The organism is Sphingosinicella rhizophila (genome assembly GCF_032378825.1).
Lineage (GTDB): Bacteria > Pseudomonadota > Alphaproteobacteria > Sphingomonadales > Sphingomonadaceae > Allosphingosinicella > Allosphingosinicella rhizophila.
In genome coordinates this window covers 1-56,830 of sequence record NZ_JAVUPU010000015.1, presented here as the reverse complement: position 1 = coordinate 56,830, position 56,830 = coordinate 1, and the positions used below count along the sequence as shown (strand labels likewise).

At 64.0% G+C, this 56,830-nt stretch carries 55 protein-coding genes and 1 other RNA gene (1 of these 56 cut by a window edge); 20 read left to right on the top strand and 36 right to left on the bottom strand.

The genetic code is table 11. From position 1 onward, the window contains the following. Positions 1–26, top strand: the 3' portion of a protein-coding gene (locus tag RQX22_RS18775) for a glycine zipper 2TM domain-containing protein (protein WP_315728659.1). Its footprint begins 280 nt before the window's first position; the window shows 26 of its 306 coding nt (coding positions 281–306); the start codon falls outside the window, past its left edge; the stop codon is at positions 24–26. 88 nt (positions 27–114) lie between these two features. On the opposite strand, the gene RQX22_RS18770 is transcribed toward RQX22_RS18775, so the two are convergent. The 3 genes from RQX22_RS18770 to RQX22_RS18760 all read right to left on the bottom strand — a co-directional run bounded on the left by RQX22_RS18770 (position 115) and on the right by RQX22_RS18760 (position 2,061). Continuing rightward, positions 115–921 (bottom strand): hypothetical protein, encoded by an 807-nt coding sequence (locus RQX22_RS18770; protein ID WP_315728658.1) that lies wholly within the window; start codon positions 919–921, stop codon positions 115–117. Between the two features lie 169 nt (positions 922–1,090). After that, positions 1,091–1,525 (bottom strand): hypothetical protein, encoded by a 435-nt coding sequence (locus tag RQX22_RS18765; RefSeq protein WP_315728656.1) that lies wholly within the window; start codon positions 1,523–1,525, stop codon positions 1,091–1,093. Between the two features lie 146 nt (positions 1,526–1,671). Continuing rightward, the gene (locus RQX22_RS18760) at positions 1,672–2,061 is read right to left on the bottom strand and encodes a hypothetical protein (protein ID WP_315728654.1); all 390 of its coding nucleotides are present in this window, start codon (positions 2,059–2,061) and stop codon (positions 1,672–1,674) included. A 157-nt stretch (positions 2,062–2,218) separates the two neighbouring features. Here RQX22_RS18760 and RQX22_RS18755 point away from each other — a divergent pair, with 157 nt between their 5' ends. Next, the gene (locus tag RQX22_RS18755; RefSeq protein WP_315728652.1) at positions 2,219–2,677 is read left to right on the top strand and encodes a PA2169 family four-helix-bundle protein; all 459 of its coding nucleotides are present in this window, start codon (positions 2,219–2,221) and stop codon (positions 2,675–2,677) included. Positions 2,678–2,686: 9 nt separating this feature from the next. On the opposite strand, the gene RQX22_RS18750 is transcribed toward RQX22_RS18755, so the two are convergent. From RQX22_RS18750 to RQX22_RS18740, 3 genes are all read right to left on the bottom strand, one after another. After that, positions 2,687–2,860 carry a hypothetical protein gene (locus tag RQX22_RS18750; RefSeq protein ID WP_315728650.1) on the bottom strand — a complete coding sequence of 58 codons (174 nt, stop codon included), beginning with the start codon at positions 2,858–2,860 and terminating at the stop codon, positions 2,687–2,689. A 70-nt stretch (positions 2,861–2,930) separates the two neighbouring features. Continuing rightward, positions 2,931–3,101: a hypothetical protein gene (locus RQX22_RS18745; protein WP_315728649.1), complete on the bottom strand. Its 171-nt coding sequence runs from the start codon at positions 3,099–3,101 to the stop codon at positions 2,931–2,933. Between the two features lie 546 nt (positions 3,102–3,647). After that, entirely contained in the window at positions 3,648–4,205 is a 558-nt protein-coding gene (locus RQX22_RS18740; protein WP_315728647.1) for a hypothetical protein, read from the bottom strand. A gap of 219 nt (positions 4,206–4,424) precedes the next feature. Here RQX22_RS18740 and RQX22_RS18735 point away from each other — a divergent pair, with 219 nt between their 5' ends. The 3 genes from RQX22_RS18735 to RQX22_RS18725 all read left to right on the top strand — a co-directional run bounded on the left by RQX22_RS18735 (position 4,425) and on the right by RQX22_RS18725 (position 6,982). Further along, positions 4,425–4,730: a hypothetical protein gene (locus RQX22_RS18735; RefSeq protein WP_315728645.1), complete on the top strand. Its 306-nt coding sequence runs from the start codon at positions 4,425–4,427 to the stop codon at positions 4,728–4,730. Between the two features lie 135 nt (positions 4,731–4,865). Then, positions 4,866–5,531 carry a response regulator transcription factor gene (locus RQX22_RS18730; RefSeq protein ID WP_315728643.1) on the top strand — a complete coding sequence of 222 codons (666 nt, stop codon included), beginning with the start codon at positions 4,866–4,868 and terminating at the stop codon, positions 5,529–5,531. 143 nt (positions 5,532–5,674) lie between these two features. Continuing rightward, complete coding sequence (locus RQX22_RS18725; RefSeq protein WP_410001668.1) at positions 5,675–6,982, top strand: sensor histidine kinase; 1,308 nt, start codon at positions 5,675–5,677, stop codon at positions 6,980–6,982. 162 nt (positions 6,983–7,144) lie between these two features. Here RQX22_RS18725 and RQX22_RS18720 read toward each other — a convergent pair whose 3' ends face one another. The 7 genes from RQX22_RS18720 to RQX22_RS18690 all read right to left on the bottom strand — a co-directional run bounded on the left by RQX22_RS18720 (position 7,145) and on the right by RQX22_RS18690 (position 16,844). Further along, a complete protein-coding gene (locus tag RQX22_RS18720; protein WP_315728639.1) occupies positions 7,145–8,191 on the bottom strand; it encodes a M42 family metallopeptidase in 1,047 nt (348 codons plus the stop codon). 124 nt (positions 8,192–8,315) lie between these two features. Then, the gene (locus RQX22_RS18715) at positions 8,316–9,770 is read right to left on the bottom strand and encodes a serine hydrolase (RefSeq protein ID WP_315728637.1); all 1,455 of its coding nucleotides are present in this window, start codon (positions 9,768–9,770) and stop codon (positions 8,316–8,318) included. Further along, positions 9,767–11,068 carry a spinster family MFS transporter gene (locus tag RQX22_RS18710; protein WP_315728635.1) on the bottom strand — a complete coding sequence of 434 codons (1,302 nt, stop codon included), beginning with the start codon at positions 11,066–11,068 and terminating at the stop codon, positions 9,767–9,769. The genes RQX22_RS18715 and RQX22_RS18710 overlap by 4 nt, the downstream gene beginning before the upstream one ends. Further along, a complete protein-coding gene (locus tag RQX22_RS18705; protein ID WP_315728633.1) occupies positions 11,065–12,390 on the bottom strand; it encodes a dienelactone hydrolase family protein in 1,326 nt (441 codons plus the stop codon). Before RQX22_RS18705 ends, RQX22_RS18710 begins: the two co-directional genes overlap by 4 nt. Before the next feature lie 274 nt (positions 12,391–12,664). Further along, entirely contained in the window at positions 12,665–15,130 is a 2,466-nt protein-coding gene (locus tag RQX22_RS18700) for a TonB-dependent receptor domain-containing protein (RefSeq protein ID WP_315728631.1), read from the bottom strand. A gap of 170 nt (positions 15,131–15,300) precedes the next feature. Then, a complete protein-coding gene (locus RQX22_RS18695) occupies positions 15,301–16,344 on the bottom strand; it encodes a FecR family protein (protein ID WP_315728630.1) in 1,044 nt (347 codons plus the stop codon). Beyond that, positions 16,341–16,844 (bottom strand): sigma-70 family RNA polymerase sigma factor, encoded by a 504-nt coding sequence (locus RQX22_RS18690; protein WP_315728628.1) that lies wholly within the window; start codon positions 16,842–16,844, stop codon positions 16,341–16,343. Before RQX22_RS18690 ends, RQX22_RS18695 begins: the two co-directional genes overlap by 4 nt. 126 nt (positions 16,845–16,970) lie before the next feature. Between RQX22_RS18690 and RQX22_RS18685 the strand changes: the two genes are divergently transcribed. From RQX22_RS18685 to RQX22_RS18675, 3 genes are all read left to right on the top strand, one after another. Then, positions 16,971–17,984, top strand: a complete 1,014-nt coding sequence (locus tag RQX22_RS18685; RefSeq protein WP_315728626.1) for a polyprenyl synthetase family protein — start codon at positions 16,971–16,973, stop codon at positions 17,982–17,984. A gap of 66 nt (positions 17,985–18,050) precedes the next feature. Further along, on the top strand, positions 18,051–20,513 hold the full coding sequence (hrpB, locus tag RQX22_RS18680; protein ID WP_315728625.1) for an ATP-dependent helicase HrpB: 2,463 nt from the start codon (positions 18,051–18,053) through the stop codon (positions 20,511–20,513). Between the two features lie 61 nt (positions 20,514–20,574). After that, complete coding sequence (locus RQX22_RS18675) at positions 20,575–20,853, top strand: ETC complex I subunit (RefSeq protein ID WP_315728623.1); 279 nt, start codon at positions 20,575–20,577, stop codon at positions 20,851–20,853. Here the strand turns inward: RQX22_RS18675 and RQX22_RS18670 are convergent. Genes RQX22_RS18670 through RQX22_RS18655 form a run of 4 tightly spaced genes read right to left on the bottom strand, consistent with a single transcriptional unit; the run spans position 20,850 to position 23,495 of the window. Then, positions 20,850–21,377, bottom strand: a complete 528-nt coding sequence (locus RQX22_RS18670) for an NUDIX hydrolase (RefSeq protein WP_315728672.1) — start codon at positions 21,375–21,377, stop codon at positions 20,850–20,852. The two genes, RQX22_RS18675 and RQX22_RS18670, sit on opposite strands and share 4 nt — an antisense overlap. Before the next feature lie 14 nt (positions 21,378–21,391). After that, positions 21,392–22,057 carry a TPM domain-containing protein gene (locus RQX22_RS18665; RefSeq protein WP_410001667.1) on the bottom strand — a complete coding sequence of 222 codons (666 nt, stop codon included), beginning with the start codon at positions 22,055–22,057 and terminating at the stop codon, positions 21,392–21,394. A gap of 8 nt (positions 22,058–22,065) precedes the next feature. Continuing rightward, positions 22,066–22,854: a TPM domain-containing protein gene (locus RQX22_RS18660; protein ID WP_315728620.1), complete on the bottom strand. Its 789-nt coding sequence runs from the start codon at positions 22,852–22,854 to the stop codon at positions 22,066–22,068. 56 nt (positions 22,855–22,910) lie between these two features. Then, positions 22,911–23,495, bottom strand: coding sequence for a LemA family protein (locus RQX22_RS18655; RefSeq protein WP_315728618.1), 585 nt, complete (start codon positions 23,493–23,495; stop codon positions 22,911–22,913). Between the two features lie 99 nt (positions 23,496–23,594). On the opposite strand from RQX22_RS18655, the gene ssrA reads away from it, so the two are divergent. Both ssrA and RQX22_RS18645 read left to right on the top strand, forming a co-directional pair. Then, positions 23,595–23,962: a transfer-messenger RNA gene (gene ssrA / locus RQX22_RS18650) on the top strand. A 128-nt stretch (positions 23,963–24,090) separates the two neighbouring features. Next, positions 24,091–24,354, top strand: coding sequence for a hypothetical protein (locus RQX22_RS18645; protein ID WP_315728616.1), 264 nt, complete (start codon positions 24,091–24,093; stop codon positions 24,352–24,354). Positions 24,355–24,411: 57 nt separating this feature from the next. Here the strand turns inward: RQX22_RS18645 and pnp are convergent, their stop codons facing one another. From pnp to rimP, 9 genes are all read right to left on the bottom strand, one after another. After that, positions 24,412–26,751, bottom strand: a complete 2,340-nt coding sequence (pnp, locus tag RQX22_RS18640; protein ID WP_315728614.1) for a polyribonucleotide nucleotidyltransferase — start codon at positions 26,749–26,751, stop codon at positions 24,412–24,414. 159 nt (positions 26,752–26,910) lie between these two features. Continuing rightward, complete coding sequence (gene rpsO, locus RQX22_RS18635) at positions 26,911–27,180, bottom strand: 30S ribosomal protein S15 (RefSeq protein ID WP_315728670.1); 270 nt, start codon at positions 27,178–27,180, stop codon at positions 26,911–26,913. A gap of 17 nt (positions 27,181–27,197) precedes the next feature. Continuing rightward, positions 27,198–28,094: a tRNA pseudouridine(55) synthase TruB gene (truB, locus tag RQX22_RS18630; RefSeq protein ID WP_315728612.1), complete on the bottom strand. Its 897-nt coding sequence runs from the start codon at positions 28,092–28,094 to the stop codon at positions 27,198–27,200. A 54-nt stretch (positions 28,095–28,148) separates the two neighbouring features. Further along, the gene (locus RQX22_RS18625) at positions 28,149–28,526 is read right to left on the bottom strand and encodes a DUF6491 family protein (RefSeq protein WP_315728610.1); all 378 of its coding nucleotides are present in this window, start codon (positions 28,524–28,526) and stop codon (positions 28,149–28,151) included. 68 nt (positions 28,527–28,594) lie between these two features. Beyond that, the gene (rbfA, locus tag RQX22_RS18620; protein ID WP_315728608.1) at positions 28,595–28,993 is read right to left on the bottom strand and encodes a 30S ribosome-binding factor RbfA; all 399 of its coding nucleotides are present in this window, start codon (positions 28,991–28,993) and stop codon (positions 28,595–28,597) included. Between the two features lie 24 nt (positions 28,994–29,017). After that, entirely contained in the window at positions 29,018–31,528 is a 2,511-nt protein-coding gene (gene infB, locus RQX22_RS18615) for a translation initiation factor IF-2 (protein ID WP_315728606.1), read from the bottom strand. A gap of 12 nt (positions 31,529–31,540) precedes the next feature. Next, the gene (locus RQX22_RS18610; protein ID WP_315728605.1) at positions 31,541–32,224 is read right to left on the bottom strand and encodes a DUF448 domain-containing protein; all 684 of its coding nucleotides are present in this window, start codon (positions 32,222–32,224) and stop codon (positions 31,541–31,543) included. Further along, positions 32,205–33,830: a transcription termination factor NusA gene (nusA, locus tag RQX22_RS18605; RefSeq protein ID WP_315728603.1), complete on the bottom strand. Its 1,626-nt coding sequence runs from the start codon at positions 33,828–33,830 to the stop codon at positions 32,205–32,207. Before nusA ends, RQX22_RS18610 begins: the two co-directional genes overlap by 20 nt. A gap of 11 nt (positions 33,831–33,841) precedes the next feature. Beyond that, positions 33,842–34,399, bottom strand: coding sequence for a ribosome maturation protein RimP (rimP, locus tag RQX22_RS18600; protein ID WP_315728601.1), 558 nt, complete (start codon positions 34,397–34,399; stop codon positions 33,842–33,844). A 203-nt stretch (positions 34,400–34,602) separates the two neighbouring features. Here rimP and RQX22_RS18595 point away from each other — a divergent pair, with 203 nt between their 5' ends. Then, positions 34,603–35,745, top strand: a complete 1,143-nt coding sequence (locus RQX22_RS18595) for a PQQ-dependent sugar dehydrogenase (protein WP_315728599.1) — start codon at positions 34,603–34,605, stop codon at positions 35,743–35,745. Here the strand turns inward: RQX22_RS18595 and RQX22_RS18590 are convergent. After that, positions 35,742–36,425, bottom strand: coding sequence for an RraA family protein (locus tag RQX22_RS18590; protein WP_315728597.1), 684 nt, complete (start codon positions 36,423–36,425; stop codon positions 35,742–35,744). The two genes, RQX22_RS18595 and RQX22_RS18590, sit on opposite strands and share 4 nt — an antisense overlap. Before the next feature lie 340 nt (positions 36,426–36,765). Between RQX22_RS18590 and RQX22_RS18585 the strand changes: the two genes are divergently transcribed. The 3 genes from RQX22_RS18585 to RQX22_RS18575 all read left to right on the top strand — a co-directional run bounded on the left by RQX22_RS18585 (position 36,766) and on the right by RQX22_RS18575 (position 40,693). After that, positions 36,766–37,179, top strand: coding sequence for a DUF2946 family protein (locus RQX22_RS18585; RefSeq protein ID WP_315728595.1), 414 nt, complete (start codon positions 36,766–36,768; stop codon positions 37,177–37,179). Between the two features lie 236 nt (positions 37,180–37,415). Continuing rightward, entirely contained in the window at positions 37,416–38,558 is a 1,143-nt protein-coding gene (locus RQX22_RS18580; protein ID WP_315728593.1) for a PepSY-associated TM helix domain-containing protein, read from the top strand. Then, positions 38,555–40,693 carry a TonB-dependent receptor gene (locus RQX22_RS18575; RefSeq protein ID WP_315728591.1) on the top strand — a complete coding sequence of 713 codons (2,139 nt, stop codon included), beginning with the start codon at positions 38,555–38,557 and terminating at the stop codon, positions 40,691–40,693. The genes RQX22_RS18580 and RQX22_RS18575 overlap by 4 nt, the downstream gene beginning before the upstream one ends. A gap of 169 nt (positions 40,694–40,862) precedes the next feature. On the opposite strand, the gene trmB is transcribed toward RQX22_RS18575, so the two are convergent. The 3 genes from trmB to lnt all read right to left on the bottom strand — a co-directional run bounded on the left by trmB (position 40,863) and on the right by lnt (position 44,467). Continuing rightward, a complete protein-coding gene (gene trmB / locus RQX22_RS18570) occupies positions 40,863–41,543 on the bottom strand; it encodes a tRNA (guanine(46)-N(7))-methyltransferase TrmB (protein WP_315728590.1) in 681 nt (226 codons plus the stop codon). Positions 41,544–41,711: 168 nt separating this feature from the next. After that, the gene (gene metK / locus RQX22_RS18565; protein ID WP_315728588.1) at positions 41,712–42,884 is read right to left on the bottom strand and encodes a methionine adenosyltransferase; all 1,173 of its coding nucleotides are present in this window, start codon (positions 42,882–42,884) and stop codon (positions 41,712–41,714) included. 65 nt (positions 42,885–42,949) lie between these two features. Next, positions 42,950–44,467: an apolipoprotein N-acyltransferase gene (gene lnt, locus RQX22_RS18560; RefSeq protein WP_315728587.1), complete on the bottom strand. Its 1,518-nt coding sequence runs from the start codon at positions 44,465–44,467 to the stop codon at positions 42,950–42,952. Positions 44,468–44,529: 62 nt separating this feature from the next. On the opposite strand from lnt, the gene RQX22_RS18555 reads away from it, so the two are divergent. Beyond that, on the top strand, positions 44,530–44,952 hold the full coding sequence (locus RQX22_RS18555) for a VOC family protein (RefSeq protein ID WP_315728585.1): 423 nt from the start codon (positions 44,530–44,532) through the stop codon (positions 44,950–44,952). Positions 44,953–44,966: 14 nt separating this feature from the next. Here RQX22_RS18555 and RQX22_RS18550 read toward each other — a convergent pair whose 3' ends face one another. Continuing rightward, entirely contained in the window at positions 44,967–45,467 is a 501-nt protein-coding gene (locus tag RQX22_RS18550; protein ID WP_315728583.1) for a flavin reductase family protein, read from the bottom strand. A 73-nt stretch (positions 45,468–45,540) separates the two neighbouring features. Between RQX22_RS18550 and RQX22_RS18545 the strand changes: the two genes are divergently transcribed. Further along, entirely contained in the window at positions 45,541–46,767 is a 1,227-nt protein-coding gene (locus RQX22_RS18545; RefSeq protein ID WP_315728581.1) for an NAD(P)/FAD-dependent oxidoreductase, read from the top strand. A 1-nt stretch (position 46,768) separates the two neighbouring features. Here the strand turns inward: RQX22_RS18545 and RQX22_RS18540 are convergent, their stop codons facing one another. Beyond that, complete coding sequence (locus RQX22_RS18540; protein WP_315728579.1) at positions 46,769–47,650, bottom strand: arginase family protein; 882 nt, start codon at positions 47,648–47,650, stop codon at positions 46,769–46,771. 40 nt (positions 47,651–47,690) lie between these two features. On the opposite strand from RQX22_RS18540, the gene hutI reads away from it, so the two are divergent. Beyond that, complete coding sequence (gene hutI, locus RQX22_RS18535; protein ID WP_410001666.1) at positions 47,691–48,896, top strand: imidazolonepropionase; 1,206 nt, start codon at positions 47,691–47,693, stop codon at positions 48,894–48,896. 26 nt (positions 48,897–48,922) lie between these two features. On the opposite strand, the gene RQX22_RS18530 is transcribed toward hutI, so the two are convergent. Next, positions 48,923–49,615 carry a UTRA domain-containing protein gene (locus RQX22_RS18530; RefSeq protein ID WP_315728577.1) on the bottom strand — a complete coding sequence of 231 codons (693 nt, stop codon included), beginning with the start codon at positions 49,613–49,615 and terminating at the stop codon, positions 48,923–48,925. A 147-nt stretch (positions 49,616–49,762) separates the two neighbouring features. Between RQX22_RS18530 and hutU the strand changes: the two genes are divergently transcribed. From hutU to RQX22_RS18515, 3 genes are read left to right on the top strand one after another with little or no spacing between them, the layout of a single operon-like run. After that, entirely contained in the window at positions 49,763–51,421 is a 1,659-nt protein-coding gene (gene hutU, locus RQX22_RS18525) for a urocanate hydratase (protein WP_315728575.1), read from the top strand. After that, positions 51,421–52,932, top strand: coding sequence for a histidine ammonia-lyase (hutH, locus tag RQX22_RS18520; protein WP_315728573.1), 1,512 nt, complete (start codon positions 51,421–51,423; stop codon positions 52,930–52,932). Before hutU ends, hutH begins: the two co-directional genes overlap by 1 nt. Then, positions 52,926–53,795 (top strand): nucleotidyltransferase family protein, encoded by an 870-nt coding sequence (locus RQX22_RS18515; RefSeq protein WP_315728666.1) that lies wholly within the window; start codon positions 52,926–52,928, stop codon positions 53,793–53,795. The genes hutH and RQX22_RS18515 overlap by 7 nt, the downstream gene beginning before the upstream one ends. 55 nt (positions 53,796–53,850) lie before the next feature. Here the strand turns inward: RQX22_RS18515 and RQX22_RS18510 are convergent, their stop codons facing one another. From RQX22_RS18510 to tnpC, 3 genes are all read right to left on the bottom strand, one after another. After that, positions 53,851–54,495 (bottom strand): Yip1 family protein, encoded by a 645-nt coding sequence (locus tag RQX22_RS18510; protein WP_315728571.1) that lies wholly within the window; start codon positions 54,493–54,495, stop codon positions 53,851–53,853. Between the two features lie 98 nt (positions 54,496–54,593). Next, positions 54,594–55,079, bottom strand: a complete 486-nt coding sequence (locus RQX22_RS18505; RefSeq protein WP_315728570.1) for a pyridoxamine 5'-phosphate oxidase family protein — start codon at positions 55,077–55,079, stop codon at positions 54,594–54,596. 187 nt (positions 55,080–55,266) lie between these two features. Beyond that, on the bottom strand, positions 55,267–56,796 hold the full coding sequence (gene tnpC, locus RQX22_RS18500; RefSeq protein WP_315728665.1) for an IS66 family transposase: 1,530 nt from the start codon (positions 56,794–56,796) through the stop codon (positions 55,267–55,269). Between the last annotated feature and the right edge of the window lie 34 nt (positions 56,797–56,830).

Below are 56,830 nucleotides of genomic sequence, written 5' to 3'. Positions count from 1 at the left end.
ACAGCAGCAAGCGCCGCTGCCGCTGACCGATCCTCGGATCGGAACGAGAATGAGAAAGGGACGCTCCTTCCGGAGCGTCCCTTTTTTTCGAGCGCCCGCGGTGGACGCTGTTGCTCAGCTGCCGGGGGTATCGCCCTTGGCAGAAGCCTTCGCGCCGCGCCCACCGCCGCCCCGCTTGGCCGTGCTCTTCTTGCCGCCCGTTGCAGAACGGGTCTTTGCTGCCGAGGTAGCCGCCTTCGTTCGTGTGGAAGTGCCGGCGCTGGATTTCGCCGCAGCCGCGGGTTTGCGCGCCGTGACCGACGATGCCGTTTTCCTCTTTCGGGTTCCTGTACCGCTCGTTCCGCTCTTCGGAGCCTTCGCGCTCGGGCTCGCAGCCGTGGCCGCGGATTTCGTGCGGCTGGCGCTTTCTGCCGACGCCGCTTTGGCACGGCCGGCAGTACCGGTCTTGCGCGTGCCGGCGGCCCCGGTCTTCTTCCGGGTCGAGCTCGACCGTTTGGCAGCCGCTCCCGTCGAAGCGCCTTTGGCTCTCGGCGTGGCGGCGTCGGACTTTGCCGAGCCGCGGGTGGAACCTGATCCACCTTCGCTGGACGAGGACAGCATCCGTCGCACGGCATCGGTCGCCGCGGTGACGATCGCGGCGCCGATCTTCGACGCGCTGTCGGCGGCTGCCTCGGCACCTTCATAGGCGTCGCGGCCGGCGTCACGAACGGTCTTGCGGACGCGGGCATTGGCCGTGAGCGCCGCGGCAGCGGTAACCAGACCGGCGGCCAGCATGGAGCGCGCAACCGGGTTCTGGGCAAGCTCGGCTGCTTTCTGACCGGCCTCCTTGAGAGCGTCCGGAAAAGCGCCGGCCGCGACGCGCTTCTTGGCGGCGCCTGCCTGATTTGCCTTATTGTCGTTCGATGAGTTCTTGTTGGCCATTTTCAGTCTTCCCGATCCTTGAGGTGCGTGACAAGCCGATCTTATAACTGCAACGTAACAAATTATTGCCTAACAAGACGTGCGGACATGCGAAAGGGTTCCCTTCGCATGTCCGCGCGATCGAACGGTTTACCCAAGGGGGCAAAGCGCCAGTCGGTCGGAACATCAATCAGGACCGGTCGCCTTCGGACACGATCGATTGCCCGCGATCCTGATGCTCCCGCTGATCCTGCTCGAACTCACTGGCTCCGCTCTGTTGCTGCTCGCTTCCCGAGCGGTCCTGGTTGCGCCGACCGTCCTGGATCGAGCCTTGTCCTTCGGCCAGGGCAGATCCACCGCGGCCGCCACCTTGCATTTCGTCATAGCGCTCGCCGCGCGACTGGCCATCGGAACCGCCGCTTCGGCTGGTATCGCCGGCGAGACCGACCTTGTCATCTTGCTGCTGGCCTTGATGGTTTTCGCGGTTTTGATCGTAACGGCCGCCGCTGTTGCCGTCTTGCTGCCGTTCGCGGTTGCCGCCCAAGCTCGCGCTTCCGCCGACCGATTCCGATTGGTGAGAATCGCTGCCCGAAATTCCGCTGCTCCGGTTGTTCTGCTCGTTCACTGCATCCTCCATCTTTGCGTGTGGCTGGTTCGACGCGAACGCTCGAAGGACGCCCTGGCTCCTATGCGAGCGCCAGAGGGAGCGCGATAGAGGACCAACGTCATCCTATTCGATCTGTACGATTGAAGGCGCCTTGGCGCCTGTGATCAGGGTGTCGACGAACGCCGGGATGTGGCGCCGGGATAAGGTGTTCCGTCAGGTAGGACTGCCTCGGGCGTGGCCTGAATCTTCGCTTTCCCGTCCTCGCCCCGACCCTTCTTCCGCTCCAGATCCCCGGGGATCTCCTCATGCCGCGCCTCATCGCTTTCGGGCAGGGGATGTCCTGCTTCTTCCACCACGCTCAAGCTCCCTGAAATCCTGTCATCCGGCCGGCCCGCGCGTCCCGCCAGATCGCCGGTCATAATCCTGCCATGAACCTCGTCGCCATGCGGATCCATGGCGGCGGGTTCATCGCGCTCGCTGCCGCCGTCGCCCGTCAGACGCTCGCCGTTCCCACGCTGGCTGTCGCGTGCCCAACCCCTTGCTGATCCTGTCACGTCACTCTCTCATGCAGCGCCGGTTTGAGGCGAGTCAGACATCAACGTGCGCACCAGACCTCCGTTCCGCAGCGGGGCCGGGCGGTTCGTAGAAAGCGCGCAGCCTTCCGCTGCCAGGTGCGTTCGTGGTCATGAACTCCAAACGGAAGAGAGCGACATGTTCGAAAAGAAGCACGATATCGAAATCCTCAACGGCCTGATCGAAACCACGGTGGACAGTATCGACGGCTATCGCCGCTCGGCCGAGGAAGCGCCGGACAGCCGCTTTGCCGCCGAGTTCCTGGACCGCGCTGCCGAGCGGGCGCGCGTCGTGGTGGGGTTGCGCGAGGAAATTCGAAGGCTCGGCGGCGAGCCCAAGGACGATGGCAGCTTGCTGGCGGCCGCCCATCGGACTTTCCTGACATTGCGCGATACCGTCGCGGGCGGAGACGACAAGGCGGTGATCGCCGAGGTCGATCGGGGCGAATCCTATCTGAACAAGACATGGGAAGACGCGCTCGCGAACGAGGAGCTTTCTCCGGAAGCCCGGAAGCTGATCGCGCAGAATTACGAAACCGTGCGGGCCGGGCACCAACGGTGGCAAGCGGTCCATCATAGCATGGAAGAACGGGATTGAAGGGGGCGTTCAGGCCTCGAGCGGCGGGACCGGCAGTGGGCCGGAACAGCATTTGGCCGAAGCGCTGCGATCCTTGAACTGTTTGAAAAGCGACTTTTCCTGTTGCTGACGCTGAAGCTGCTCATCGTAGAGGCTTCTCGCGCGGCCCTGTCCGGGCACCACAATGTCGGGCTTGTCTTTCATCGGTGCCGAAACGCAGCCGAGCCGGCCATCGTTCCCAGGTGACGCCAAGCCTGCAGGCGTTGCGGGATGATCACGCAACAGGCTGCAAGCTGTTGGCAGCCTGTAATTTGGGCATGGGCTGCAAGGGTGCGGTCGACCGCTGCTGCTGCTGCTGCTCGATCAGCTGTTGCTGCATCTGCTGCTGCTGCCGGCGCTGCAGGCGCGCGGCATCGCCTATGCTGCGGTCGCGTTTGCGGTCCATGGTCCTGAAAAAGCTCATCACCAGATTTAACGCCCGGAAGAGCGAAGCGTTGCGCGGCCGGTGTGGACCGGGCGCTAAAATGTCACGATTGGCGGCACCGGGGTCGTCCGAATGATCGCATAGGCGCTTCGGCTGGCTGGCGGCCGATCATGAGATTGTGAGCCGGACGGGGCGAAGGCCAGGGATTGGGGGCCATAAAAGCTGAAGGCATATAAGCTGAAGGGTCGCCGAGCCTTAACTCGGCGACCCCCAAACATGGTCAGCGGCCGGAACGCTCCAGCCCGGAAGAACTTGGAAAGGCTTAGCCTTTCGTCCTCCGAACGAGCAGAACCGACCTCTGTGCTGAACCATGAGACATCGGATCACCTCCTTTCGCTTGTTGAAGACGATGCGAGAATGAATCATCGTGAATCCGCGCACAAGTCTTGTTTTGATTTTTTTTGGCGTTAGATTCTTCGACTTCGCGCTGCTTCCAGCGCCCCCGCAAAATCGTCGTAGCCGGCCGAGTGGAGGCGACAGCCATCCCAGGGATCGCCCGGACCAGTCTCAGCCTCGGCAATCCTCGACGACCCGCGCCGTCTCTGGCCAGGTCGGCACTACCAGGATCGGCAATTCCGGCGCATCGACGGTGAAGCGACCGCGGCTGAAGACGATCGAATCCAGGAAGGAGTCCGAGGCAGCGAAGGTCGCGCGGCTGTGCGGCAGCGGATCGGCCCGAACCGTTGCCGGGACATTTCTCGCCCCGAAGGAGGTTCGGATTTCGAGCCAGCCGCCGGTTGCGCTGCCTTCCCTGGAAAGGATCACCCGACGCTGCGCCCGGTCGCAACGCAGGCTGAGGCGAACTTCCGAACCGGCCATGCCGAAGCGCGCCTCCGATCCGGCTGCGTCGCTGCGATAGGACCATGTACCCGGCGTCAGCGGAATGTCGCTCCAGTCCGGCACGGCGGCAGGAGGCGGCGGTGGTGTGGGCGCAGGCGACGGCGCGGGCTGCGGCTGGACCGGAGCGGGCCGCGCAGGCGGCGTTTCCACGCGCGGGACGCAGGCCGCCGCCAGCAGCATCGACGCCGATGCGGCCGGCCTTCCCCATTTTCCCATCATGCCCATCGCGCAACAATTCCTTTCGTTTCCAACAGCACGGCCGCCAGCCCGCTCCAACCCCCCGGGGGCGAAACCGGGCCCACCGGTGCCGCGCCCGCGGCGCACCGGGCCCAGACCGCGCCATCTGCGGCTCCGGCTACCCGGTCGGCCCATCGGGGACATTCATGGCCTATTCAATGGCCATCTTCTATGCCACCCGGAGTGCAGACAATATGTGTTGAGTAGATGAGTCGTACCCTCTTGTTCCTTTTCGCGGCCTTCGGAGCGGCCGCGCTGACGCCGCAGGCCGACGCCCGTCCCCGCGACCGGGAGCAGGATGCAGCCTTTCGCGGCACCAAGGAAGGGCGGTTCATTCCGCTCCGGGTCATCGAATCGCGGATCATTCCCCGCATGCGCGGCTTCGACTATCTCGGCCCCGAACTGGATCCCGGCATGGGTCTTTACCGGCTGAAATTCATGCGCGGCGCCCAGGTGATCTGGATCGACGTCGACGCCCGCACCGGCCAGGTGGTCGGCAAATCCGGTTTCTAGGATACGGACGCATCTTCTAAAAGTCGTCGCGCTGCCGTAACAGATCGCCCATTCGTCCGCCGTGCCATGAAACCATTGGCATTCGCACAGGTTGGGCGGATAGATGCTGTGCAAGGCCAAGCGGAGACGAATGTAATGCGGGTTCTAATCGTCGAGGACGAGCCCAATCTGGGCCGGCAGCTGCGTGCGACATTGGAGGGCGCCGGTTATGCGGTCGATCTCGCCACCGATGGCGAGGACGGCCATTATCTGGGCTCCACCGAAAGCTATGATGCGATCATCCTCGATCTCGGCCTGCCGGAGATTGACGGTCTGACCGTGCTCGACCGGTGGCGCAAGGAAGGAATAGCCGTTCCCGTGCTGGTGCTGACGGCGCGCGACAGCTGGTCGGACAAGGTTGCAGGCCTGGACGCCGGCGCCGACGATTATCTCGCCAAACCGTTCCAGACCGAGGAGCTGATCGCCCGGCTACGCGCGCTGATCCGGCGCGCCTCGGGCAATTCCAGCTCCGAGCTCACCGCCGGCGACGTCCGGCTCGACACGCGCTCCGGCAAGGTCACGCTGAACGGCGAGCCCGTGAAGCTGACGGCCCAGGAATATAAATTGCTGTCCTATCTGATGCACCACAAGGGCAAGGTGGTGTCGCGGACCGAGCTGATCGAACATATTTACGACCAGGATTTCGACCGCGATTCCAACACGATCGAGGTGTTCGTGACACGGATCCGCAAGAAATTGGGGCCGGACGTGATCACCACGATCCGCGGGCTCGGCTATTCGCTGGAAGATCCCGGCGCCTGAGTGCCTGGCAAGCGGACCATCGTTCAGCCTGTGTTTCCCGGGCCTGCTCCACGTGAGGCGCCGGATCCGAGCGAGGGCGGATGAAAAGGCTTTTCCAAAAGCGGACGCGAAAGACCGCCGGCACCGGCTCGCTCACGCGGCGGATGATCGGCATATCCGCCTTGTGGATCCTGCTCCTGCTTGGGGTGGGCGGCATCGCGCTCGACCGCGTGATGAAATCGGCCATCACCCGCAATTTCGACGCCCAGCTCGAATATGTGCTGACCGGCCTGATCGCCTCGTCCGAAATCGGACCCGAGGGAGAAGTCCTGTTCAATAGGCCGCCCGCCGACCAGCGCTTCCTGGAACCTTATTCGGGCGTCTATTGGCAGGTTACTGGCGAGGGTTTCGAACCTTTTCCCTCCCGGTCGCTATGGGACCGCCGGCTGCAGGTCCAGGACCGGCACCACGATTCCGGCATTCACACCTATGACAGCCGCCAGTTCCCGATGGAGGAATTGCGCATATTGGAACGTGACGTCAGGCTGCCGGGATCGCCGATCGTCTGGCGTTTCCAGGTCGCCCAGAGCCGGGAGGGACTGGACGAGCAGATCAGCGTGCTGCGTACCACCATGATCCGGTCCTTCGGCATCCTGGGCCTGGGCCTCATCGTCCTCGCGGCGCTTCAGGCCTTTTACGGCTTGTGGCCGCTCCGCCGCGTGCGCCAGTCGATCGCTTCCATCAGATCCGGCGAAAAATCCCGCATCGAGGAACGCTTTCCGCGCGAGATCGAGCCGCTGACCGAGGAATTGAACGCTCTGCTGGAGCATAATGAGGTCCAGGCCGAAGAAGCGCGCCGCCACGCCGGCAATCTCGCCCATGCGCTGAAGACGCCGCTCACCGTCATCACCAACGCCGCCACCGCGAAGAGCCCCGATCTGGCCGATACCGTCTGCCGCGAAGCGACGACGATGCGGCGGCAGGTCGACCATCACCTCGCCCGCGCGCGCGCCATCGGCCGCCGCGCCAGCGCCCAGGCCCGGTCCGACGTCTGGCCGTCGCTCGAAGCGGTGGAGCGGGCGGTGAGCCGGCTCTACGAGGACGTGACCGTCGACCTCGCCGGGGAGAAGAAGGCAGCGGTGCGGGTCGAGCGCCAGGATCTGGACGAGATGCTCGGCAACCTCATCGAGAATGCCGCGAAATATGGCGGCGGCCGGGTGTTCGTCACCGTCCGCACCACCCCTGACTGCGTCGAAATCGAGGTCGAGGATGATGGCGGCGGCATACCGGAGGAAGAAAGAAGCAATATCTTCGACCGCGGCGCCCGGCTGGACGTGGAAAAACCTGGCACCGGCCTCGGCCTCGCCATCGTCCGCGACGTCGCGGAAATCTATGGAGGATCGATCCACCTCGAGGAAAGCGAGGATCTGGGCGGATTGCTGGCACGGCTGAAGCTGCCTTTGGCCAAATGAAGCCGATGGGCCGGATGTTCAACGATGAGAAAGACCCCGCCGGCTCCCGAAGGTTCGAAAGTTCGGCTTCCTAAAGCCTGAGAAGTCCACTCGCACTCTCAAAGATATTGAATGAGTGATCGGCGTGGTTGGCAGCAATCGTATGTGCTCCCGCACCCCAGTCTAGAAATTGGCGCAAAGGTCGGACTGGCTCAGCGCCTCCAGCACATCGACGCATTGCGCGATGACGTCGAGCCGGGCGATCTCATAGCCATGCGTGTTTTGCGTCGGGAACGCCAAGCAGGCTGCGCGACCGACATTGCCATATTTCGTTGCAATCGAGCCATCGCTCCCGAATCCGCTCAATGCAGCCATTTGCAAGGAAATTGACCGGCTTTCGGCCAGGCGACTTATGCCTTCGTTCAAATAGCTATCGTACAGAGCGTTGGAATCCTCGGCAAGGAGCACCGGCCGATCGTCCGCGATGGCATATTCAGGAGCGATCGGGGCTATTTCAAGAGCGACAAGCGCATCCAAGTGATGGCGCTGCGCGAAGTAATTCGCGCCGATCGCTCCCACCTCCTCCTTGGAGGAAAAGACCAGATAGATGTCGGAGACCGGATTTTCGATCCTCCTAGCCAATTCGACAAGGGCAGCCACCGAAGCTTTGTTGTCGAGCGTATAGCTGGCAATATGATCGCGTAACCGAAACGGTTTCTTGCGATGTCGACCCACGACCATACGCGTTCCGATCGTGACGCCCGCCTCCTCGATTTCCTGAACCGACAGCTTGGTTTCGATCCAGGCATCCTCCCATAGCAGGGGCTTGGTCTCCTTGTGCACGAATTGTGGGGACGCATGGGATACGTGGCGCGATCCGAAAGACAATATGCCGCTAATGCATTGCCGACTGCCGAGCAGATCGACCACGCCTTCGCCATACACCCAGGGAAAGGACCCGCCGAGCTTACGGACCCGAAGTCGGCCATCCGGTTCGATCGCCCTTACTATGGCTGCGATCTCGTCCTTATGGGCCGTGATGGCGATACTGCCCCGCCCGCTTCCAGGAAATTTGACGATCAGATTCTCGCTCGCATCCTTTTCCAAGCGCAAGCCCATTTGCTGGAATCGCGCCGTCAGGAAGACGTCTATTTCCATCTCCCTGCCGGATGGCGAATGGCACATCACCAACTCGCTAATGGCTTCGAACAAAGCGTCATCGTCTCTCATGATTCTTCCTGACTCGTGGTAATCGGTGGAGAGGTGGGGACTTGGTCCCTTCGCACCCCCGGAGAGCTTGCACGGCAGATCGGAAGGGACACCATCGACGTGCGCTGGCCGGCGACTGCGTCCGTCATGACTTCGTCGCCTTGGTAAACCGGACCGGTGCCGTCGCCGGTTCAAGTGAAACGCGCAGGGCGCACACGGCCCCATCTTCATCGATTTCGAACAAGAAGCGGCTTGCTGCATCGAAAGGATTGGGAAGATGCCGGGGAAAGAGGTCGTTATCGCAGACGACCCAGGCATTGAAATGCCAATGGCGCATCGGCAGCCGCAGCGCACCTCGGCGAAGCAGAAGCCCTTCGTCCTGGACCAAGAGCTCGATTTCTCCATATCCGGGATGAAGGTAACGCCCCGCATATTCTGCTATAGAATGCGAAGGACACGTGCCTTCGATTTTCTTCAAGCCCCTGTCGCGGCGGTCGAGTGCTTCCACAGCCAGGTCATATTTCGCCATCCTTTCCGCAAGTGTCTCGACGGGATCCAAATGGTTCAGAAGGTCGAACGCGCGCTGGTTGATAAGCCTGGCAAGTCCGAGACCCCCGAAGTTGGTAAATGAGACGATACCGATCCGCTCATCCGGGAAGAGCGTCACCTCACTGTTCACATCGTGCGTATTGCCGCCATGGGATAGCCGTCGCCGGCTCTGATAGCGGTCCACGAACCAGCCCATCGCGTAGCCGGCATTGGGCGTCGGCGCGGACGGATCCGTGCCGGTGAATATGCGGGGGGTGTGAATTTCGGCCAACGTAGTCGCGCTGATGATCGGCCCATCCGAACGCCGACTGCCCTCGAGATTGAAGCAAAGCCAGCGCGCCATGTCATTGACGGTCGAGTGGACCGCTCCGCCCGACGGGGCGGTGACATCCGTATCCAGCCGCTGGGATTGAATCAGTTCACGACACCTGTTCTCGTGGTAGCCAAGGCTTGCCTCCCTATCGCTTGGACTTGAGAAACTTGTCGCGGCCATGGCGAGCGGCTCGAGAATGCGATCACGCAACAATATTTCCCAAGGCAGGCCAGTCACGACCTCCGCCACATGACCGGCCACAGTCACGGTGAGGTTGTTGTATTGGAATCGGTCGCGAAATTGGGCGCTGGGATCGAGAAATCGGATTGCCTCCGCCAGATCCTTGCGACTCGAGGGGTTTGCGAGCCAGGCCCAGTCATGCCGCGGCAAGCCGGTTCTCATGATTATGAGGTCGCGAAGCGTCACTTGCGCACTTGCCGCCACGTCCTGCAGCCGAAATCCAGGAAAATAGGATTGGACCGGTTCATCCCAGGCAAGAAGACCTTCGTCTACCAGCGTTCCAATCAGGGTGGCATTCAACGCCTTGGTGGTCGATGCGATAGGATAAGAGGTATTCGCGGACATCGGCAGCTTCGCCTCGCGGTCGCGATAGCCAAAGCCGCTTGAGAAAATGATCGCTCCATCGCGCACGATCGCAATCGCCGCGCCCGGTATGCGCGAAATGCGCGAGATGTCGTCGATTTCCGTAGCAATCGATTCAGCGAAGGATATCGTCATATTTGCTGCACATGCGCTGACGAGGAATTCTCACTGCAGCCTTCGTTCGCGCGGGCGAGATCCGTCATGACCGTCCGACTTGCTTTCCACATATGGAAGGCGGCCCAGAGATAGCCGGGGCACAAGGCGAGCAAGGCGTAACGAAGCGACTCTTCGCCAAACGCGGGCCGAAGCATGTCGCTCAACACACCGGCGATGAGTGGACCGAGACCCAGGCCGATCAGATTTGCGCACAGATAGATGACCGCAATCGACATCGCTCGCATGCGAGCCGGGACCAGGGTCTGCACGGCACCGAACAGGGGCCCCATGACAAGCCCCGTGCCGACCATCGCAAGCGCGAGCAGCAGAAAGGCGAGATAGAGGCTCGTTGCAATGTAGATGCCGGCCTGAAGGATCGCGAAGCCGCAATAAGCTGTGGCAGCTGCCAGAAGCTGAAGCCGTTCGTTGTGTGCCGCAAATCTGGAGGCGAGTGTTCCACCCGCATAGAGGCCTATCAGACCGCCCCCGCCGTACAGCAGGGCGAACCAAGTGCCCAACTCGCCACTGCCAAGGCCGTACGTCCGCATGAAATATGCGGGCTGCCACTGCAGGATTCCGTTGCCGAAGAAAGCGACGATCGAAAAGCAGATTACCAGATTCCGGAACGTTTTGTTGGCGAACAATGTGATCGCGACATGCCACAGCGAGTCTGCCTGCTCGCGCGGCGGCTCCACTGCGGGCACATTTCGCCGCGGCTCCTCGAGCGTGAACCAGACGAGCGCGGCCAGCAGCAGACTTGGAATGCCGACGATAACGAAAGTGGCACGCCAGCCCACAAACTGGTTGATCCACCCGGCCGCGAAATATCCCACCAGTGCGCCAAGCGGTCCGCCAAGATGATATATGGCTACGGCCTTTGGTCGTTCGGCGCGGCTGAAATATTCGGGAATGAGCGAATTGGAAGGGGGAACGGCGCCCGCCTCGCCGACAGCGACGCCGACACGGATCGCGAGCAGTTGGAGGAAATTTCCCGCCGCCCCGCAAAGGGCCATGGCGGCCCCCCATAGCAATGTCGTGATTGAAATGACTGAGATGCGGTCTCCGCGGTCTGCCCACCGCGCAATCGGGATACCCATGATCGAGTAGAAGAATGCGAAAGCAATACCCGTTAGAAGGCCAAGCTGCGTATCGCTCAGATCCAGATCAGCCTTGATATCCTGAAGCATCAGGCCGAGCACCAGGCGATCGGCCGTGTTGAAAGCATAGATCAGGAGAAGGACAAACAGCAGATAGTGCTTGTAGGATGCTGGCTTCATCGACTGCGCACCAGCGGAACAAATCCGCCAGCAAGTGCGGAGAGCCGTCGCCGCGCATCGGCGTTGGTGGGATCTTGCTGGATCGCGCGCCAAAAGTGCTCCATGGCAGCAGCATGGTCGCCGGCTAGATTTCGCGCCCTTCCCAAGCTCGCATGCGCGGTGCTTGAGGAGTCATGAATTCGGACACTGAAATCCAGCAGTGCAACCGCTTCATCGAGACGGCCGAGATCGATCAGGGATTCCGACCAGTTTGTTAGGGCAGGCTCGGCAATGCCAAAGCGCGCATCTCGCTTCGACAGGTCAAAAAGGATTTCATCCAGCTTGTCGAAGCCCCTGCGCCCGACCTCCGCGCAAAAGAAATCGAAGGTCGCGGGAGTTGCGTTGCTCGGTCGAAAATCGACCTCCATATAATGAGGAGGGACGCCATTGCTGACCGGCGCCGCGCCAAGAAACGCCAGAGCCGATTCCTCATGATCCAGATAGGCCTTTAGAAACTGCAGCGTATAACGCGCCATCCAGCCATAGCCCCGCGCGGCATGTTCACGCCCGAAGCCCATCCGTTGCCGGTCGGCAAACCGAGGATCGGCAAACTCCTGCCAAACATTCTCGTTGCGTTGGGCCATGGAGCTGAACTGGCGATGGGTCATCGCAGGCATGTGCACGGAAAGTAGGTCACCGCAGGCCCACGCATTGAGAACATTCGGTCCATCCATCTGGGCACTGGAGAGGTAGCGCGCCTGCTCTTCCATCGACCACTCGCCCTTGGCGAAGGAAATGAGCGGAATGGTCATCTGCTCGGGCCTCACATATCCGGCGCTCTTCACCAGACCGGGCCAGTAGCGGATGCTCCCGTCAAGGGAGACGAGCGCCCGAATGCGATCGTCTCGGGCGGCTGCGAACAAGTTGGCGAGCCCGCCCCAACTAAATCCGGCAACGGCCAGCCGGGATATGTCCGCGCCGGCGAATGTGCTGGCGAACCCGACGAGAAAGGCGATGTCAGCGGCCTGCGCCTCGATGCCGTCAAGATCGGCGGTCATACCGCGGCTGCGTGCACCGATGCTGGCGCTGGCAATCACCACATAACCGTGACTGGCTAAATATTCGCAGAGATCGGCATTCTCCCACGCAACTGAGGAGAAACTCGGCGCGTAGACCAGTACAGGGTGGCACCCTGGAACGATGTCAGCATCGCGAACGCTCCATAATGCATCGTCCAGAGTCGGCTTCAGACCATCCAGCCACTCGCATGCGCGCATCGGCAATGTCGGCGCGTCGAAGTCGGTCTCGCCTGCCCACAGGTGGACATAGTCCCTGACGGTCATCGACTTCGCATGCTCCGGCACGGCCGGATACCAGATCAGAGTTTGTATCGGCCTGGCCCGATCCCTCGCTTCAGGTCTGCCAAGGGGGTCGCACGAAGGCCGAAAAACACGGGAGCGATCGTAGAGCTCGGTAACCTGGAGGCCCACTGCATGCGGACCGGGGGCCTCCGGAAATTCGAATGGCGACACCTCAGCGCCCATGCGCCCACACCCTGGGAACAAACGTCATTCTTCTGAACTGGTCGCGATCCGTGTCGAGAACAAACATGAACACCTAGAATGTCCGAGTGATATTGATCCCTGCTGTTCTTGGCCTAATGTAGTTAAAGGAAAATGCCGGAAATGTACCGAGGCCACCACCAAGAACGCCCTTGCTATTTGTAAGGTTGTTCACGAACATGTTCAAAGACCATGACTTAATTTCGAAGCCCGCCTTGAAATCGATCTTCGTGTAGGACGGATATAATTGCCGCGCACCACCCGTGAACTCGCCTTCTCGCTTTCCTACATAGGCAACGGAACCCGAAATGAGTCCGGTCCCATCAAACATCGGAAAACGCTGCTCAAGGGAAGCTGCCGCTGAATAGCGGCTGCTATAGGGTAGGCGATCGCCCGCATCGGCGAACGCGGAGCTGTTGGCCGGCAACGGGCGTGTCAGCTCGGAATCGTTGTACACCCCCCACAGGGACGCGGTCATTCCACGAATCGGCCGGGCTTCGATCGAAAATTCGATACCTTGGCTGCGGCCCCGGCTTGCATTGGCCGTATAGGTCAGGAACGTCGCCTGATCGAGCAGACTGATCTGTATGTCTCGCCAATCCACGTAGTAAACGGACGCATCTACGGATAAGCTGCGATCCAGAAACTCGCCCTTCAGCCCGATCTCATAATTCCGCGTCTTATCCGGACCGAAAGTGGCAGGAATGGCTGCGGATTGGTTTGGATTTGGGCCACCCGGGCGATAGCCCGATGCGAGCCGCGCATAAACCATCAAATCCGAGGTGACCCTGAACCGAGGCGTAAAGAGATACGTGAAGGATTCATCCTGAGACTCGACCTCGGGCGCAATCACGGGCGAAGGCGCGCCAAGGAAAATCGGGACCAAAGGACCGAATGACGAAATCTGGTAGCTTTGTTCGTTACTGCTCCAACGACCGCCAATCTGAACGTCGAAACGGTCGGATATCTCAATGGTCAAGTCGGCAAATAGCGCCGCCTCGGAATATTCCTGATCGATCCGCTGGTCCAACGCCTGCGACACGCGATCGTAACTGACGGGATCCACCAGTACGAAACCGCCATTCGCGTCGGTGCGCTGGTGGGTATAGAAGACACCGGCCAGCAATTCGAGGCGGCTGCCGATTGGTGCGGTCGCGCGAATCTCCTGGGAGAAGTTGCGAGTCTTGTTATCCTCCGCAAAGGCTACCCCGCTCACTCCGAACAATGCCCCGGTCAAACCTCCGAGCGCGGCGCTGACGTCGTAGGAATCCTCGCTTTCGCCGACCGTATAGCCAGTGATGGAGGCAAGATCGAGCCTTCCCAGCTCAGCATTTGCGTGGGCTGTGAACGAATAGACTTTGCGGTCATGGCCTCCGAGACCGCCCAGATAAGCATGCTGGAATCGGTCGAGGCTCGGCAGAAGATTCACCTGCGACGAGCCGTCCGAATTCCTCCGCTGAAAGAGAGCGCCTAACTTCAGGCTGAAGCGGCTGAACGGCTCCCATAAGGCTGCCACCCGGCCACCGACCACATTGGTGCGATTGACATCCTCTTCGCCGGTCGTGACGTTGTCGACATAGCCGGCGTCGCTGTTCACAAATCCGCTGGCTCTGACTGCAAGGGCGCTTCCTATCGGCAAGTTGATGGCACCGCTGACGCTATAGCCAGGTTCATCGCCATAACTCGTGCTGCTAAGGCCAGCCTGAATGCGTCCGTTGGTTTCTAGCAGTTCGGGCGCTTTCGTGACGTATTTAATGAGACCACCGAGACTGCTGGCGCCATATAGGGTACCTTGGGGACCCCGTAATATCTCGATCCTGGAAAGCTCGTTCGGGTCCGCGTCGGGTGCCGGGCTGAACGACGAAACGACCACCGACGATCCGTAGGGCACGTCATCGATCGTGAAGCCAACAGTAGGCGTCACATAGGCCCCTGTCGTGATTCCGCGTATGGCCATGGACGGCGATCCGCGGTTGTCCATGGAAAAATTGAGACCGGGAACGGCGGTATAATAGTCCTCCAGCCGCCGGCGATTGCTCTCGACGAGACGATCAGCGCTGAGCGCGGTTACTGGGACCGGCACGTCTTGAAGCCGCTCCTCACGCTTCTGCGCTGTCACGACGATCTCGTCAGTCTCGCCCTTGACCGAAATATCCCCGGTCTCTGCTTCTCGAGCCTGGAGTGCTTGCTCCCCCAATGCCGAAGTCGTCCGCGCATCCGGCGACGCCGTCGAACCTTCCTGCGCAGCGGGTGCGGTCCGCTGGAGCACCAGCACGCCGCGCACGGCCCTGCGGACCGACAGGCCCGTGCCGGCGAGGAGGCGATCGAGCGCCTGAGGGGCGGTATAGGTGCCCGACACCGCGTTGCCGCGCTTGCCGCGGACGAGCGCGCCACTGAACGTCACCTGCTGGCGGGAGACCTGCGCGAAGTTACGGAGGGCCGATCCGAGATCCTGGGCGGGAATGTCGAACGCATAGGTCTGCTGCTGAGCGAGGAGCGGCGCCGGTGCCGCGACCGCCACGGCCACCGCCGCGATTGCCAGGGATGTCAGATAATGTGCCCGGATCCTCATGTCTTTCCCCCTCGAAGCGGACCGTTCATCGGTCTTCCGGGGAGATAAAACGCATCAGGTTCGAATCTCCGCCCACGGCCTGCGAAGCGGGCAAGGAAGGCTGACGCAGCGGCCTCTCGTCATTGCGCGCTGGCGATGAGGATATTGCCGGACCGGTCGCGGATCCGGACCGGGAGTATCTCGCGCACGCCGACGACGAAGGCTTCGACGTCGCCCGCGTTGAACACGCCGTTGACCTGCATCGCGGCGGCGGCCGGGTCGGCAAGCTCGACCTTGCGCGCCGAATAGCGGTTCACCCGCTCCACCGCGGAGGCGAGCGGTTCGTCGATGAAGGTAAGCTGGCCCGATTCCCACGCCAACGACCGGGAAAGATCGGCGGCAACCACCGAGGCGGTCGGTCGGGAAAGATCGCTGATCAGCTCGCGGCCCGGCTTCAGTAGCCGCTCGGCCGGAATCGATTTCGCTGCAGCCAGGCGCAAGGGCTCAGGCTCGACGCCGTCGGGGCCGCGATCCAGCACCGCGACCTGGCCTTCGTAGAGGATGACGTGCATCCGCCGCCGCACCAGCTCGACGCTGAACGACGTGCCGGTCGCCACGACCATTTTGTCGCCGGCCATGACGCTGAACGGCTTGAGCGGGTTCTTGGCGACGTCGAACTTGGCCCTGCCGGCCACCAGCTTCAGATCCCGCCGATCGCCGCGGAGCCTGACCTCGACGGCGGTCGCGGCATCGAGCGAGAGGCGCGATCCGTCGTCCAGCATGACGATGCGGCGTTCGCCGACGGCGGTCCGGTAGACGATAGGCTGGTTCGCCCACCAATAGGCACCGCCGATCAGCAGGGCCAGGAAACAGGCGGCGATCGCCATCAGCCTGCGCAAGGCGCCGGCATCATGCGCCCAGCGGGCGCGATTGCGCCGCCGATAGGCGGCGAGGGCACGCTCCCGTATCGGGATGAATTCGGGGGCGGTGGATGCCTCCCCGAAGCGGTGCCAGACCTTGACCGCGTTTTCGAGCGCGGAGAGATTGCGCGGATCGGCGGCGATCCAGACGTCGAACGCCTGCTGTTCACCGCCGCTCAAGGCGCCTTCGGCCAGCCGCATGCACCATTGGCCGGCCTGTTCGAGCCGGTCCTGGCCTTCGTCGGGTGCCGCCGAACCGATCACAATTCATCCCCGAAGCGGCCAGTGAGAAAGGCCATGGCGACGGTGAGGTGCTTTTCCACCGTCCGGACGGCGATGCCGAACGTATCGCCGATCACCTGCTTGTTCATATGTTCCAGCCGATACAATGTGAAAATCGTCGCGGTAAGTTCCGGAAGCTCGTCGAGCGCCGCGCGCATCGCGGCGATCGAATCCCGCCCCGCCGCCACGCGGTATGGATCGAGCATCTCGACATTCTGCGCCTCGATCTCCCCGAGCGAGGCGCGATAGTCCGCACGGATACGGTTTCGGCGCTGCCGGTCGCGCAGCAAATTGGCCGCGATCTGGAACAGATAGCCGCTGTTCCACTGCTGCCCGGAACGGCCGGAAATCCGGGCGAACACCTCCTGCGTCAGATCCTCGGCGTCGCTGCGATCATGCACGCGGCGCAGGAAATAGGCCATCAAAGCCGGGCGATATTCCCTGCTGAGGTGCACCACGTCACTGACAGTTTCCGCCGGCATCACCCTCTTCGATACATTTTCCCTGCCACCTTAAACGCATGAAGGCATCTTCTCCGCCCCGTGGCGGGGGGCCATCGTCACCCCTTACTTGCCTTTGCGCCGACAAACGAGCAAATCGCAGCCGCAATGAGCGCCACCATCCATCAGCTCGGCCCGAGCCGCAGCCCGTCCCTCGATCCGATCATCCAGCTGGTCGCGGCCGATCTCAATCACGTCAACACCGTGATCCTGGAGCGGATGCAGAGCAAGGTGGCGCTGATCCCCGAACTGGCCGGCCATCTGATCGCGGGTGGCGGCAAGCGGATGCGGCCGATGCTGACGCTGGCCTGCGCGCGCCTGCTCGATTATCCCGGGTCGCGTCATCACAAATTGGCGGCGGCGGTCGAGTTCATCCACACGGCGACCCTGCTGCACGACGATGTGGTGGATGGATCGGGCCTGCGCCGCGGCCGCCGCACCGCCAACATCATCTGGGGCAATCCGGCCAGCATCCTGGTCGGCGACTTCCTGTTCAGCCGCAGCTTCGAGCTGATGGTCGAGGACGGCAGCGTGAAGGTGCTGCGCATCCTGTCGCGCGCTTCCGCGGTGATCGCCGAGGGCGAGGTCGACCAGCTGACGGCTCAGCGGCAGGTCGAAACCGACGAAGATCATTATCTGGGCATCATCAGCGCCAAGACCGCCGCCCTGTTCGCGGCCGCCTGCCGGATCGCCGCCGTCGTCGCCGAGCGCGACGAGGATGTCGAACAGGCGCTCGATGCCTATGGCCGCAATTTGGGCATCGCCTTCCAGCTGATCGACGATGCGATCGACTATGCCTCCAGCGCCGAAGCGATGGGCAAGGGCGTCGGCGACGATTTCCGCGACGGCAAGGTCACCCTGCCGGTCATCCTCGCCTTCGCCCGTGGATCGGACGAAGACCGCAATTTCTGGCGCGAGGCGATGTCGGGCGGGCGGATCGACGACGAGGACCTGGCACATGCCACCCGGCTGCTGCGGCAAAGCGGCGCGATCGACGACACGATCGCCCGTGCCCGCACCTATGGCCAGCGGGCCATCGACGCGCTCGGACCATTCCCCGCCGGCAAGGCCAAGTCCGCGCTGGCCGAAGCCGTCGAATTCGCGATTTCGAGAGCTTATTAGGATCCGCGAACACCCGTCCCCCTTGTGCCCGCTCTGAACACGAATGCAGGGGAGGATTCTGACGAAATGACCCGTCTTCCGATCCATGAAGTCCTGCCGGCGCTGATCGCTTCCCTGAAGACCGGTTCCAATGCCGTGCTCGTCGCTCCTCCCGGCGCCGGCAAGACCACCGCCGTGGCGCCCGCCTTGCTCGGTGAAGATTGGTGTACGGGCGACATCCTCCTGCTCTCCCCGCGGCGGCTTGCCGCGCGGGCCGCGGCCGAGCGGATGGCCGAATTGGCAGGAGAGCCGGTCGGGGGGACGATCGGCTATGCGACCCGGCTCGATTCGAAGCGGTCGGCCAAGACCCGCATCCTGGTCCTGACCGAAGGCATATTCCGCAACCGCATCCAGGCCGATCCCGACCTCGCAGATGTATCCGCCGTGCTTTTCGACGAAGTGCACGAACGCAGCCTCGACAGTGATTTCGGCCTGGCGCTGGCGCTCGACGCGCAGGCGGCGTTGCGGCCCGATCTCAGGCTGGTGGCGATGTCGGCGACGCTCGACGGCGGGCGCTTCTCGGCGTTGATGGGGGCACCGGCGCCGATCGAAAGCGAGGGACGCAGCTATCCGATCGCCCTTCGCCATATCGGACGGACCGCCGAAAGGCGGATCGAGGACGACATTGCTGCCGCCATCCGCCGCGCCCTGGCGGAAGCCGAGGGCGGCCTGCTCGCCTTCCTGCCTGGCGTGGCGGAGATCGAACGAACGGCGGAGCGGCTGGCCGATCTTTCCGCCGATGTGCAGCTCCATCGTCTGCACGGCAGCCTGGACCCGGCCGCCCAGCGCGCGGCGATTTCTCCCGCGCCACCAGACAAGCGCAAAGTGGTGCTTGCGACCGCCATCGCCGAGACCAGCCTCACGCTGGATGGGGTGCGGATCGTCGTCGACAGCGGCCTCGCCCGTCGCCCGCGTTACGATCGCGCCGCGGGCATTACCCGCCTGGTCACCGAGCGCGCCAGCCAGGCGGCGGTGACACAGCGGGCCGGGCGCGCGGGACGACAGGGGCCCGGCACCGTCTATCGGCTGTGGGAGGAAGCGGCGACTGCCAGCCTGCCGCGGTTCGACCCGCCGGAGATCGCCGAGGCCGATTTGAGCGCCCTTCTGCTCGACTGCGCTATTTGGGGCGTGAACGATCCCCGCCAGCTCGAATGGCTCGATCCGCCGTCCTCCGCCGCGGTCGAGGAAGGCCGCCGGCGCCTCCTGTCCCTGAACGCGATCGACCAAGACGGCCGCCCGACCCCGCACGGCAAAGCCATCGCCGCGCTGCCGCTGCCGCCCCGGCTCGCGCACATGATCGTGGCGTCCGCGGAACAAGGGTGGGGAGAAACGGCCGCAACGGTCGCCGTCCTGCTGTCCGAGCGGGGCCTGGGTGGCAATGATGTCGACCTGGAGCTGAGGGCAAGGCGCTGGCGATCCGAAAAGAGTCGCCGAGCCGAGGCGGCACGAGGCCTGGCGCGACGCTGGCAGAACCTCTCCGCGGGCGGCGGAAAGGCGGGAGGCAGGGGCGAAATCGGCGCCTGTGTCGCGCTCGCATTCCCCGATCGGGTCGCAAGGCGGCGCGGTGCGAACGGCGAGGACTGGATCTCGGTCGGCGGCCGCGGCTTCCGGCTCGATCCGCTGTCGCCGCTCGCACGCGAGGATTGGCTGGCCGTCGCGGAAGTCAGCGGGACCGCGGCAGGCGCGCGCATCCTTTCGGCCGCTTCCATCGACGAGGAGAGGGTGAAATCGCTGTTCGGCGACCGCATCACCGACACCGCCCAACTCAGCTTCGACCCGGCAACCGGATCAGTCCAGGCGCGCAGCGGCCGCAGGCTCGGCGCGATCATCCTCAAGCAGGGCCGCGATCACAAGGCGCGGCCGGAGGAAATCGAAGCGGCACTAATGGACGGCGTCCGGAATCATGGCCTCGCTTTATTGCCCTGGAGCGCTTCCGCGCGCGCGTTGCGGACGCGGGCGGCCTTTGCCGCCCGCTTCGACGCTTCGATCCCGGATCTGTCCGACGCGGCTTTGCTCGAAAGGATGGACGAATGGCTGCCGCCACTGCTCGCCGGCAGGAAACGCCTGGGCGAGATCGAGCCGGGCGCGCTGAGCGGAGCGCTCGACGGACTGATCGGATGGGACGGGTGCAAGGCGCTGGACCGGCTGGCACCCGCCGCCTTCACGACGCCCGCCGGAAGCAGCCATGCCATCGACTATGAAGCGGAAGGCGGCCCGACCATCACCGTCCGGGTCCAGGCCCTGTTCGGAATCGACACGCATCCCGCCGTCGCGGGCGGGCGGGCGCCGCTCGTGCTGAGCCTCACCTCGCCGGCCGGGCGGCCGATCCAGACCACCCGCGACCTGCCCGGTTTCTGGGCCGGAAGCTGGTCGGCCGTGGCCAAGGAGATGCGCGGGCGCTATCCCAAGCATCCCTGGCCCGACGACCCCGCCCGCGCGGATCCCACCCTGCGAACGAAGAAAGCGACGGAGCGGCAGGGAAAGAGTTGATTCCACGACCCGCTTTGGGCAATTCGCGTCCTCGATCAGCAAGACGGCACCGGAGCAGGACATGGCAGCGCGTATCTTCCAGCGATCCAAGAATGCGATGCAGTCGGGCAAGGCCCGCGCCGACGAATGGGTGCTCCAATTCGAATCGCATCGTCCGCACCTTCCCGATCCGCTGACCGGCTGGTCCGGCGGCGCTGATACCCAGGCGCAGGTCACGATCCGCTTCGACACGCTGCAGGCCGCCCAGGCCTATGCCGCGCGCGAAGGCATCGCCTATCATCTGGTGCCCGCATCGACGCCAAAGCTGAAGATCCAGTCCTACGCCGACAATTTCCGTTAAGCTGGGGAGGTCGACCGGCCCAGAAATGCCGGTCCCAACAGAAGCAGCAATTTGACGTCGATCGCCACGCCCTCGGCGCGCTTCGCCTCGATGAAGGCCGGGATTTCCGCCATGGCGACGCGGTAGACCCTGATATCCTCGCCCGCGACGCCGCCGCCCTCGCCCACTTTCGCCAGGTCCTCGGCGCGCAGCAGGGTGAAACCTTCGGAAGACATTCCCGGCGAAGCGTGAAATCGGCCGAGATCGGCCATCCGTCCGGCGCGATAGCCCGTTTCTTCCTCCAATTCCCGCATGGCGGCGGGCACGACGGCCTCGCCATCCGCTTCGTCGCCGACAAGACCGGCCGGCAATTCCAGGCAGAGCCTGCCGAGCGGAACCCGATATTGCTCCACCAGGATGACATGGCCGTCGTCGATGGCGAGGATGACGGCGGCGGTGACGCCACGGGTGCGCGAGACGAATTCCCAGGGCCCTGCTTGTTTGACCTCGATATATTTTCCGGCCCAGGCGGTTTCGGCCGGCATTGCGGTCGTTCGGCTCACAGGACGATCAGCCGATCCGGCAATTCATTGCTGTTCTCGGCCGTCTTGGGGAGGCATTCGGCGACGACCAGGCCGATCTTCTCGACGGCTTCCGCCATGCCCTGACCGGGCCGGCCGGCTTTCACATTGTCGATCAGACCGGCCATCGCCTCGCCCCACATTTCAGGGGTGACCCGGCTGTGGATCGCCTCGTCCGCCACGATCTCCGCGCGATGTTCGCGCAGGGACAGATAGAGGAGGACTCCGCTGCGCCCCTTCGTACGCTTTTCGGCGCCGACCCGGAACATCTCGATCGCGCGACGGCGGACCCGCCGCGTCTTGGTGCTGCCCGGCGTCAGCGCCATCCTGAGCGGCGGATAAGCCAAGGCATAGCGCACGATCAGGAAGACCGAGGCGAGCTTGACGAACAATAAGAGCATGAACGTGCCGCGCGTCAGATCGTGGTTCCAGCCGAGGACGAGGCCGAAGGCCCAGTCGATCACCGTCTGCGGCAGGAAACCCCAGAGAGCCGGCACGAGCAGCATGGCGAGCACCGCATAATGAAGCCCGACATCATGATAGGAATCGGATTTTTCGGCGACGATCGTGACGATCTCCGCATCGCTCTTCCGTTCGGCCGCCGTGACGGCCGCCGTTACCAGATCATGGTCCTTGTCCGTCATCCCGACCATCACCATCCCCCCGATGCGCCACCGCCGCCGAAGGAGCCGCCGCCGCCGGAGAAGCCCCCGCCGCCGCCCCAGCCGCCGCCAAAGCCGCCGCCGGATCCGCCGCTGCCCCAGCTGCCGCCGGTGCCCGGTCCCCAAAGGATGATCGGCGCGCCGCCGCGGCGATAGCGGCGCCCGCGTCCCGCACGGCTGCCGATCATCGGAATGACGATGAACAGGAGCACCGCGCCCCAGAAGATGAGGGGGAAGATGGAGCCGCCATCCTCGCGCCGATTCGCCTGTTCCTGCTCCCCGATGGCGCGGGCACGCGCCTCGCCTTCGGCTTGCGGCAGCTGCAGCATCGTGATGATCTGATCGGCTCCGGCCTGGATACCGCGTGCGAAATCACCCTTCTTGAAGGCGGGCGTGATCGAATTGCGGATGATGACGCTGGAAACGGCATCGGTCAGCACGGGCCGGATGCCATAGCCGGTCTCGATCCTGATCTTGCGCTCCTTCACGGCGACAAGAAGGATAGTGCCGTCATCCTCGCCCTTTCGCCCGATCCCCCAAGTGCGGCCGAGACGATAGCCATAATCCTCGATCGTCCTGCCCTGCAGGTCGGGCACCGTCGCGACGACGAACTGGCGGCCACTATTCTCCTCCAGCGCCTCCAGCTTGCCGGCAAGTGCGGCCTCGTCGGCCGGCGGCAGCAGATCGGCATTGTCGACCACGCGCCCGGTCAGCGCCGGGAAGGTCTGCGCTGACGCCACGACCGGCACGGCCAAGGCGAGCAGGAAGAGCAAGGCCAAGCGGAATAGGTTGCGAGGCTCCCGCAGCCGGCTCGGATACGATGTCGACAAGGCGATCAGCTGTTATTGCCGAAATCGACCGTCGGCGCCTTGTCGGCTCCGCTGGCGGCCTGGAAGGGCACTTTCGGCTCCGAGCCATAGAAGATCTTCGCGCCGATCACGTCCGGGAAGGTGCGAATGCGAGTATTATAGGCGCGGACGGCCTCATTATAGTCGCGCCGCGATACCAGGATGCTGTTCTCGGTTCCTTCGATCTGGCTTTGCAGCGTCAGGAAATTCTGGTTCGACTTCAGATCCGGATAGGCTTCGAAGGTGGCCAGCAGCCGCCCGAGCGATGAGCCAACCGCCGACTGGGCGTCGTTGAAGGCCTGCACCTTGGCGGGATCGTCGAGATCGCCGGCATTGAGCTGAACCTGGGAAGCGCGGGCGCGGGCGTTGGTGACTTCGACCAGCACCTCACGCTCCTGATTGGCGTAGCCCTTCACCGTTTCGACCAGATTGGGGATGAGATCCGATCGGCGCTGATATTCCGACTGGACATTGGCCCAGGCCGCATTGACCTGCTCTTCCGCAGTCGGGATCGAGTTGATGCCGCAGCCGGACAGCGAAACGATGGCGACCGGCGCGACAAAAGCAGTCATCAAACAGTTCATATCCTTGCCTCCCATGGACCTGTTCCGAAACGAAGTAGGGGTTCCGGCGCCTTCCCGCAATGTCACCCGCGGGATCCGCTCAGCCCTTCACTTTCAATTCATCCGCGATCGCCTATATAAGGTGGTGCCGGGTTCGCCCGGCTATGGCGATAAACGGCGGCGTGCAATAGGCGCAGCGGACCCGGGGGCGGTACCCGGCGGCTCCACCATCTGGGCCGATCGCCGGCACGAAATCTGTGTCGGCAATCGGCTTAACTGACGGGGCCGAACTAGGATCGACGTGTGTTGAAAAGCGCTGTTTTTGCCCGGCCTGAATGCGCCGTAAAACCGTTCAAAACCATAAGTGCCAACGATAACGAGGCTCTTGCGATTGCTGCGTAACCCCAATCCTCACGGATAAGGTTACCTAGACAAAAGCGCGGCAGGGACCACGCCGGGCAACAGAAGTGGAAACCAGCGGTTTGGGGAGCACCGGGCAACAGAAGCTCCCCACTTCCCATCGAAATCGGAAAGCGGACGCGAAGCTGGACCTGGACGTCCCGATAGCGGATTGTGGGCGCTCATCGTCATGAGGGGTGCAAGGATGAAGCTTGTCTACAGCCTGTCGGCCGCGATGGCCGCTTTCGCGCTGACCGCGTGCCAGGAAGACCGGATCGAGAATATTCAGACCGAGGCCGAGAACCAGTCGCAGCGGCTGGAGGCACGCGCCAACGAGATCATCGCCGAGGCCGAGAACAGCAGCGACGCAACCGCGACGACGCTGGAAAACGAGGCCGCCGCTTTGCTGAACCAGACCGGCCCGGCCGCCGCCACGAACCAGAGCCAAACGACCAACAGCGCCAGATAGGAAAAAGGCTGCCGGATCGCTCCGGCAGCCCCTTTTCTTGCCTCATCGGCCGAACGCTCAATCGTCGTCGTTGCGGGTCAGGAAGGCAGGCGCGAATTCGGGATCGCCCCCTTCTTCCTTGCGCTCCGGACGATCGCCGCGTTCCGGACGTGGGCCGCGGTCGCCACGATCCCGATCGCCGCCGCGTCCGCGACTACGGTCACGACCACGGCCGCCATCGCCGTCACGGCGCGGACCGCGATCGCCGCGGTCTCCGCGCGGACGATCCTCCCGGCCTTCGCGCGGCGGACGCGTGTCTTCCAGTTCCTCGCCGGTTTCCTGATCGACGACGCGCATCGACAGGCGGACTTTGCCGCGCGGATCGACTTCGAGGACCTTGACCTTCACTTCCTGCCCTTCGGACAGGGCATCGGCCACGCGTTCCACGCGGTCATTCCTGATCTCGGAGACATGGACGAGGCCGTCCTTGCCGCCCATGAAGTTCACGAAGGCGCCGAAATCGACGAGATTCACGACCTTGCCGGTGTAGATCTTGCCGACCTCCGCTTCCTCGACGATCCCCTGGATCCAGCGGCGGGCCGCTTCGATCTGGCTGAGATCGGACGAACTGATCTTGATCAGGCCTTCATCGTCAATATCCACCTTGGCGCCGGTTTCCGCGACGATCTCGCGGATCACCTTGCCGCCGGTGCCGATGACGTCGCGGATCTTCGCCTTGTCGATCTGCATCGTCTCGATGCGCGGGGCATGGGCCGAAAGCTCGGTGCGGGTGTGATCCAGCGCCTTGGCCATTTCGCCGAGGATGTGGGCGCGGCCGGCCTTGGCCTGGTCGAGCGCGACCCGCATGATCTCCTCGGTGATTCCGGCGATCTTGATGTCCATCTGCAGGGAGGTGATGCCCTCGGTGGTTCCGGCCACCTTGAAGTCCATGTCGCCGAGGTGATCCTCGTCGCCGAGGATGTCGGAGATGACCGCGAAATCCTTGCCTTCCAGAATGAGGCCCATGGCGATGCCCGCCACCGGACGCTTCAGCGGAACGCCGGCATCCATCAGCGACAGCGACGCGCCGCAGACGGTCGCCATCGAGGAGGAGCCGTTGGATTCGGTGATGTCGGCGAGGACGCGGATCGTGTACGGGAATTCGTCCTTGCTCGGCAGCATCGGATGAATCGCCCGCCAGGCGAGCTTGCCGTGGCCGACCTCACGCCGTCCCGGGGCGCCGAAGCGGCCCACTTCGCCGACCGAATAAGGCGGGAAGTTGTAGTGCAGCATGAAATGTTCGTAGCTGAGGCCGGTCAGGCCGTCGATCATCTGCTCCGAATCCTTGGTGCCGAGCGTCGTGGTCACGATGGCCTGGGTTTCGCCGCGGGTGAACAGAGCCGAACCATGGGTGCGGGGCAGGAAGCCGACCATCGCCTCGATCGGACGAACCGTCTTGGTGTCGCGGCCGTCGATGCGCCGGCCTTCCTTGAGGATGGCGGTGCGGACGATCTCCGCTTCCAGCTTCTTGCCGAGCTTGCTCGCCTTCAGCTTGGTCGCCGGATCAGCGTCGGCATAAGCGTCCTTCAGCGGCGTCTTGGCGGCGGCGATGGCGGCAACGCGTTCGGCCTTGCCAACCAGCTTGTAAGCGGCTTCGAGACCGCTGCCAGCCAATTCGCGCAGCTTGCCGAGCAATTCGTTATTGCCCTCGCTGCTGGCCAGTTCCCAAGGCTCCTTGGCGGCCTGTTCGGCCAGGCGGATGATGGCGTCGATCACCTTCTGGCTTTCGCGATGGGCGAACATCACCGCGCCGAGCATGACGTCTTCCGAAAGCTCCTTGGCTTCGGATTCGACCATCAGCACCGCATCACGCGTGCCGGCGACGACAAGCTCCAGCGAGCCTGCCTTGATTTCGTCCATGGTCGGATTGAGCTGATATTCGCCGTCGGCATAGCCAACGCGCGCGCCGGCGATCGGGCCCATGAAAGGGACGCCGGACAAGGTCAAGGCAGCCGAAGCGGCGATCATCGCGACGATGTCGGGCTCGTTTTCGCCATCATAAGAGAGGACCTGCGCGATCACGAGGACTTCATTGTAGAAGCCTTCCGGGAAAAGCGGCCGGATCGGCCGGTCAATCAGGCGGCTGGTCAGCGTTTCCTTTTCGGTGGCGCCGCGCTCGCGCTTGAAAAAGCCGCCCGGAATGCGTCCGGCCGACGAGAATTTTTCCTGATAGTGAACGGTGAGCGGGAAGAAGTCCTGCCCTTCCTTCACATTCTTGGCCGCAGTCACGGCACAGAGGACGACGGTTTCGCCCAAGGTGGCCAGCACCGCGCCGTCCGCCTGGCGAGCCACGCGGCCCGTTTCGAGTGTCAGGGTCTTTCCGCCCCACTCGATTTCCACTTTCTTCATGTCAAACATCTATTTTCCTTCCGTCCGGCCGCCCTATGCGACCGGGGCCTGTGTCCGGGCACCTGCCCGTCTTGGTGGACCCCCTTGGTCCGTTCCGCACGCCGCCGAATGCGGACGCCCGGATATGCGAAGCGGCCCCGGACTTTGGAGGTCCGAGGCCGCTTCAATTCACTTGCGGAGACCGAGCTTCGCGATGAGATCGGTGTAACGCTGCGCATCCGTCTTGCGGAGATAATCGAGCAGCGAGCGGCGCTTGTTGACCATCATCAACAGGCCGCGCCGGCTGTGATTGTCCTTGGCGTGCGTCTTGAAATGTTCGGTGAGGTTGACGATGCGCTCCGTGAGGATCGCAACCTGGACTTCCGGCGACCCGGTATCTTCGGATCCGCGGGCATTGTCCTTGATCAATTCCTGCTTACGTTCGGCTGTGACCGACATCATCTACTCCTTCATTGCTAGAGGTTGAAGCCGCGCACCACCCGAAGTTCCCCCTCGGAAAGCTCCACGAGCGCGACCGGAACAGACTGGTCGATCGCGAGATGGAGCCCTGGCTCTGCGGCAATCCCGGCCAGTTTCCGCCCCTTGCGGAGCAGGCTTGCCTGGTCGGGCGTGACGGAGAGAGCCGGGATGTCGTCCAGCCCCGCCGTCAGCGGCAAGAGTGCCTGTTCAAGCTGGCGGGCCTTAGCGAGCTCCGCCAATTTGTCCAGCGAAATCGCGTCGTTCAGAGCGAAGGGCCCGGCCTTCACGCGCCGGAGCATCGCGACATGTCCAACCGTAGCGAGCGCGGAGGCGATGTCGCGGGCCAGCGAGCGAATATAGGTGCCCTTCGACACCCGCGCGCGCAGCGTCACCGTTTCCAGCGACAGGCCAGTGTCACCATCGGCCAGGCGGACGAGATCGTGCACGACGACCGCACGCGGCTTCATGACCGGGGCCTCGCCGGCGCGCGCCATCGCATAGGCCCTTTTGCCATCCACTTTCAGCGCCGAATAAGCGGGGGGCACCTGCTCGATCGGACCGGTGAAGCGCGGCAGGATATCGTCGACCGCGCCAGGTGACGGCCGGACGTCGGATCGGGCGACTTCGACACCCTCGCCGTCCAGCGTGTCCGTTTCCACACCGAAGGCGATGGTGAAATCGTAAATCTTGTCGGCATCGAGCATCCGGCCCGAAAGCTTGGTCGCCTCGCCAAGGGCGATCGGCAGCACGCCGGACGCCAAGGGATCAAGCGTGCCGCCATGGCCGACCTTCACCTTGGGATAATCGCCATCGCGCAACGCACGCTTGACCGCGCCGACGATATTAGTCGAGCCGGGCCCGACCGGCTTGTCGATGATGATCCAGCCATGCATGCGCCCTGCCGTGTAGGAGTTTCCGCGGCGCGCACCAAGCCGGTCGGGGCAGGCCTAGCTTCCCTTAAGCCTTTTCGCCTTCTTCGGCGGCGGACCGGGCACCGCGACCAGGCTCTGGACCGGACAGCGGTCGCGGCCGACGCGGATCGTCGAGAAGCGGTCGAACGTGTCGTTGCCGCGCGTCTCGAAGCCGATCCGCTCCGTGAAACCGAGGTCGAAACAGGGCCCCATCAGCTCGGCGCGATACCAGCGCCGATGCGAATCCTCGATATAGAGGGTGTCGCGATCGATGGCGCGCCAGTTGCGGATGCCGCCATGATTGACGAAGGGGATGCGCGCCTCGGGCGCGGGTTTGGCCGCTGGCGGGCCGGCAGCGGCAGGCGTCGCGAACAGGGCCGTCGCGACGAGGATCGGTGCAAATAAGGTCTTCAAGTCAAATTCCACCAGTCTCATGTTCAACCTTCTCCTACCAGAAAGGCGCTGAACCGAGGCTGACCAGTTCAATCGGGATCGGAGGCGAGGTCCCGGGCGACTTTGGGGGAACGAAGGATCGAATCGATCTGGCTGCCCTCGTCGAAGCTTTCGTCCGGCAGGAATTTGAGATTGGCGGCATATTTGGTGTTCACACGCTTCGCGACCTCGCCGCGAAGGTAACGGACATGCTTCTTCAACGCTGCCAGCACCTCAGCCTCGTCCGCACCGAGCAACGGCTTCACGAAGACGGTGGCGTGGCGGAGATCCGGCGACATCCTGACCTCCGTCACCGACACCAGATGGCTCGCCAGCACTTCGTCATGAACATCGCCCCGCATCAGCAGGTCGGACAGAGCGTGGCGCACCTGCTCGCCCACGCGCAGCAGACGGACCGATCGTCCTTCTGAACTTTCCTTCTGACCCATCGGCGTTCCAGACAAGGGAGCGGACTACAACGTCCGTTCGCGTTCCTCGACCTCGAACGTCTCGAGGAAGTCTCCGGCCTTGATGTCGTTATTGCTTTCGAACGTGACACCGCATTCGAGGCCGGCGCGGACTTCGGCGACATCGTCCTTGAAGCGCCGCAGCGATGCGATCGCGCCATTATAGATGATGACGTCGTCGCGCATGATGCGGGCCTTGAGCGCCTTGCGGATATAGCCTTCGGTGACGAGCAGACCGGCAGCCTTGCCATGCTTACCGGCGGAGAAGACCTCGCGGACCTCGGCGCGGCCGACGACATTCTCGATCATCAGCGGCCCCAGCTCGCCGGCCATGGCCGCGCGCACCGCATCCGTCAGATGATAGATGACGTCATAATATTGCAGCTCGACCCCGTTGCGCTCCGCAATCTCCCGCGCCTTGGCATTGGGCCGGACGTTGAAGCCGATGATCGGCGCGCCCGAGGCGCCGGCCAGGGTGACATCGCTTTCGGTGATGCCGCCGACGCCGGAATGGAGCACGCGGACCTTGATGTCCTCGTTCGAGATGCGGTTGACCGCATTGACGATGGCTTCCGCCGAACCCTGCACGTCCGCCTTGATGACGAGCGGATAGACCTTGGCCTTGTCCTCCTTCGACGCGAAGATATTTTCCAGATTGACCGGCGCGGTGGTGGTGCGCTTGCGATCGATCACGGTCTGGCGATAGGCCGCGACCTCGCGGGCGCGAGCGTCATTTTCGACGACCGTGAACAAGTCGCCGGCCGACGGCACCCCGGACAGGCCGAGCACCTCGACCGGAACCGACGGACCGGCTTCCTTAACCTGGCGGCCCTTGTCGTCGATCATCGCACGGACCTTGCCGCTGATCGCACCGACGACGAAGATATCGCCAACCCGAAGCGTGCCCCTTTGCACGAGCACAGTCGCCAGCGGACCACGGCCCTTGTCGAGCTTGGCTTCAACCACGGTGCCTTCCGCCGAGCGGTCCGGATTGGCCTTCAGCTCCAGCAGCTCCGCCTGCAGGTGAATGGCCTCCAGCAGCTTGTCGAGATTGGTCTTCTTGAGGGCCGAGACTTCGACATCCTGAACCTCGCCGCCCATCGCCTCGACCATGATCTCGTGCTGGAGCAGTTCCTCGCGGACCTTCTGGGGGTTGGCGCCCGGCTTATCGATCTTGTTGATCGCAACGATCATCGGCACGCCGGCCGCCTTGGTATGGTTTATCGCCTCGATCGTCTGCGGCTTCAGCCCGTCGTCGGCCGCCACCACCAGGATGACGATGTCGGTGACGTTGGCGCCGCGGGCGCGCATCTCGGTAAAGGCTTCGTGACCGGGCGTGTCGAGGAAGGTGACCTTCGACTTGTCGGGCAAAGCCACCTGATAGGCACCGATATGCTGGGTGATGCCGCCGGCCTCGCCGGACACCACGTCGGCACCGCGAATGGCGTCCAGCAAGCTTGTCTTGCCATGGTCGACATGGCCCATGATGGTGACGACGGGGGGCCGCGGACGGAGCGTTTCCGGCGAATCCTGCTCGCCGCCGACGCCGATTTCCACGTCAGATTCGGACACGCGGTTGATGCGGTGACCGAATTCCTCGACCAGCAGCTCGGCCGTATCCTGATCGATCGCCTCGGTGATGGTGACCGGCATGCCGAGCTTGAACAGCGATTTGACGAGATCGGCGCCACGCTCGCCCATGCGCTTGGCGAGTTCCTGTACGGTGATCGCCTCTGGGACATCGACGTCCCGGACCTGTTTCGCCGACGGTCCGGATTGCTGATGTGCGCGCTTTTCCTTCTCGCGGGCACGCTTGAGCGCCGCGAGCGAGCGGGCGCGGGCGCCGCCCTCGCCATCGTCGAGCGCGCGGCTGACCGTAAGTTTGCCCGATTGACGGCGGTCGTCGCGCGGCGTCCGGGTCGGACGGGCCGGTTCCGGCCGCTTGGCGGCAGGCGCATGATGTTTGGGGCGGCCTGGACGATCGTCTTCATCCTCGGCGGGCGCCGGCGCCGTAGCGGCAGGCTGGGGACGCGCCGCTTCCTCGGCGGCCAGACGAGCCGCTTCTTCCGCGGCGACACGCGCCTCTTCCTCGGCGCGTCGATTTTCTTCCGCGCGCCTTTTTTCTTCCTCGGAAGATTGCTGGGCCTGGCGGTCCTCGCGGCGCCGCGCCTCTTCCAACGCGGCCATGCGGGCTTCCTCGGCCTCGCGCAGAAGCCGTTCCTGAAGCTCGCGGCGCGAGGCGGCGTCCGTTGCCGGACGTTGCACGGGCTTGGGCGCGACCGGAGCGGGAGCCTTGGCGACCGGAGCGGGCGCAGGCGCAGGCGCGGGCGCCTCCTCGACCTTGGGCGCCTCGGCTTCGCCAGGGCGACCGAGTATCCGCCGTTTCTTGACCTCCACCACGACCGTATTCGACCGGCCGTGGCTGAAGCTCTGCTTCACCTTGCCGGTTTCGACCGTTCGTTTGAGGCCAAGCGGCGCACGCGCTCCCAGCTTCGGCTTATCTGTCGTCTCGCTCATAAAGTCCTTCGTTCAATTCACAGCCGACGCATCCGGCGTGCGCGCCGTAGCGGCTACCCCATCATTCGGTTCGATAAAAGCGCGCCACCGATCCAGCGCATGACGTACACGCGCGGCGGCAGCCCGGTCGATCAAGGCGATATGTACCACATTCTGACGCCCGAGCGCCAATGACAATATGGTCCTTTCGCCCGGGAAAACCAGCCCTTGCCCCTCGCCGCCCCCGACTCTCAGGGCCTGATCCAGCTTACGCCGGCCATCCTCGCCCGCATCGGACGCATGAAGGAGGAGGTGGACTTCGCCCCGACGAGCCGCCACCTCGATCTTCTCATGACCGGTCAAAAGGGTGCCGGAACGCGCCTCCAGGCCAAGCCGATCGAGCAAAGTCCGGCGCAGCGCGGCCTCGATCTTTTCCCCCAGGTCCGGAGCGACGGAAAGCTCGGCGGTCTTGAAGGCCCGCGTCAGGGCGCCCTTCAATCTGCCCTTGGCAAGAGCGGCGTCGAACGCCTCCCGGCCGACGCCGATCCAGGCGCCGCGGCCGGGCGCCCGCGCGCGCACATCGGGCGCGACCTGGCCGTCCGGACCCAAGGCCAGCCGGATGAGATCGTCCCGCGCCGCGTGCCTCCCGGAAAGGATGCACTTGCGCTCGGAACCCTCGGCAGCTTGCGCTACGCGCTCATTGTGAGGATTCCGCAACCGCGTCCTCCCCGTCGGAAGCCGGCGCGTCGTCCTCGAACCAATGCGCGCGGGCAGCCATGATTATCTCGTTGCCCTGCTCTTCGGACAGGCCATAATCGGCGAGCACCCCGCCTTTGTCCTCGGACCGGTTGTTTTCCTGCCGGCGGCGCGGCTCTACCCTCTTCTTCTGCACCAGCTCATCGGTGGCGAGATCGGCGAGGTCGTCGAGCGTCTTGATGCCGGCCTTGCCCAAAGTGACCAGCATCGCCTCGGTAAGATAGGGCATTTCGGCGAGCGCATCCTCGACCCCAAGGCCCCGCCTTTCCTCGCGGGACGCCTCCTCGCGGCGCTCCAGCGCCTCGGTGGCACGGCTCTGCAGCTCGGCAGCGAGCTCTTCGTCGAAACCTTCGATCGACGCGATTTCGTCGGCCTGGACATAGGCCACTTCTTCCAGCGCACCGAAGCCTTCGGCCACCAGCAGTTGGGCCAGCGTCTCGTCGACGTCGAGCTCGTTCTGGAACATTTCCGAACGCTCCACGAACTCCCGCTGCCTCTTCTCGCTGGCATCGGCCTCGGTCATGATGTCGATCGCCGATCCGGTGAGCTGGCTGGCCAGGCGCACATTCTGGCCGCGGCGACCGATGGCGAGGCTGAGCTGATCGTCGGGCACGACCACCTCGATCCGGCTTTCCTCCTCGTCGATCACCACCCGCGACACGGTGGCCGGCTGCAACGCATTGACGACGAAGGTTGCGAGATCCTCGGACCAGGGAATGATGTCGATCTTCTCGCCCTGCATTTCCTGGACGACCGCCTGGACGCGGCTGCCCTTCATGCCGACACAGGCGCCGACCGGGTCGATCGAGCTGTCATGGCTGATGACGCCGATCTTGGCGCGACTGCCCGGATCGCGGGCGGCGGCCTTGATCTCGATGATGCCGTCGTAGATTTCGGGCACTTCCTGGGCGAACAATTTCTTCATGAAATCGGGATGCGCACGCGACAGGAAGATTTGCGGCCCGCGATTCTCGCGGCGGACCGACAAGATGAGCGAACGGGTGCGGTCGCCGACCCTGACGACCTCGCGCGGAATCTGCTGGTCGCGGCGGATGACACCTTCGGCGCGGCCGAGATCGACGACCACATGGCCAAACTCGACGCGCTTGACGACGCCGGTGATGATCTCGCCGACCCGATCCTTGAATTCCTCATATTGGCGCTCGCGCTCGGCATCGCGCACCTTCTGGAAAATGACCTGCTTGGCCGCCTGTGCGGCGATGCGGCCGAATTCGATCGGCGGCAGCGGATCGACGATGAAGTCGCCCATATTGGCGCCCGGCTGCAATTTCTCGGCATCCTTCAGGCTGACCTGCTTGAAATGATCGTCCACTTCCTCGACCACCTCGACGACGCGCCACAGGCGCAGGTCCCCGCTGGTCGGATCCAGCTTGGCGCGGATGTCGTTTTCCGCCCCGTAGCGGGAACGGGCGGCGCGCTGGATGGCGTCCTCCATCGCCTCGATGACGATATTGCGGTCGATCAGCTTCTCGCGGGCGACGGCGTCGGCGATCGCGATAAGCTCGGCCTTGTTTGCCGAGACGGCGGCTGTGGCGGCGGTGGCCATGAGTCTCAATCCTATCCTTCTGCTTTGATATCATCGGCGTCTTCGGACGCGTCGTACAAGAGTTCATCCGCCTCGTCCGCGACCAAAGGCGCGGTGGCGGCGATAAGCCGGTCGGTAATGACCAGTTTCGCGGAATGGATGCGATCGAAGGGCAGGCTGAACTCGCCGGCCTTATCGACTGCGATCCTGACATGGTCGCCTTCGGTTCCGATCAGGTCGCCATTGAATATTTTGCGGCCGTCCAGTTTCTCGGCGAGGACGATCCGCGCTTCATGGCCGGACCAATCGTCGAAATCCTTGAGACGGGTCAGCGGCCGGTCGATGCCGGGCGAGCTGACTTCCAGCCGATAGGCGTGATCGATCGGATCGCGTTCGTCGAGTAGGTCCGACAGCCGGCGCGACAGACGCGCGCAATCTTCCAGCGTCAGCTGGCGCGTATCGGGCCGCTCCGCCATCACCTGGAGGGTCGGATCGGACGTGCCGCCCAGCATCTTGACGCGCACCAGGGCCAGCCCTTCGGCTTCGGCCACGGGCTCGATCAATTGCATCAGCGCGGCGATGTCCGCCATTCCCACTCCAAATAATCAAAGGCCTGCCGCGCCGGCCCCGTCCCCGGGGCCAGCCTCAACATTGTTACCGATGTCGAGAAAGGCAGGCGCTATATAGGCTGGCGGCGCCTGCGGAGCAAGTGGATTAGGTGACGGAGGATTTCGTGGACGAAACCCTCGGCGGCTGCAAGGTTTAGACTCACTGGACCAGCGGAGACCCGACGATGCGCCTTCACATTCTCGCCGCCCTCATCCTCGCCGGCTGCGGCGTCTCCAACGACCCGATCCTTGGCGGCAACAGCGCCAGCGCACAGGCCGACCGGCCCGGTTTCGAGGTGCAGGAACTGGCCCAGTTCAAGGAACCATGGGCGATGGCCTTCCTGCCCGGCACGAACCAGGCCTTGATTACCGAAAAGGCAGGCAGGCTGCTGCTCTGGTCTGAAGACTCGGCGGCGGTGGAGGTGGCCGGCACGCCCAAGGTCGATTATGGGGGCCAGGGCGGGTTGGGCGACATCGTCCCGCATCCCGATTTCGCCCGCAACAGGCTAGTCTATCTGAGCTGGGTGGAGGCCGGGGAGAATGACACGCGCGGCGCCGTGGTCGGGCGCGCCAGGCTCGCCACGGACGGCGGCCCGCGCCTGGACGGGCTGGCGGTGATCTGGCGCCAGGATCCGAAGGTCACCGGCCGCGGCCACTACTCCCACCGCATCGCCTTTGCCCCGGACGGCCATCTCTTCATCACCAGCGGCGAACGGCAGAAATTCACCCCTGCGCAGGACATGAATCAGAATCTCGGCAAGGTGATCCGGCTGACCGACACCGGCGACGTCCCGAAGGACAATCCGTTCGCCACCCAGGGCGCGATCGCGTCGCAGATCTGGTCGCTCGGCCACCGCAACCTGCTCGGCATCGCCTTTGCCCCGGACGGGCGGCTCTGGACCCATGAAATGGGACCCAAGGGCGGCGACGAGGTGAACCTGATCGAGCGCGGGTCCAATTACGGCTATCCGATTGTTTCCAATGGTTCGCATTATGACGGCAAGGACATTCCCGATCATGATAGTCGGCCGGAGTTCAATGCGCCGGAAGTGTGGTGGAACCCGGCCATCTCGCCTGCCGGCATGATCGTCTATTCGGGCGGGATGTTCCCGGCGTGGCAGGGCGACATATTGATGGGCGCGCTGTCCGGCCAAGCGCTGATCCGCGTCGACGTCGATGGCGCCAGGGCCGCAAAAGGCGATCAATGGGATATGGACCGGCGCATCCGCGAAGTCGAACAAGGACCGGACGGATCTGTCTATCTGCTGGAGGACGAGCGGAACGGCGTTGGCGGAAAGTTGCTGAAGCTGGCGCCGGTCGGCGGCTAATCTCCCGGCGGGATATGCCGGGCCTGGTCGAGCTTGGAGGCGAGCCGGGCCGGATAGCGCGCGCCGCCGCGCGCGGCGCGGACACCTTCTTCATCGATGCGGAGCGCGTCCGGCAGGCGCTGCAATGCCGTTTCCATGTCCCCGGCGGCGATGATCGCGACCCCATCATCATCCGCGACGACAAGGTCCCCGCTGCGGATGCGGACACCGCCGAAGTCTACAGAACAGCCGATCGACGCCGGCCCCGATTGACGCGGGCCGAGCGGCGAGAGGCCGGAGGCATGGACGGGCAGGCCGATTTCCCTGAGACCCGCAAGGTCCCGTACCAGGCCGTCGGTGACGAGCGCGGCAAGCCCGATCCCGGCGGCCATGGCTGCGACCCGATCGCCGATGACGGCACAATCGCGATTGCCGTCCGTCGCAAGCAGGAGGATGTCGCCGGCCTGCGCCTGGGCGAGCGCAGCGAACACCGCGAGATTGTCGCCCGGCCCGGCGCGCGCCGTCAACGCCGATCCCGCCGCGACCCCGCTGCCGCAAAGACGGCGAACATGATGGCCGAGCGCCGCCGGCCGATCGGCGAGATTGGCGGCAATGCCGGAGGGCACGCCGGCAAAGGCCGCGATCCGGTCCGGCGGCACGCGCGTGAAGGCATGGATCAGGATTTCGACGTCTTCGACCATAGCAAGTTTCCGAATCAGGAAATGAAGACCGGCATGCTGCGCATCAGCGCCGGCTGCAGCGAGAATGGGCGATCATTGTCCTCATGCTTCGACCGGCGTCCCGCCCAAACATGACGGCCGATACCGGATATCTCGCCTTCGCCACCATGAATCGCGCTCCCGTCATGTCGCTCGAGCCGTTTCGGAAAATCCGACGCGGCGGTGCCGGCCGGCTAGCACGGATGCGCCGCCGGGCGAAAGTCAGGCGCCGATAGCGGAAATGTCAGACCATCGGTCATGGGCAGCGCTGACGCGCCTTTGGGCGAGACAGGAACGAGCATCCCCGCTAAAGGCGTTTGCCGTGCATCTGCTGCGTCGCCTCCTCTTCAAGAACCGTTGGATCGCAGGCGCGATCCTGGCGCTCGCGTTGATGATGAAAGTCGCAATGCCGGCCGGCTTCATGCCGACCATGTCCGATGGCCAGATCATCGTCAGCTTATGTTCGGGCACGGGTCCGACTGCGATGGTGATGACCATTCCAGGTCTCGAACATGGCCGGTCCGACAGCGACGGACAGCATGGGAAGACCGAGCAGCCATGTGCCTTCTCCGGCTTGTCGGCGCCCTCGTTGGCGGCGGCCGATCCAGGCCTGCTCGCGGCCGCAATCCTTTTCATTCTCGCACTAGGCATGCGCCCGCCTGCGGTACCAGCCACCAGGGCGCCACCCTACCTGCGTCCGCCCCTGAGAGGGCCCCCGGCGATCCAACGACTGTAAACGCCGCGTAAGCGGCTGCGGAGCGAAGGTGCGCAGAAGCGCCTGAAGTCCACGCCGTCACGCATCTGCGTCAGTGTTCTTCGTCGCCTCTGCGCGGCCAAGACTGCCGAGGATCCTTCTATGTCAGGCATTGTCGTCACCCAGGTGACGTCCGAGCGGCTGTCCATGCGGCCGGCGGAGCGGCGGACGCTGAGGCCGCCACTCCATGACGGATGGCGATCTGTACGAGCCCGCGCGTGACGTCGCGCACCCGCATCCTGTTGCGCCGATTTCATCTATGGCTGGGGCTGGGCGTCGGTGGCTTGCTTGCCTTGCTTGGGCTGACCGGCTCGGCACTCGTCTTCTACGTCGAGATCGACGAGGCCATACATCCTGCAGTCCAGCAGACCTCAATAACGGTCGCGCCCGATTGGTCTTCGCCCGTGTGGGACCGCGCATTGGCGACAGGTCGCGCGCATCGGCGCGATCCGCACGGCACATGGTCGCTGGAAGCGACCGGCAAGAGCGGCGCTATCCCTGCGCGCTATTATCCATCGGCCCGCCACGGCCACCATGCGGAGCGCGAGATGGTCTGGTTCTCGCCTGACGGCAGCGAGATCGTCCGCGCCGAGCCATGGGGCGGCTATCTGATGAGCTGGCTGTACGAATTGCACATGCATCTGCTCGCCGGCGCGTTCGGCAGCCAGATCGTGGGCTGGTCGGGCTTTGCAATGCTCGTGCTGCTGATCAGCGGGGTGGTGGCCTGGTGGCCGCGCGGGTCATGGCGCAAGGCGCTGGCATTCAAGCGCCACGCCGTGCCGATCCGTCGCCTGCGCGACCTGCACAAGCACGCCGGACTTTGGAGCATGGCATTGCTGTCCGTCCTGGCCGGTACCGGCGCGCTCCTTGCCCTGCCGAGCATCAAGGTGCGATTGCTCAGCACGGCTGTCACCGCGCCGGACAAGGTGCCGGCACCGCTATCGTCGGCCGCGAGCGGACGCCAGATATCGGTCGCCCAAGCGCTTGCAGCCGCGCATCGCGTCGTGCCGGACGGGCGACTCGCCTTCATCGACGTGCCGGGCGCCGGGCCGGAGCCTTTCCGAATGCGGGTGCGGGTGCCGGGTGATCCGCATCGGCGCTTCCCGAGCAGTTTCGTTTTCGTCGACCAATATTCGGGACGCTTGCTTGCGGTGCACGACATCCGCCGCGGCAACGCCTCCACCAAAGCCGGTGCCTGGATCCGTACGCTCCATGACGGATCGGTCGGCGGAATGCCGCTTCGCATCCTCGCCATGATCCTCGGCCTCATTCCCACGGTCATGTTCGTGACCGGGTTCCTCCACTGGCGCCGCCGGATCGCCGCGCGCGCCCAATCGCATCCAACAGGGAGTCCATCGTGAAAGCTTCTATCATCGCCCTTGCTACCTGCCTCATCGCCGCTCCCGCTTTGGCGGAACAGGCGCGCGAAGAGCGCGAAACGATCATCGTCACGGGCCAACGCGACCTGGGGGAAGATGCCGCGGTTTCCGGCCGCCTCGGCCTTACCATCCGCGAGACGCCGGCGGTGGTCGACATCGTCACCCAGCAGGATTTCCAGCTTCAGGGGGTCAGGAATACGATCGAGGCGATGAATGCCGCTCCCGGCGTCGCCTCAGGCAATCTGCCGGGCTCGATCGGATCGGTGTCGATGCGCGGCTTCCATCGCGCGGTGAACTATCTCTACGACGGCGTGCGAATGGCCAATTCCGACGTCGGCTTGCGCAACTGGGACGCCTGGTCGTTCGAACGGATCGAGGTCATCAAGGGGCCCGCCTCGGTCACCTCTGGCGAGGGCGCGCTTGCCGGGGCGATCAACTTCGTGCCGCGACGTCCGGATCTGGAAGGCGCAAGCGGCGAGATGCTGGCGAGCTACGGCAGCTTCGATACCGCACGCCTTGCCGGTGATGTGAACCTGCCCCTCGGGCAGACGGTGGCGGTACGCGGCGACCTCTCCTGGTCAAGATCCTCGGGCTGGATCGACGACACCCACAGCCGCACGCTCGCGGCAACCGGATCCCTTCTGTTCCGCCCGAACCACCGCTTCTCGGTCCTGCTCTCGGCGGACCATTTCGAAGACGATTTCGACACGGCTTATTATGGCACACCGGTCGTCTCGCGGGCGGTGGCGCGCAATCCTTCGTCCGCCGTGACGAGCAGTGCCGGCCTGGTGCTGGACAAGGCGATGCGCCGGGTCAATTTCGACGTCGCCGACGCCGATTTCAGGTCGAACACGACATGGTTGCGCGCACGCGCCGAATATGTGCTGACCGATACGGTCAAACTCCTCAGCGACACGACCTATTATGACAGCGATCGCATCTACAAGGACGCCGACGAATATTCGTTCAACATCGCGACAGGCGGAATCAACCGTGGCCTATCACTGATCACCCACGATCATCGATATTGGAACCAGCGGATCCAGCTCAACTTCGGCGGAAAGGTTGCCGGCATCCGCAACCGCTTCGCGATGGGCATGGAATATGGCCGGACCGACTTTTTCACCAAGCGCCGCTTCGGCAGCACGGCCTCGGTCGATCCATTCAACCCGGTGCGCGGCATCTTCCCGGACGACACGCCGGCCAATTTCGCGACGCGCCAGGACGTGACGGCGAATGTCGAACAGCTCTCCTTCTTCGCGGAGAACGCCCTCGACGTCACACCCGAATGGCTGGTGGTCGGCGGCATTCGTTATGACGGCGTCACGCTCGACCGACAGATCCTCAATGCCACGAGCGGCGCTGTCCAGACCTATGGCCGGAATTACGACCCGATCTCCTGGCGCATCGGCACGGTCTACAGCCTGACGCCGCGGACCCAGCTGTTCGGGCAATATAGCTATGCCGTCACGCCCGTCGGTGGTTTGCTGTTCCTCAGCGCCGCAAACGCCTCCTTCGAACTCACCACCGGCTTTTCCTACGAGGCCGGCGTCAAGACCTCGCTGACCGGGACCGGTGTCGAGCTGACCGCGTCGGTTTTCCATATCCGGCAGGACGATATCCTCACGCGCGATGCGGCCAACCCGGCGGTCGTGGTCCAGGGCGGCGCGTTGCGCTCGCGCGGCGCCGAGCTTTCGCTCAACCTGCCGGTGACGGCCGAACTCAACGTGGCGCTGAGCGGCACCTTGCTCGACGCCGAATATCTGGACCTGGTCGAGGCGGGCGGCGTCAACCGCGCGGGCAATCGCCCTCAGAATGTGCCCGAGCAACTCGCCGATCTGGTCGTCACCTATTCGCCCAAGACGCTGCCGATCACTTTGGTCGGCAGCGTCCGGCACAATGGCGGCTTCTACACCGAGGCCGCCAATGTAACGAAGGTCAACGCCTTCACCACCGTCGATGCGTCGATCTCCTGGAATGCACCATTCGGCACGCTGACGCTACGTGGTCGCAACTTGACCGACAAATTCTACGCCGACTGGTCGGGCTATGCCTCCGGGCTGGTATTCATCGGCGCACCACGCAGCGTCGAGCTGTCGTTTGCCAGGCACTTTTAGCGCCGGCCGGGTTCAGCAAGATCCGCCACGGCAAGAGGCAAGGCGGGGAGCAAAAGCAAAAGCTTTCTGACCTACCCTGCGCGTAACAACCCGCCAATCACGGCCGCGAAAAATGGCTATAGATCGTGGAGGGTGTGAAGATACCGGCGTCAATTCGCGCCCTTGCGCGTCAACTACGCCGATAGCGGAAATACCAGACCTCGTGGCCTTTGCGCCGTGCCTTGGCTTCATAGCGAGTTTCCGGCCAGCCGCCGGGGCGGACGAGGAAGTCCTTCGCGCTTTCGGCGAGCCATTCGAAGTCGCGGCGCCGGTTCATGATCATCATCGCCCAGCGGCAATAGACAGGATCGTCGGTGCCGAGGCGGAACTCGCCCCCTGGCTGGAGCTTGGCGGCGATCAGATCAAGTGGGCCGTCATTGACCATTCGCCTTTTGGCGTGGCGCGCCTTGGGCCAGGGATCGGGATGGAGCAGGTAGACGAACCGCAGCGAAGCGTCGGGAAGACGTTCGAGCACGTCCAGGGCATCCCCCATATGCAGCCGGACATTGGCGAGATGGCGGTCGCGGACATGCTGGAGCGCACCGACGACACCGTTGAGGAATGGTTCGCAGCCGATGAAGCCATGATCGGGCAGGAGATCAGCGCGATAAGCGAGATGCTCGCCGCTGCCGAAGCCGATTTCGAAATGGAGCGGCCGTTCGCTTCCGAACAGGCGGGCGGCGTCGATCGGTCCCTTGTCGGGCACGGCGATGGCCGGCAGCAATCCTTCCAGCAAGGCGGCTTGCCCGGGACGGAGTTTGTGTCCGGACCGGCGCCCATAAAGCCGGCGGATCTTGGCGGGATCTGACATGCCGGCCGCTTATCCTGCAAGAGGAGCGAAGGCCAGTGCCTGCTTCAGGAAGAGAAGGGAATCAGGTCCTGAGGAACTCGTTCCAGACGATGACAAGAACAATGACCGCCAGCAATCCATAATTGAAGATCTGTTTGTTGGTAAAACGAGCCATTCATCCCTCCCTATTCAGAATGCCTGTTTAAGCTGGTCCACCAGATCTGTCTTCTCCCAAGTGAAAAGGTCGCCTTCCGCCTTGCGTCCGAAATGTCCATAAGCGGCGGTAGGAAGGTAGATGGGCTTGTTGAGGCCGAGATGGGTGCGGATACCCTTCGGCGTCAGCCGGACGAGTTGCGGCAATATCTCTTCCAGCCTGGCCGCGCTGACCCCGTCCTGCTCGGTACCATGCAGGTCGACATAGAGCGAAAGCGGCTCGGCGATGCCGATCGCATAGCTCAACTGGATGGTCGCGCGGCGGGCAAGGCCGGCGGCGACGATATTCTTGGCGAGATAGCGGCTGACATAAGCGGCCGAGCGATCCACCTTGGTCGGATCCTTGCCCGAAAAGGCGCCCCCGCCATGCGGCGCCGCGCCGCCATAGGTGTCGACGATGATCTTGCGGCCGGTCAGGCCGGCATCCCCGTCCGGGCCGCCGATCTCGAACAGGCCGGTCGGATTGACGAAGATCGAATCGTCGCCGGGCAGCCAGCCCTCGGGCATGATTTCGGCGAAGATGGCCTTAACATAGTCGCGCAGCATCGCCTGGTCGGCGCCCTTGGCATGCTGGGTCGACACGACCAAAGCAGTCGCCCGGACCGGCATCTCCTTTTCATATGCCAGGGTGACCTGACTCTTCGCGTCCGGCTCCAGGAAAGGCGCCGCACCGGAATGCCGGTCGGCGGCCAGCCGCTCGAGGATACGGTGGGAATAATAAAGGGTCGCCGGCATCAGATCCGGCGTTTCGTCGGTCGCATATCCGAACATGATGCCCTGATCGCCGGCACCTTCGTCCTTGTTGCCGCTTTCGTCCACGCCCATCGCGATATGGGCGGACTGGCCGTGAAGATGGCAGGCGAAATCCGCATATTGCCAGTGGAAGCCGTGCTGTTCGTAGCCGATCTTCTTGACCGTCTCGCGCGCGGCCTGCTCGATGTCGTCGATGGTCGGCGTCACACCGTCGCGGCAGCGCACTTCGCCCGCCAGCACGATCCGGTTGGTGGTGACCAGGGTCTCGCAGGCCACCCGCGCTTCGGGATCGCGCCCGATGAAAAGATCGACGACCGCATCCGAAATCTGGTCCGCGACCTTGTCCGGGTGGCCTTCGGACACGGATTCGGATGTGAAGAGATAGGTATCGCGCATCGGAGAAAGCGGCCTTTGCTGGAGACGAGAGAAGGATATAAAGATATCTTTATATGAGGTGGCTCCTAGCCTGCTTTGCGCCTGACTGCAATCGCGATGCCGGCGAGAAGGAAGGCGAAGAGCAAGGGAAGCAAATTGCCGCCCCTGGCAAATAAGGTGGGCGGCCGGGACGGCGGCAGACCTATGTCGATCACGCCGGCCTCCCCCAGCCCGATGCTGGCGATCAGCCGTCCATCGGCATCCACGGCCGCCGATATTCCTGTCGGCGTCGAGCGCAGCACCGGCAATCCTTCTTCCAGCGCCCTGAGGCGCGCCTGGGCGAGATGTTGCGGCGGGCCCCAGGCTCCGAACCAGGCATCGTTGGACGGGTTGAACAGGAAGTCCGGCCGGTCGGCGCGATCCACCACTTCGCCGGAAAAGATGATTTCGTAGCAAAGCTGGAACCCCGTCTTTCCCACCAACGGAAGATCCAAGGTCCGAGGACCAGGCCCGGATTCGAAATCGACATCCCCAGGCGCGAGGCGGGAGAGGCCGATCGCCGACAGGATCGGCCGCGCCGGCAGATATTCGCCATAAGGAACGAGATGCGCCTTGTCGTAGCGCGCGACGATGCGGCCGCTGCCGTCGATCGCGAAGACGCTGTTGGTGGCACTGGAGGCCGTGACGCCGTCCTCCGATCCGACCGTGATGCCGCCGGTCAGCAAGAGGTCGCCAGGTGCGAGCATCTGCCGAACCGCACGACGGACGCCGCGAACGTCATCTTGATAGGCGCTGCCCCGGCGCGCATCCTGCAACGGCTCGGTGACCGCCGCCTCGGGCCAGAGCAGAAGGCGCGGCTCCCGGCGAGACGTGTTGGAGAGGGCGCCGAGCCGGGCGAGATTGCGCTCGGCAAAGCCCTCCTTCCACTTCTCCTCCTGGCCGATATTCGGCTGGACGATGCGGAGCGGAGGCGCGTCCGCCGGCTTCGGCGGGGCCTGGCGCGGGATGGCAAGCAATGTGCCCGCCGCGATGGCGGTGGCAACCATTGCCGCCGGCTTCCAACGGCGGCGCCACAGCAGGAAGACGATTCCGGCGATCATCAGCGCCGCCCCGGACAGGCCATAAGTGCCGACGAATCGCGAAAGGCCGGCGACGCCAGGCACGTCGATCAAGGCGACGCCCACCGGATTCCAGGCGAAGCCGGTGAACAGGCTCGCGCGAAGCCATTCGGTCACGATCCAGGCGGCCGCCAGCCACAGCACCAGGGCCAGGGGATTGCTGCGCCCATAGCGCCAGGCGAGCCCGACAGCGGTCGCCGGATAGATTGCGAGATAGCAGGACAGGAGGATGACGGCGATCCAGCCGAGCCAGGCAGGCATCGCCGCCTGGAAGGTGAAGGCGGTGGCGATCCAGTTCAATCCCAGCATGAAATTGCCCAGGCCGAACCACCAGCCCCTGGCGAGTGCGCTGCCGAGGCTGGGCGCCTGTTCGACCAGCCAAAGCAAGCCGACCAGGGACAGCAGAATCAGTGGCCAGAGCGCCAATGGCTGGAAACCGCAGGCGCCGGCCAGGCCCGCCAGGAAGGATAGGAACAGGAATTTCACCAGCCGTTCTTTGGCGGAATCGAGCGAATTTACAATCCGTCGGCGGCTGCTAAAAAAATGCCATGAGCCAGCCTCCTTTCCACCTCGCCTTTCCCGTCCACGACCTGGAAGCCGCTCGTGGCTTTTATGGCGGATTGCTCGGCTGCCCCGAGGGTCGCAGCTCCGGCCAATGGGTGGATTTCGACCTGTACGGGCACCAGATCGTCGCGCATCATGATCCCGACGCGAAGCCGCGCGGCATCCGTAACGAAGTGGACGGCATGGATGTGCCCGTGCCGCATTTCGGGCTGGTGCTCGACATGGCCGACTGGCACGCCTTGGCCGACCGGCTGAAGGAGGCCGATGTCGATTTCGTGATCGAACCCACCGTCCGTTTCGCGGGCGAGGTCGGCGAGCAGGCGACGATGTTCCTTTTCGACCCGTCCGGCAATGCGCTCGAGTTCAAGGCGATGCGCGATAAATCGGCGCTATTCGCAAAAGGCTGATCGAACGGAATCGATCAGGCGCCTGCTATAGTAGTGCTGCCATAATTGCCGTTGAGATAGACGAGCGGATCGACGTCCTTCCGCACGACCACATCCTCGACCACCCCTATGAAGATGCTGTGCGTACCGAACTGATGATGGTCGATGCGACGGCACAGGAAACAGGCCTGGGCATCGGCCAGACGCGGCGGCCGTGCGCCGTCCACCTCCCAGCCGCTGGCGAAGCGCAAGGCATGCTGCTGGCGATCCGCGAACATGCGGGCGATATATTCCTGGTCCCGATGGAGTACGTTCACCCCGAAATGCGAAACGCTTTCCATCGACCCGTAAAGCGACGCCGCCCGGTTGATGCAGACCAGCAGGCTCGGCGGATCGAGCGCCAGCGACGACATTGCGGTCGCGGTGATTCCCATCGGCTCACCGCCGTCGCAAATGCTGATGACGTTGACGGTCGAGGCAACGCAACGCATCGCCTGCCTGAACGCCTGAGCGAGCCCTTCGTCGCTTTCCACCATGGATCCGTCACTGGCTGTTTAGGCTGGAAGAAACAATAGCCGCTGTTAGGGTCGACGCCCGTGGGAGCTCGGAATGAAAGAATTCGATATTGCGATTGTCGGCGCCGGTCATGGCGGCGCCCAGGCGGCGATCCTGCTCCGGCAGCTCGGCTTCGACGGCAGTATCGCCCTGATCGGCGACGAGCCGGATCCGCCCTATGAGCGCCCGCCGCTTTCGAAGGACTATCTTGCCGGCGAGAAGGAATTCGAGCGGATATTGATCCGCCCGGCCAGCTTCTGGGAAGAACGCCAGATCGCGCTTTTGCCGGGCATCAGAATCGCCAGGGTCGATCCGGCCGCGCGCATCCTGACGGCGGAGGACGGCACTGGCTTCGGCTACGGAAAATTGATCTGGGCGACGGGCGGCGCGCCGCGCCTGTTGAGCTGTCAGGGCGGCGATCTTGGCGGTGTCCATGTCGTCCGCCGCCGGGCCGAGGTCGACGCCATCCGGTCGGAGCTGGACGACGTGCGGCGCGTCGCCGTGATCGGCGGCGGCTATATCGGGCTGGAGGCGGCCGCGATCCTCAATGGCCTCGGCAAGGAAGTGGTGATCATCGAGGCGCTCGATCGGGTGCTGGCGCGGGTGGCCGGACCGCCTATCTCCGAATTCTATCAAGGCGAACACAAGGCGCACGGCGTCGCGATTCGATTGAACGAAACGGTCGACCATATCATCGGTCGGGATGGCCGCGCGGCCGGCGTCCATCTGGCCACCGGCGAAAGCATCGCGGCCGACATGGTGATCGTGGGTATCGGCATCGTGCCCGCCGTCCAGCCCCTCCTCGATGCCGGGGCGGCCGGTGGAAACGGAGTCGAGGTCGACAATCTCTGCCGCACCAGCCTTCCCGATATTTATGCCATCGGCGATTGTGCAGCCCATGAAAACCGCTTTGCCGGCGGGGCGCGCATTCGACTGGAATCAGTCCAGAACGCGCACGATCAGGCGGCGACCGCGGTCAAGGCGATCCTGGGCCAGCCGGAGCCCTATGCGGCGGTGCCATGGTTCTGGTCCAACCAATATGATCTCAAGCTGCAAACGGTCGGCCTGTCGATCGGCTACGATCGGACCATTCTGCGCGGCGATCCGGATGAGCGCAGCTTTTCCCTGGTCTATCTTCGCGAAGGCCGGGTGATCGCGCTCGATTGCGTCAACGCGGTCAAGGATTATGTCCAGGGTCGCAAGCTGGTCGCGGACGCGATCGCGCCGGACCTGGAAAAGCTCGCCGACAAGGCGACTCCGCTCAAGACATTAGACGTTTGAATCAGGTCCTGGCGGCCTGAAAGCCCGCCAGGACCTCGCAGACCCAGCGCCCCGCGGTCAGGGCAGTAATGTCGCCTTGGTCAAGGCTGGGATCGAATTCGGTGAGATCGACCAGCTTGACCCGGGGCTCGGCGGCGAGCCGGCGCGCGGCCCGAAAGAACATGTCGACCGGCATGCCCCCAGGACGCGCCCCCGGCGCGCCCGGGCATTGGCTGCGATCGATCACATCGATGTCGAAATCCACCATGATGGTTTCGACGTGCCCGATCCGCGCCAGCGCCTCCTGCAGGATCGGTTCGATGCCGCGGGTCCGGCAATCGGCGATGGTCCATATACCTATCCCCGCATCCAGCGCGTCGCCATGCATCTTGGCGGTGTTAGCAAAAGGGGCCAGGCCGACCTGGCAGATGTTGCGGCCGGGAAGCCCATCTTCGAGCAAGGCCCGGATCGGATTGCCGTTGAGCAGCCCCTGGTCGGTCTCGCGAAGATCGAAATGAGCGTCGAGCGTGATCAGGCCGACACGGTCGAGCGCCAGCCCCAGACCATGCGCAGCGGGACGGGTAAGGGCGTTGTTCCCGCCGAGAACCATGGTCAGGGCATGGCCATCGGTGCAATCCTCGACCGCGTTGCGAATTGTTTCGAAGCCCGCGGCCGGCATGATTCCCCGGACCGGAAGATCGCCCTTGTCCCGGACAGGGAGAACCAGCGCCGTGCGGCTCTCGACATCATATGTACTGAAACGGCGCATCGCCTTGCGGATCGCTCCCGGCGCGAGATCGCAGCGGCCCGGCGTGACCGAACCCGCTTCCATCGGCACCCCCAGGATCGCGATCTGCGCCCCGTCATCCGTTCCGACCAGGTCGGCAACCGACCGCCAGCTCATCCTTTGACCCCCAGGAAAAGTTGCGTCATGTACGCGCCCCATGTGGGATCGCCTGCTGACCAATTGCAACATCGCCACCATGGACCCGTCCATCCGCGCGCCGTTCGGAGCGATCGAGGATGGCGCCATCGGCATCCAGGATGGCCGTATCCTGCGGGTCGGACGGCGGGTCGAACTGGCCGGCTATCGGGCAAAGAGGGTCGAATCGCTGGATGGCGCCTGGGTGACGCCGGGCCTGATCGACTGCCACACTCATCTCGTCTTCGGCGGCAATCGGGCCGCGGAATTCGAACAGAGGCTGCAGGGTGCGACCTACGAGGACATTGCCAGGGCCGGCGGCGGCATCGCCGCGTCCGTCGCGGCCACGCGCGCAGCCTCCCTCGCAGAACTGACCGCGAAGGCGCGGCCGCGCCTCCGGGCTCTGATGGCCGGTGGCGTCACCACGATCGAGATCAAATCCGGTTACGGGCTCGATCCCGCCGCCGAAATCAAGATACTCAAGGCCGCAAGGGCGTTGGGCGAGAGCGAGCCGGTGCGTGTCGTGCCGACCTTGCTCGCGCTTCATGCGCTGCCGGTTGAATTTCGCGAACGGCGGGAGGATTTCGTCCGTCTCGCGACGGAAGAGATGATTCCGGCGGCGGCCGGTCTCGCCCAGGCGGTCGACGCCTTTTGCGAAGGAATCGGCTTTACGCCGAAGGAAGTGCGTTCGCTGTTCGAGGCAGCGCGGGCGCATGGGCTTCGGGTCAAGATCCATGCCGAACAGCTCAGCAACCTCTACGGTGCCGCTTTGGCCGCGGAATTCGGCGCCCTTTCCGCCGATCATCTCGAATTTGTCGACGAAGCCGGGGTCAAGGCGATGGCGAAGGCCGATATGGTTGCGGTGCTTTTGCCGGGCGCCTTTTATGCCCTCCAGGAAAGGAAGAAGCCGCCGGTCGCGCTGCTGCGCAAGCATCGGGTCAGGATGGCCGTGGCGACCGATTGCAATCCCGGCACCTCGCCCGTCCTGTCGCCGACCCTGATGCTCAACATGGCCTGCACCCTGTTCGACCTGGCGCCCGAGGAAGCATTGGCCGGGATGACCGTGAATGCCGCCAAGGCGCTCGCGCTGGACCATGAGATCGGCACTGTCACCGCAGGCAAGGCCGCGGACCTGTGCATATGGCCGGTGAGCCGGCCGGCAGAGCTGTGCTACTGGATCGGGCTGCCGGGACCGGACCGCCGGATCGTGGGCGGCACCGACCATTAGCATCAAGGTCGTCGCGGCCGGAACCGTCATGCCGGACCCGGCTTGAATTCAGCGGTCAGATCGTAGCGGCTGCCCGGAAAAAGCTGACGGACATGGGTCACCGACATATCGAGTCGCCAGGTCCATCTTTCGATCTCCAGGCAGGCGGCGCCCGAAGCGACCGCAAGCAGCTCCGCCTGATGACGGTTCGCCTCGACAGCGCGGATCAGGTGGCGCGCGCGAGTCCAGGGCATGTGATCCAGAAGCCATGTACCGGGTGCGATCTGCTCGAAATCCTCGCCGCCCGCACCCGGCGCCGCGACAAGGGAGATGAAGCGGGTTTCCAGGCAGAATGGGACCTCGCTCGCATGGTGGACGCCCTCTACTTTCAAGACGGGCCCAGGCATCTCGATGGCCGAAATCGCACCCGTCGGTGCCGGCCCGCGCCACAGGCGTTGCCATCGATAGGTTTCGCCACGACCGGCGATCAGCTTCTTGAGATCGGGGACGTCGAGCACAGCCGACTGGACGTGCGGATGGGCGACGAAGGAGCCGGCCTTGCGGCGCCGCTCGATCAGCCCGCCGCGGGCCAACGCCTCGAGCGCCTTGCTCACCGTCGCCCGGGAGCAGCCATAGCTGGCGACCAGTTCATGCTCGAAGGGAATGCGATCGCCCGGCCGCAACGCGCCGGAGTGGATGCGGGCCTCGATATCGTGTCTGATCCTCTGACCCAGCGTCATTTAGCTTCCTTCGGGCGAACCCCACCTGCCGATTGATGATGGAGCTGCATCGTTATGTCTAGACATAATATCTCTCGTGAGTCATGCGTGAAAAGCCCGCCGCGACTCGGGGACGAGGGGCGATGGGAGCCATGAGAGGAGAGGAAATTGCTTTCGAGGCGCGACAATAGCCGTTCGATCAAGGCCCGGACTGGTCCCGAGATCAGGGCCCGCAGCTGGGCCACAGAAGCAGCGGTGCGGATGCTGATGAACAATCTCGATCCGGACGTCGCCGAAGCGCCGGAGGAGCTTGTCGTCTATGGCGGCATCGGCCGCGCGGCGCGTGATTGGGACAGTTTCGACAGGATCGTGGAGGCTTTGGAGCGACTCGACGCGGACGAAACATTGCTCGTCCAGTCGGGCAAGCCGGTCGGCATATTCCGCACCCACGAAGATGCGCCTCGCATTCTGATCGCCAATTCGAACCTGGTGCCGAAATGGGCGAATTGGGAGCATTTCCATGAACTCGATCGCAAGGGCCTGATGATGTACGGGCAGATGACGGCGGGATCCTGGATCTACATCGGCAGCCAGGGCATCGTCCAAGGCACCTACGAAACGTTCGTCGAGATGGGCCGCCAGCATTATGGCGGCGATCTCCGCGGCCGCTGGATCCTTACTGCGGGGCTTGGCGGCATGGGCGGCGCCCAACCCTTGGCGGCGGTCATGGCCGGCGCGCATTGTCTGGCGATCGAATGCCAGGCGAGTCGCATCGAAAAGCGGCTGGAGACCCGCTATCTCGATTACCGCGCCGACTCTCTGGACGAGGCGCTCGAAATCCTTCGCACAGCCACCGAGCCGGTTTCGGTCGGCCTGCTCGGCAATGCCGCCGAGATCCTTCCGCAGATGGTGGAACGCGGAATCCGGCCCGACGCCGTCACCGACCAGACCTCTGCTCATGATCCGGTCAATGGTTATCTGCCGATCGGCTGGACGGTCGATCAATGGACGGAGATGCGCGAGCGCGATCCCAAAGCGGTCGAGGCGGCGGCCCGCAAATCGATGGCGGTCCATGTCGAGGCAATGCTCTCCTTCCGCGACATGGGGATTCCAACCTTCGATTACGGCAACAACATCCGTCAGGAGGCGAAAGACGAAGGCGTCGCCCGCGCCTTCGACTTTCCCGGCTTCGTGCCGGCTTATGTGCGGCCGCTCTTCTGCAGAGGCGTGGGGCCGTTTCGCTGGGCAGCCCTTTCGGGCGACCCCGAGGACATCTATCGCACCGATGCCAAAGTGAAGGAATTGATCCCCGACGATCCGCACCTTCATCGCTGGCTGGACCTGGCCCGCGAGCGCATCGCTTTCCAGGGGTTGCCGGCGCGCATCTGCTGGGTCGGGCTCGGCCAAAGACATCGGCTGGGCCTTGCCTTCAACGACATGGTCGCCAGCGGGGAATTGAAGGCGCCGGTCGTGATCGGCCGCGACCATCTGGATTCCGGATCGGTCGCAAGCCCGAACCGGGAGACTGAAAGCATGAAGGACGGCTCCGATGCCGTCTCCGACTGGCCCATGCTCAATGCATTGCTGAACACCGCCTCGGGTGCCACCTGGGTCTCGCTTCATCATGGCGGCGGCGTCGGCATGGGCTATTCCCAACATGCCGGCATGGTCATCGTCGCCGACGGCACGGATGCCGCCGCACGGCGCCTGGAACGGGTGTTGTGGAACGATCCCGCTACCGGGGTCATGCGTCATGCCGATGCCGGATATGAAGAGGCGATCGCCTGCGCCCGAGAGCAGGGGCTCGACCTGCCGATGGTGCGGTGATGGCACCCGTCGTCCTGAAGCCCGGATCGGTCCGTCTCGCGGAATTGCGGGCCGTCTGGGCCGGCGCCTCCGTTGCCATCGCCGCCGAGGCCTGGGCGGAGGTCGGTGCCGCATCAACGGCGGTGGGACGCATCGTGGCGAGCGGGCGCACCGTTTATGGCGTCAACACAGGCTTCGGGCTACTCGCCCAGACCCGGATCCCCGACGATCATCTGCTGGACCTTCAGCGTAACCTGATCCTCTCCCACAGCTGCGGACTCGGCGATCCCCTTGACGCGCGCATCGTCCGACTGATCCTGGCGATCAAGGCGATCGGACTGGGTCGCGGCCATTCGGGCGTCAGGCCGATCGTGATCGAGGGCCTGCTCGCCTTGCTGGCTGCCGATGCCTTGCCGGTCATTCCGGCCCAGGGCTCGGTCGGCGCGTCCGGCGATCTGGCGCCGCTCGCCCATATGAGCGCGGCCTTGATCGGCGAGGGATCGATCCTGCTGGCGGGCGAGACCCTGCCCGCCGCCGAAGCCTTGGCCAGGATCGGCATGGCGCCGCTGGTGCTTGGCCCCAAGGAAGGCCTGGCATTGATCAACGGCACGCAGGTCTCGACCGCGATCGCGCTCGACGCCCTGTTCAGGGGCGAGCGCGTCTTTGCTTCGGCGCTGGTCGCGGGCGCGCTGTCGGTCGACGCGTTCAAGGGCACCGACGTCGCCTTCGATCCGCGCCTGCATGCGCTACGCGGCCAGCCGGGCCAGGTCTCCGTCGCCGCCGCCCTGAAGACGCTTCTGAAGGGAAGCGAAGTACGGCTCTCCCATGCCGATTGCGATCGCGTCCAGGATCCCTACAGCTTCCGGTGCCAGCCGCAGGTGATGGGCGCGGCGCTCGACCTGCTCCGGCACGTTGGACGCACCTTGGAAATCGAAGCCAATGCGGTCACCGACAATCCGATCATCCTGGGCGAGGAAGCTCTGTCGGGCGGCAATTTCCACGCTGAGCCGGTCGCCTTCGCCGCCGACATGCTGGCCATGGCCCTATGCGAGATCGGGTCGATCTCGGAACGGCGCACCGCGGTCCTGATCGATCCCAAGATGAGCGGCCTTCCGCCTTTCCTGATCCGGGACAGCGGCGTCAACAGCGGTTTCATGATCGCCCAGGTGACGGCGGCCGCGCTCGTGTCTGAGAATAAGAGCCTCGCCTTTCCCGCCAGCGTCGATTCGATTCCGACCTCGGCCAATCAGGAAGACCATGTGTCGATGGCGACGCACGGCGCGGTCAAGGCAGGCCGGATCGCCGGCAATGCCGCTGGCGTGGTAGCGATCGAATTGCTCGCCGCCTGCCAGGCGATCGAATTCCATTTGCCGCTTCGAACCTCGCCCGCCCTGGACGCAGCCGTTAAGACGATCCGCGCACAGGTGCCGAATCATGACCGCGACCGGTTTCTGGCGAATGACCTCGCCTGGATGAAAATGGCGGTCCTGGCTGGACAGCTGTCGGAGGACGTCGAAAAGGCCATATTCTGAACTATCCGAATTCCGTCGGCGGCGGCTGGACCGCCATCATTCTCGCCGGCCAGCGCCCGGGCCCGGATCACTTTTCCGCCGCTTATGGCGTGGATGCGAAGGCGTTGATCCCAGTGGCGGGGGCGCCGATGCTGGGCCATGTCGCGCGCGCCTTGCTGGCTTCACCATCGATCGGCAGAATCCTTGTCCTGGCACAGTCACCGGGCGATTTGCTGAAAGGTTCGCTGGACTGGATGGCGGCGGAGCCCCGCATTCGAGGCCTCGTCACAGGCGACGGCATCTCACTCAGCATAGACCAGGTGGCCGGTGCCGATCCCGCGCCGTTTCCATTGCTTGTGACGACGGCCGATCACCCCCTGCTCACGCCGGAAATCGTCGAGGCTTTCATTGCCGGCGCGCAAGGATCGGACGCAGCTTATGGAGCAGTGGAAAGGCAGGTGGCGGAGCGGGCTTGGCCAGGCATGAAGCGCACCTGGGTAAAGTTGAGCGACGGCCATTTCACCGGAGCCAATCTATTCGCCTTGACGGCGCCGCGGTCGCGGCGGGCGGTACAGGCCTGGGCGGATATCGAAAAGGATCGCAAGCGCGCATTGCGGCTTCTCTTTTATTTGGGACCGACGATCCTGCTGCGCGCTCTGACACGCACGATTTCGCTCGATCGCGCGACGGCTGCCTCGGGCCGCAAGATCGGTATCGACCTCCGGGCGGTTCGACTGCCCTTTGCGGATGCGGCGATCGATGTCGACAAGCCGTCCGATCTGGTGCTCGCGGAACATATCCTGATGCTCCGCGCGAACGCGGCGGAGCGAAAGTCCGACTCGGGCGCGGAAGGCTCCGGGCCAGACCATTCGAATGGAGTCTGATTCAGGTCAATCGGCGGAAGCGCAAAGCGCTTCCACCCAAACGACCGGCCTCCAGCTAGCCGGGAAACTGGACCGAGATCGCGCCGGAGCCGGGGCCGCCGATCAATGAACCGACCACCTGGCCGACCACCGCGCCCACGACGATCCAGAGCAGGATCGCCGCAATGACGGCAGCCGCGACATAGCCCATGGCCTTGTCCGCGGAGACCTTCATCAGCACGGGGATGCCGAGATAAAGGAGGTAGAGGCTGTACAGACCACCCAGCAGGCCGAGCCAGGCCAAAGCGGGTATGATGTTGAAGATGCCCGCCACCCAGGCTGCGGTCGATGCATAAGCGGCGACCTTGAAGGCCTGGACCCGATCCTTGGTCCCGCCGAAATTAGGCGCCAGCGCTTCGATGATGAGCGCCAATATATAGACGCTGAGCAGGACCATCAGATATTGGACGACGGCGGTCGACAGAACGGAACCGACCGACGGCCGATACGTGATGCCCATGAACGATCGCGGGAAAAGCAATTGGCCGATCACCCCGGCGACCGGCGTGATCGCGGCGAGGATGAAAATGTAGGAGCGATAGATGCCACCCACGGTGGCGGGCTCCGCGTCGATCCGCGGCCATTCGGCTTTGGGCTGGAGAATGATATTCTTGACCCGCTCGACGAGAGCGGGTGATGCACCGGTCGGATTGGTCGCCATGCTTTGACTCCCCCTTCTGCACGACGGAGTGAAGCATGTCTGCGACCAAATCACAACTGCCGCGTCGCGGCCTTGGAAAATGAGGCCTTGTCCGGGGTTCAGCTGAGCGGGACCTCGGCGACATTGTCCTTATAATCTTCTTTCGGATCGACGCCGAGCAACATCTTGACCCCGGCGACGAGGCTGGATCCGTCAAGCCAGATTTCGGCGCGTTCGGCATCGAGCCGCAACAGAGCCAGATTGGGATCGTCCTTGCCGCCTTCGTACCAGGCGGCGACGAAGCGGTTCCAGAGGCGATCGATCGTCGCCCGGTCATTGTCCAGGCGGAGCGCGCCATGAACGGTGGCGAAGAGATCGTGTCCCTTGGACGCGAAAGTGGCGATGGCGCGGCTGCCGGAATCGAGCGCCTGGACCATCTGGTTGTCCTTGGCGGTGAAGAACCAGATGGGGCTGCGATCATTTTCGAACTGCGCCGTCATCGGACGTGCGTGGCCATCTTCGACGCCGTCGAGGCCGAGCATCATCGTCATGTCGGAGCCAAGGGCTTTCCAGAATTTCGCTTCGAGTTCGGCAGGGTTGGGCATGGTCGGGTCTCCGCTCTATGTGACCAGCCAACGGGCAGCACCGGACGCGGTTCCAGAAAGGCGCAAGGGGCGGGCGCCATCGTAAGCGATAAGTCCTCCCCACGTTGGGGTGTAACTAGCCGAAGGGCGCCCACTCGGTCTGAGTGCGCGCCCTTGGCGTTTGTAACGAGTTTCGAAGCTGGGTTGATTAAGCTGCTTTGCAGAGCACCAGGCTGACCGGTGCGATGTTGGCTGCCTTGGTATCGCTCCAGTTGCCGGGAAGAAGATCGTCGAGCGTGTCGCCGTCACGGCGCACCACGATGCGCGCGAGGACGTCAGCCAGATAAGCATCTGGTTTGTGGCCGACGAGCTTGCAGGTCTCAACCAGCGAGGCGATCGTCGCCCAGTTCTCGGCACCGAGCTCGTGGCCTGCGAACAGCGCGTTCTTGCGCTGCAATGCCATGGTGCGCATCGAGCGTTCGACCGCATTGTTGTCGATATCGACACGGCCATCATCGACGTAGCGGGTGAGCCCGATCCAGCGCCTCAGCGCATAGTTGATCGGCTCCAGCGTTGGCGATCCGCTGAACATGCGGCGGCGCTTCTCCTCGAGCCAGCCATGAAGCTCATCGAGCAACGGACGCGCACGGACCTGCCGCTCGATGCGCCGCTCGTCAGCACTGCGACCGCGTATCTCACGCTCGATCTCGTAGAGCGCACCGATCCGGCGCAGCCCTTCCTCGGCGATCGGCGCACCCTTGCCCTTGGTTGCGTCGAAGAAGCCACGCCGTACGTGCGCCCAGCAGTAGGCGAGTGCTGCCGGCCCGCCAGGGCGGTCAGCCTTGCCGAACTGGCCATACGCCTCATAGCCGTCCACCTGCAGGATGCCACGGTAGTCACCGAGCAGCTTGGCTGCCCATACGCCGCCACGCCCAGGCATGTAGCTGTAGACGATCGCCGGCGGGTCAGCCCCGCCATAGGGTCGATCATCACCGACCATCGCCCACATGTAGCCGGTCTTCGTCTTGCCGTTGCCCGGTGCCAGCACCTTGGCAGTGGTCTCGTCGACGAACAGCCGATCGCAAGTAAGCAGCCTGGCTTTCTGCAGCTCGACCAACGGCCGCAGATAGCCCGCGGCACGGCCAACCCAGTTGGCGAGTGTGGCGCGCTCGATCGCGATGCCCTGGCGCGCCAGGATCTGCGACTGCCGATAGAGCGGCAGATGATCGGCATACTTCTTGACCAGCACGTCGGCGATCAGGCTCTCGCTCGGTAAGCCGCCGGGCACTACGTGCTTCGATGCTGATGCTTGAGCCACGCCGTCGCCACAGGCGCGGCACGCCATCTTTGGCCTGATCGTCACCAGGACGCGGTACTGTGCAGGGACGATGTCGAGCCGCTCAGCGCGATCCTCTCCGATCCGGTGCAGCGCTCCACCACAGGCAGCGCATTGGCACGCCGCCGGCGCGATCTCGATCTCATGGCGCGGCAGGTGCAAGGGCAGTGATGCCCTTGGCGTGTCTGCGCGCCGCCGACGGCGCTCAAGCGGCGCGCCTATCACTTCCTCGTTCTGCTCTGTCAGCAGCTCGATCTCGGCGAGTGCTACGTCGCGATCCTCAAGCGCCAGCGCCAGCTGATCAGCGCTCATCTTCTCCGAGCGCTTGCCGAACGTCATGCGCTTGAGCACGCCCAGCAGATGTTCGAACCGGTCGGCACGAGCACGCTCGGCGACAACCATTGAGCTGCTGCCGGTTTCGTGGACACCGAGATAA

Coding starts and splice junctions, on each gene's coding strand:
- RQX22_RS18665 (WP_410001667.1), bottom strand. CDS start 22,057: ATGACGGACAAGGACCATGATCTGGTAACGGCGGCCGTCACGGCGGCC.
- RQX22_RS18590 (WP_315728597.1), bottom strand. CDS start 36,425: ATGGTCGAAGACGTCGAAATCCTGATCCATGCCTTCACGCGCGTGCCG.
- RQX22_RS18770 (WP_315728658.1), bottom strand. CDS start 921: ATGGCCAACAAGAACTCATCGAACGACAATAAGGCAAATCAGGCAGGC.
- rimP (WP_315728601.1), bottom strand. CDS start 34,399: ATGGCGGACATCGCCGCGCTGATGCAATTGATCGAGCCCGTGGCCGAA.
- RQX22_RS18540 (WP_315728579.1), bottom strand. CDS start 47,650: ATGAGCTGGCGGTCGGTTGCCGACCTGGTCGGAACGGATGACGGGGCG.
- RQX22_RS18550 (WP_315728583.1), bottom strand. CDS start 45,467: ATGGTGGAAAGCGACGAAGGGCTCGCTCAGGCGTTCAGGCAGGCGATG.
- hrpB (WP_315728625.1), top strand. CDS start 18,051: ATGACCCGTCTTCCGATCCATGAAGTCCTGCCGGCGCTGATCGCTTCC.
- RQX22_RS18735 (WP_315728645.1), top strand. CDS start 4,425: ATGAGTCGTACCCTCTTGTTCCTTTTCGCGGCCTTCGGAGCGGCCGCG.
- truB (WP_315728612.1), bottom strand. CDS start 28,094: ATGCATGGCTGGATCATCATCGACAAGCCGGTCGGGCCCGGCTCGACT.
- RQX22_RS18755 (WP_315728652.1), top strand. CDS start 2,219: ATGTTCGAAAAGAAGCACGATATCGAAATCCTCAACGGCCTGATCGAA.
- RQX22_RS18655 (WP_315728618.1), bottom strand. CDS start 23,495: ATGACTGCTTTTGTCGCGCCGGTCGCCATCGTTTCGCTGTCCGGCTGC.
- RQX22_RS18720 (WP_315728639.1), bottom strand. CDS start 8,191: ATGAGAGACGATGACGCTTTGTTCGAAGCCATTAGCGAGTTGGTGATG.
- RQX22_RS18510 (WP_315728571.1), bottom strand. CDS start 54,495: ATGGCGACCAATCCGACCGGTGCATCACCCGCTCTCGTCGAGCGGGTC.
- hutI (WP_410001666.1), top strand. CDS start 47,691: ATGTGGGATCGCCTGCTGACCAATTGCAACATCGCCACCATGGACCCG.
- RQX22_RS18675 (WP_315728623.1), top strand. CDS start 20,575: ATGGCAGCGCGTATCTTCCAGCGATCCAAGAATGCGATGCAGTCGGGC.
- RQX22_RS18710 (WP_315728635.1), bottom strand. CDS start 11,068: ATGAAGCCAGCATCCTACAAGCACTATCTGCTGTTTGTCCTTCTCCTG.
- rbfA (WP_315728608.1), bottom strand. CDS start 28,993: ATGGGTCAGAAGGAAAGTTCAGAAGGACGATCGGTCCGTCTGCTGCGC.
- RQX22_RS18670 (WP_315728672.1), bottom strand. CDS start 21,377: ATGCCGGCCGAAACCGCCTGGGCCGGAAAATATATCGAGGTCAAACAA.
- nusA (WP_315728603.1), bottom strand. CDS start 33,830: ATGGCCACCGCCGCCACAGCCGCCGTCTCGGCAAACAAGGCCGAGCTT.
- RQX22_RS18750 (WP_315728650.1), bottom strand. CDS start 2,860: ATGAAAGACAAGCCCGACATTGTGGTGCCCGGACAGGGCCGCGCGAGA.
- RQX22_RS18725 (WP_410001668.1), top strand. CDS start 5,675: ATGATCGGCATATCCGCCTTGTGGATCCTGCTCCTGCTTGGGGTGGGC.
- RQX22_RS18690 (WP_315728628.1), bottom strand. CDS start 16,844: ATGCCGGCGGAAACTGTCAGTGACGTGGTGCACCTCAGCAGGGAATAT.
- tnpC (WP_315728665.1), bottom strand. CDS start 56,796: ATGGTTGTCGCCGAGCGTGCTCGTGCCGACCGGTTCGAACATCTGCTG.
- hutH (WP_315728573.1), top strand. CDS start 51,421: ATGGCACCCGTCGTCCTGAAGCCCGGATCGGTCCGTCTCGCGGAATTG.
- metK (WP_315728588.1), bottom strand. CDS start 42,884: ATGCGCGATACCTATCTCTTCACATCCGAATCCGTGTCCGAAGGCCAC.
- RQX22_RS18505 (WP_315728570.1), bottom strand. CDS start 55,079: ATGCCCAACCCTGCCGAACTCGAAGCGAAATTCTGGAAAGCCCTTGGC.
- pnp (WP_315728614.1), bottom strand. CDS start 26,751: ATGTTTGACATGAAGAAAGTGGAAATCGAGTGGGGCGGAAAGACCCTG.
- RQX22_RS18730 (WP_315728643.1), top strand. CDS start 4,866: ATGCGGGTTCTAATCGTCGAGGACGAGCCCAATCTGGGCCGGCAGCTG.
- infB (WP_315728606.1), bottom strand. CDS start 31,528: ATGAGCGAGACGACAGATAAGCCGAAGCTGGGAGCGCGTGCGCCGCTT.
- RQX22_RS18595 (WP_315728599.1), top strand. CDS start 34,603: ATGCGCCTTCACATTCTCGCCGCCCTCATCCTCGCCGGCTGCGGCGTC.
- RQX22_RS18530 (WP_315728577.1), bottom strand. CDS start 49,615: ATGACGCTGGGTCAGAGGATCAGACACGATATCGAGGCCCGCATCCAC.
- RQX22_RS18555 (WP_315728585.1), top strand. CDS start 44,530: ATGAGCCAGCCTCCTTTCCACCTCGCCTTTCCCGTCCACGACCTGGAA.
- rpsO (WP_315728670.1), bottom strand. CDS start 27,180: ATGTCGGTCACAGCCGAACGTAAGCAGGAATTGATCAAGGACAATGCC.
- RQX22_RS18545 (WP_315728581.1), top strand. CDS start 45,541: ATGAAAGAATTCGATATTGCGATTGTCGGCGCCGGTCATGGCGGCGCC.
- RQX22_RS18745 (WP_315728649.1), bottom strand. CDS start 3,101: ATGGACCGCAAACGCGACCGCAGCATAGGCGATGCCGCGCGCCTGCAG.
- RQX22_RS18705 (WP_315728633.1), bottom strand. CDS start 12,390: ATGACCGTCAGGGACTATGTCCACCTGTGGGCAGGCGAGACCGACTTC.
- RQX22_RS18740 (WP_315728647.1), bottom strand. CDS start 4,205: ATGGGCATGATGGGAAAATGGGGAAGGCCGGCCGCATCGGCGTCGATG.
- trmB (WP_315728590.1), bottom strand. CDS start 41,543: ATGTCAGATCCCGCCAAGATCCGCCGGCTTTATGGGCGCCGGTCCGGA.
- RQX22_RS18685 (WP_315728626.1), top strand. CDS start 16,971: ATGAGCGCCACCATCCATCAGCTCGGCCCGAGCCGCAGCCCGTCCCTC.
- RQX22_RS18715 (WP_315728637.1), bottom strand. CDS start 9,770: ATGACGATATCCTTCGCTGAATCGATTGCTACGGAAATCGACGACATC.
- RQX22_RS18645 (WP_315728616.1), top strand. CDS start 24,091: ATGAAGCTTGTCTACAGCCTGTCGGCCGCGATGGCCGCTTTCGCGCTG.